Source organism: Streptomyces sp. NRRL F-5727 (assembly GCF_000719555.1).
Classification (GTDB): domain Bacteria; phylum Actinomycetota; class Actinomycetes; order Streptomycetales; family Streptomycetaceae; genus Streptomyces.
Genome location: NZ_JOGX01000042.1, coordinates 1 through 55547, shown reverse-complemented (window position 1 = coordinate 55547; position 55547 = coordinate 1). Strand labels below are relative to the sequence as shown.

Genomic DNA, 55547 nt, shown 5'->3' with positions numbered 1-55547 from the left:
TCGGGAACCCCCGGTGGCTTCGGCCGCCGGGGGTTTCGCCGTGTTCGGGACGGCGGGGCCTTTGGTCTCCCCCCCCGCCGGCCCAACCCCCCTGGGGGCGGGGACGGAGTTATAAAGGCCGGGCCCCCGCCCGAGCCGGTCCCGCCGACCGCGCCACGCGGACGACCGCCGCCGACGGCAGGCGGTCCGCCCAGGCGTGAGCCGGAGCGCACGCGGGCGGATGCGCCGACGCGCCCCTCCGCGCGAATCTCACCCGATAGTGGGACCGCCCCGCCGTCCCGAACACGGCGAAACCCCCGGCGGCCGAAGCCACCGGGGGTTCCCGAGCTCGTCAGAACGGGCGACCCGCTCCCCCGTCAGAACGGGTTGAACTCGTCGTACTCGCGGTCATCGCTCGGCCCCTGCGGGCCTCACAGGCTTCGGGCGGCTGCGCCGGACTCCGTCCGCCGACCGGGGCGAGCGGCGCCCGCTAGAACGGGTTGAACTCGTCGTACTCGCGGTCCGCGTCGTCGCGCGCCGCGTCGCGGTCGCGGCGGCGCTGGGCGGCCGGGCGCGGGGCTTCGAGACGGTGGTCCTCGCCTCGGCGGCCGAGCATCTCCGCGCCGGCCACGAGGGTGGGCTCCCAGTCGAAGACGACCGCGTTCTCCTCGGAGCCGATGGCGACGCCGTCGCCGGCGCGGGCGCCGGCCTTCATCAGCTCGTCCTCGACGCCGAGGCGGTTGAGCCGGTCGGCGAGGTAGCCGACGGCCTCGTCGTTGTTGAAGTCGGTCTGGCGGACCCAGCGCTCCGGCTTCTCGCCGCGCACCCGGTACACGTCCTCCTGCTCGTCGTACGTGACGGTGAAGCCGGCGTCGTCGACGGCCTTCGGGCGGATGACGATGCGGGTCGCCTCCTCCTTCGGCTTCGCGGCGCGGGCCTGCGCGACGATCTCGGCGAGGGCGAAGGAGAGCTCCTTCAGGCCGGTGCGGGCGACCGCGGAGACCTCGAAGACGCGGTAGCCGCGCTCCTCCAGGTCCGGGCGGATCATGTCCGCGAGGTCCTGGCCGTCCGGGATGTCGATCTTGTTGAGGACGACGATGCGCGGACGGTCGTCGAGGCCGCCGTACTGCTTCAGCTCCTCCTCGATGACGTCGAGGTCGGTCACCGGGTCGCGGTCGGACTCCAGCGTCGCCGTGTCGAGGACGTGGACGAGGACCGAGCAGCGCTCGACGTGGCGCAGGAACTCCAGGCCCAGGCCGCGGCCCTGGCTGGCGCCGGGGATGAGGCCGGGGACGTCGGCGATGGTGTAGACGGTCGAGCCGGCCGTCACCACGCCGAGGTTCGGGACCAGGGTCGTGAAGGGGTAGTCCGCGATCTTCGGCTTGGCGGCCGAGAGGACGGAGATCAGCGAGGACTTGCCGGCGCTGGGGTAGCCGACGAGCGCCACGTCGGCGACGGTCTTGAGCTCCAGGACGATGTCCTGCAGGTCGCCGGGCTCGCCGAGCAGCGCGAAGCCGGGGGCCTTGCGGCGGGCGGAGGAGAGCGCCGCGTTGCCGAGGCCGCCGCGGCCGCCCTGTGCGGCGACGTACGTCGTGCCGTGGCCGACGAGGTCCGCGAGGACGTTGCCCTTCTTGTCCAGGACGACGGTGCCGTCGGGCACGTACAGGACGAGGTCCTGGCCGTCCTTGCCGGCGCGGTTGCCGCCCTCGCCGGGCTTGCCGTTGGTGGCCTTGCGGTGCGGCGAGTGGTGGTACTCGAGGAGCGTGGTGACGGACTGGTCGACGACCAGGCTCACGTCACCGCCGCGGCCGCCGTTGCCGCCGTCCGGGCCGCCGAGCGGCTTGAACTTCTCGCGATGGACGGAGGCGCAGCCGTGGCCCCCGTTACCCGCGGCGACGTGCAGCTCGACGCGGTCCACGAAGGTGGTCATGGTTCTGTGCCTCCAGAAGAGCGAAGTACGGGAAAGCTATGTGCGGGAATGTCTATCTAGTAACACGCGAAAGGCGGACCCTCTTCCCTGCCGGGAAGTGAGGTCCGCCTCCGCAAAGCGTCCGATCAGGCGACCGGGACGATGTTCACGACCTTGCGGCCACGGAAGGTGCCGAACTGCACCGAACCGGCCTGCAGGGCGAACAGCGTGTCGTCGCCACCGCGACCGACACCCGAGCCCGGGTGGAAGTGGGTGCCGCGCTGGCGGACCAGGATCTCACCCGCGTTGACGACCTGACCGCCGAAGCGCTTCACGCCGAGCCGCTGGGCGTTGGAATCGCGACCGTTCCGGGTGGACGATGCGCCCTTCTTGTGTGCCATTGCTCAGTCCCTCTTTACTTCGCGGCCGTCGGGATGGACGTGACCTTGATCGCCGTGTACTGCTGACGGTGACCCTGGCGACGGCGGTAGCCGGTCTTGTTCTTGTAGCGCAGGATGTCGATCTTGGCGCCCTTGGTGTGGTCCACGACCTCGGCCTGGACCTTGATGCCGGCCAGGACCCACGGGTCGCTGGTCACGGCGTCGCCGTCGACGACGAGCAGGGTCGAGAGCTCGACCGTGTCGCCCGGCTTGGCGGTGGAAATCTTGTCAACCTCAACGATGTCGCCGACAGCAACCTTGTGCTGGCGACCACCGCTGCGCACGATGGCGTACACGCGGATCTCTCTCTCACTCGGTAATGGGGACCTCTGACGCCAGCCGCCCACGCGCGGGCCTGGGGCCCACGGCGATCCGGATCGGACGAGCGGCCTCTCCCGGCGAGCGGGAGGGGGGTGCTCAGAGGCGCGGCACGTCATAGACACGCCGACGGTCTAGGTTACGGGCGGCTGCCACAGAGGGTCAAATTCGCCCGTGCGGGTGCGGACCGCCCCGGCGGACCCCCCGGGAGGGGTCCGCCGGGGCGGGAACCGGCTCAGTCCTGGGCCGGGGCCGCGGTCTTCTTGGCCGGGGCCTTCTTGGCCGCGGTCTTCTTCGCCGCCGTCTTCTTGGCCGCCGTCTTCTTGGTGGCGGCCTTCTTGGCGGTGGCCTTCTTCGCCGTCTTCCGGGCGGTCTTCTTGGCCGCCGGGGCGGCCTCGGTCTCCTCCGCGGCCGGCTCGGGCGCCTCGGCCGGGGCGGCCGTGGCCACCACGATCTCGGCGGCCTCGGCACCGGCGGGGGCACCAGCCGGGGCGGTGGCCTTGCGGACCACCCGGCGGCGGGCGCGCGGCGCGGCGGCCACGGGGGCCTCCTCGGCGGCGGGCTCGGCGGCCGGCTCGGCGACCGGCTCGGGCGCGGCCTCCACGACCGGCTCCGGCGCCGGTACGGCCTCCGGCTCCGCGACCGCGACGACCGTCTCGGCCTCGGCGGCCGGCTCGGACGTCGAGACGACCGGCGAGGTCGCCCGGCGGGTGGCGCGGCGGCGGGTACGCGGCGCGGGCGCCGCCTCCACCGTCTCCTCTGCGACCGGCTCGGCCACCGGGGCCTCGGCGGCCGGGACCGGCTCGGCCTCGGCGACCGGCTCCACGACGGGCTCGGCGATCGGCGTCGGGACCACCGGCGCGGTCACCTTGCGGGTGACGCGGCGGCGGCCACGGCCGCGGGTCGCGGCGGCCTCGGCCTCGGCGACGGAGCCGTACAGCTCCTCGTCCGGGGCGATCGGGACCGGCACGGCCACCGGGGCGGCGAGCTCGGCCGCGACCTCGGCCTCGGTCTCCGCCGGGGCCTCGGCCTCGACGGTCTCGTGGGCGTGCTCGTGCACGTGCTCGTCGCCGCCGCGGCCGCGCTTCTTCGAGCGCTTGCCGCCACCGCCGCCGCCGTGCGTGGCCGGCTGCTCCATGTGGACGATGACACCGCGGCCGTTGCAGTGGACGCAGGTCTCGGAGAAGGACTCCAGGAGGCCCTGGCCGACCCGCTTGCGGGTCATCTGCACCAGGCCGAGCGAGGTGACCTCGGCCACCTGGTGCTTGGTCCGGTCGCGGCCCAGGCACTCCAGGAGGCGGCGGAGCACCAGGTCGCGGTTGGACTCCAGGACCATGTCGATGAAGTCGATGACGACGATGCCGCCGAGGTCGCGCAGCCGCAGCTGGCGGACGATCTCCTCGGCCGCCTCCAGGTTGTTCCTGGTGACGGTCTCCTCCAGGTTGCCGCCCTGGCCGGTGAACTTGCCGGTGTTGACGTCGACGACGATCATCGCCTCGGTCTTGTCGATCACCAGCGAGCCGCCGGACGGCAGCCAGACCTTCCGGTCGAGCGCCTTCATCAGCTGCTCGTCGATCCGGTAGGTGGCGAAGACGTCGACCTCGCTGGTCCACCGCTGGAGGCGGTCGGCCAGGTCGGGGGCGACGTGCGAGACGTAGCCGTGGATGGTCTCCCAGGCGTCGTCGCCGCTCACGATGACCTTGGAGAAGTCCTCGTTGAAGATGTCGCGGACGACGCGGACGGTCATGTCCGGCTCGCCGTAGAGCAGGCTCGGCGCGGAGGTCGAGATCTGGCTCGCCTTCTTCTGGATGTCGGCCCACTGCGCCTGGAGGCGCTCGACGTCGCGGCGCAGCTCGTCCTCGCTCGCGCCCTCGGCGGCGGTGCGCACGATGACGCCCGCGTCCTCGGGGACGATCTTCTTGAGGATGGTCTTCAGCCGGGCGCGCTCGGTGTCCGGGAGCTTGCGGCTGATGCCGGTCATCGAGCCCTCGGGGACGTACACGAGGTAGCGGCCCGGGAGGGAGACCTGGCTGGTGAGGCGGGCGCCCTTGTGGCCGATCGGGTCCTTGGTGACCTGCACCAGGACCGACTGGCCGGACTTGAGGGCGGACTCGATGCGGCGCGGGCCGTTGCCCATGCCGAGCGCCTCGAAGTTGACCTCGCCGGCGTACAGGACGGCGTTGCGGCCCTTGCCGATGTCGACGAAGGCGGCCTCCATGGACGGCAGCACGTTCTGGACCTTGCCCAGGTAGACGTTGCCGACGTACGAGGTGGCCTGCTCCTTGTTGACGTAGTGCTCGACGAGCACGTTGTCTTCCAGGACGCCGATCTGGGTGCGCTCGCCGTTCTGGCGGACGACCATGACGCGCTCGACGGCCTCGCGGCGGGCGAGGAACTCGGCCTCGGTGATGATCGGGACGCGGCGGCGGCCCTGCTCGCGGCCCTCGCGGCGGCGCTGCTTCTTGGCCTCCAGGCGGGTGGAGCCCTTGATGGACTGGACCTCGTCGGACGGCTCGGCCTTCTCGCGGGCCGGGCGGGGCTCGCGGACCTTGACGACCGTGCGGACGCCGTCCTCGTCGGCGGCCTCGGCCTCGCCGGCGGCGTCACCGCTGCGGCGGCGACGGCGACGGCGGCGGCGGGAGCTGCTGGAGCCGGCGAAGCCGGACTCGTCCTCGGACTCCTCCGCCTCCTCGGCCTCCGTGTCGTCCTCGGCGTGGAGCTCGTCGGACTCGTCGGTCTCCTCGGACTCCTCCGTCTCGGCGGACTCGCCGCGACGGCGGCGCCGGCCACCGCGACGGCGGCGGCGGGACGGGCGGTCGCCGTACTCGTCGGTCTCCTCCGCCTCCTCGGCCTCCTCCGCCTCGGCCTCGTCGGCGACGTGCTCGACCTCGGGCTCGTCGGCGACGGTGGTCGGGACGGGCTCGACGGCGACGGGCTCGCCGCGGCGGCGACGGCGGCGGCGCGAACCGGTCTCGGCGCGCTCGGCGGGCTCGACGGCCTCGACCGTCTCGACGACGGTCTCCTCCTCCGGCTCCTCCTCGTCGACCTCGGCGGCAGCGGCGGCGGCGAAGGCGGCGGTCTCCGGCGTCTGGAACATCGGCTCGGCGAAGACCGGTGCCTGGAAGACGGCGACGGCCGGGCGCTCGACGCGGCGGCGGCGCGGGGCCTCCTCGGCGGTGGGCGGCTCGGAGGTGAACTGCGGCGTGCTGACGACCCGGCGGCGGCCACGGCCACGGGTGGCGGCGGCCTCGGCGGCGGCGACGTCGGCACCGTGGGAGGCGATCTCCTCGACGGTGTCCTCGGGCAGCGACTCGCCGGAGGTCGGCGCGGCGAGCTCGGCCGCGACGTCCGGGGTGACCTCGGGGGTGGCGGTGCGGCGGGTGGCGCGGCGGCGGGTGCGGGCCGGGGCGGCCTCGGGCTCGGCGGCCGGGGTCTCGGCGGCGGGGGCCTCCACGGCGGCCTCGGCGGCGGGCTCCTCGGCCGGGGCCGGGGAGGTGACCGGTGCGCTGGCGCGACGGGTCGCGCGGCGGCGGGTGCGGGCCGGAGCGGCCTCCGGCTCGGCGGCCGGGATCTCGGCGGCGGCCTCGGGCTCGGCGGTCGCGGCGGGCTCCTCGGCAGCGGCCGGGGAGGTCACGGGCGCGGTGGCCTTGCGGGTGGCGCGGCGACGGGTGCGGGCCGGAGCGGCCTCGGCCTCGGCGGCCGGGGCCTCGGCGGCGGGCTCCTCGACCGGAGCCGCAGCCGGAGCCGCGGCGGTGTCCGCGGCGGCCGGGGCGGCCGTCTTGCGGGTCGCGCGGCGGCGGGTGCGGGCCGGGGCGGCCTCCGGCTCGGCGGCCGGGGCCTCGGCGGCGGGGGCCACGGTGGGCTCCACGATCTCCGCGGCGGCCTCGGCGGTCTCGCCGGCGGTCACCGGCGGGCCGGCGGGCCGGGAGGCGGCGCGGCGCCGGCGGCGCGGCGGCAGCTTGTCGCCGGGGGCGTTGCCGTTGTTGGTCTCGTTGGTCTCGTTGGTGTCTTCGAGCATGCGGGCGGTTCTCCCGTCACGCTCCCGGGCGCCGCGTCGGATTCCGGTGGGCGGCACGGACGCGCTTCGTGCGCGGTGCCGCCGTCCGGGGCGCGGGCGCCGCACGGGAGCTGAATGTCTGGCTCGCCGGTTCCGTACGCCCGATGCGTACGGCCTGGCGAAAGTCTCCTGGTCAGTGCGCTGCCCGACCCAGGTGGCTCCCGAGTGCCAGGGCTGCGCTCGACTCCGTCCCCTACGCGGGGCCTGCCTCCGGCGCCGTCGCCGGGGCGGTCGCGGCGGCCGTGGGTGCTGCGGCCGTGACTGCCTCGCGGTCGGGCGCGAGCGGGTCGGTCACCGTGCCGGACTCCTCGTCGAAGAGCCCCTGCGCCAGCCTGGTCACCGCTGCGGGGACCGGCGGCGCCAGGTCGGCCACAGCTCGGAGACCGGACAGGACGTCGTCGGGTCGCACGGCGGGTGTCACGTGCCGAACGACCAGCCGCAGTATCGCACAGGCATCGTCGGCGGGCCTATCACCCTGGGGACGGTCCGCGACGAGCTCGACGACGGCGGAGCGGGTGTCGAAGGTTCGGATGCCGTTCTTGGTCTTGCGCTGCACCTCCACCGTCTCCGCGGCAAGGAAGGCTTCGGCGGCCTTGCGGGCGTCGTCGACGGCGACGCCGTCGAGCCGGAGCTCCCAGACGGAGGCGGTGAGCCGGTCGGCGAGGCCGGAGGTGCGGGCCTCGACGGCGTCGGTGATGTCGAGGCCGGCCGGGAGGGACTCGTCGAGCAGGGCCCGCAGGGTCTCCGGGTCGCGGCGCTCGGTGAGGGCGATCTCCAGAAACTCGGCCTCGGAGCCCGTACCCGTGGGGGCGGCGTTGGCGTACGACACCTTGGGGTGCGGGGTGAAGCCGGCCGAGTACGCCATGGGCACCTCGGCGCGGCGCAGGGCGCGCTCGAAGGCGCGCTGGAAGTCGCGGTGGCTGGTGAACCGGAGGCGGCCGCGCTTGGTGTAGCGCAGACGGATGCGCTGCACCGCCGGTGCGGGCGGCGGGCCTTCGGGCTGTCGCTTGCCCAGTGGTTCTTCTCCTCGGTGCGGGGCGGGCGCGGGTGGCGCTCCGCCCGGAAGCTCTTGGGCGTCCCGTGGGCTCCTGCCCGGATCACCCCCGCCGGGGGCGGGGAGATCTCGGGGGCGGGCGCCGCACCGGGGACGTCTCCTTTACTACCCAGAGTACGCGCCCGGCCCACCTCGGGTTCCCCGGCGGCCCGCCGGGTTCGCGGACGGGCAGGTCAGCGGGGGCCGCCGAAGAGGGCGGCGCGCACCTCGCGGGCGGCGGCGCGGACGGCGCGGCCGGCGGCGGCGACGGGTCCCCACACCCAGGTGCGCAGCCAGTGGCCGACGGGGGTGAGGATCGCCCGGTACACCCAGGCGAGGGGCCGGCCGACCGCGTTCCACAGCACCCAGCGGACCGCCCGGCCGACAGCCCGGGAGATCTCGCCGGCGATCCGCCAGGCCCAGGCGAGGATCGCGCCGACGAAGCGGCAGACGGGGCCGAGCGCGTACCGCCAGAGCCAGCGGAGCGGGGTGACGACGAGCAGGTCGACGACCCACCAGAGGGCCTTGGCGACGGGGACGAGGATCCACTCCCACAGCCATCGGAGGGGGACGACGAGGAGGTGGTGGAGCAGCCAGGCGAGGGCTCGGCCGATCGGGGCGAGGACCCACTCCCACAGCCATCGGAGGGGAATGACGACGAGGTGGTGGAGCAGCCAGGCGAGACCTCGGCAGACCGGGGCGAGGATCCAGCGCCAGAGCTGCCGGAGGCACCAGGCGAGCGCGTCCCAGACCAGCCGCACGGGCAGGACGACGACGAGGGCGACGGCGCGCGCCACTCCCGTGAGGCAGCCCGGGTTTTCCGTGTTCATGCCCAGAACGACGTGGCGGGGCGGTCGGCGGGTTTCCCGTTCGCCCGGACGAGACCAAGGCGTTACGGGGCGGATACCGCCCGTTCGCCGTAGGGTGCGGACGGACCCACCCCGCTTCCGGGCCGAGGACCCGTAACCTAAGGTGCGTCAACCTCGTGCTCGACGCACGTGCCGCAAGCCCCCGCCCGGGGGTCCCCCCTCTTCGCAGACATCGAGGCTCGGCGTGAAAATATCCTTCCTCCTGGTGGACCGCTGCCACATCGGCGGTGTGGTGAGCGCGATCCACAACCTGGCCGGGGCGCTCGTGGAACACCACGAGGTCGAGCTGGTCGCCCTCCGCCGCAACCGCGACCAGGCGTTCTTCCCGCTGGACCCCCGGGTGAAGACCATCGCGCTCTCCGACTACCGGAAGCACTCCCACACGTACGACGGCGACGACCCGCAGCTCGAGGTCTTCCCGCACATCTACCCGAACGAGCCCACGGACAAGAAGCCGTGGATCGGCCGGCTGGCCGAGAAGCGGCTGATGGAGTACCTGGCCACCACCGACGCCGACGTCGTGGTCAGCAACAACCCCAAGATCACCATCATGCTGGCCTACTCGGACCGCGACTTCCTCAAGGTCGCGATGGAGCACTCGCGGCCCGCGCGGTACGGCAGCCACATCCGCGACGCCCTCTTCCGGGACGCGTACCCGAAGATGGACGCGATCACCGCGCCGACGCCGGACGAGTGCCGGACCATCGCCGGGGTCGTCCCCGCCGTGAGCCACCTGCTCTCCCCCATGCCGAACTGCATCCCGGCCCACCAGGGCCAGATGTCCACCGGCGACAACAAGATCGTCGTCACGGCCGGCCTGCTCAAGCCGCACAAGGGCTTCGGCGACCTCATCGAGGCGTTCTCCACCGTGGCGCCCCGCCACCCGGACTGGAGCCTGCGGATCTACGGCTCCGGCCCCGAGCGCGCCAACCTGCGCAAGAAGATCGACGAGACCGACAGCAACAACCAGATCTTCCTGATGGGCCCGGCCACCCCGGTCACCCCGGAGTTCGCCAAGGCGTCCATCTTCGTCCTCCCGTCCCACCTGGAGGCGTTCGGCAACGTCACCGTCGAGGCGATGGCGGCCGGCCTCCCGGCGGTCTGCTACGACGCCCCGCACGGCCCGCGCAACATCATCAGGCAGGGCGAGGACGGCTACGTCGTCCCGCTCGGCGACAAGGAAGCGCTCGCCGAGCACATCGAGAAGCTGATCGCCGACGAGGACCTGCGCCGGAAGATGGCCGCCGCCGCGGTGGCCAACGTGGTCCGCTTCCAGGAGGCCGAGACCGCCGCCCGCTTCGAGCAGCTCGTCGAGACCATGCGCGCCCGCCGGGCCATCCCCCGGACGGCCGCCGCCGTGGTGAGCCCGCAGGGCGACGTCCGGGTCCGGGTCGAGGGGCTGCCCGCCGACAGCGACGCCCGGCTGGTCTGCAAGGACATCCGCAAGAAGGCCGACGAGGTCGTCGTCCCCTTCGTCGGCGACGAGGCGCTGGTCCCCGCGCTCGGCAAGCTCGTCGAGGGCGACTGGGAGCTCCAGATCCGCGCCGCCGGCTACGACCTGCCGCTCCGCTCGGCCGGCTGCGACACCCTCCAGATCCTCTCGCTGAAGCTGCCCCGCACCGAGGGCCCCGCGCTCTCCCTGCTGCTGCCGCACACCCACACCGACGGCACCCTCCGGGTGCAGAGCCGGGTCCGCGCCCAGCACGTCGAGGTCGCGGCCATCAAGGCCGGCGCCAGCTCGATCGTCGTCGAGGCGGCGGCCTGGGGCGTCCAGCCCGGCAAGGGCAGCGTGATCGAGGCCGTCCACCGCAAGGAGGCCGACAAGAACTTCACCTTCCCGGTGAAGGCCGGCGCCGACGGGCGCTTCACCGCCTCCCTGGACAACGCCGCCGCGGCCCGCCTGCACCAGCCCGGCGCCGAGGACGTCTGGGACCTGTGGCTGCTGCCCGACCAGAACTCGCCCCGGATCCGCGTCTGCAAGCTCGCCACCGACGTGCTCGTCCCGATGGACGTCTTCACCTTCCCGTACCCGGTGGTGAAGACGTCCGGCGCCCCCGTCCCGGCCTCCGTCGACACCAAGCCGAAGAGCGGCTGGCGCAACCGCCTCGCGTCGGTGCCGACCGCCGTCGCCGGCGCCCGGCACGAGCTGCGCCCGTACTTCTCCAGCAACGGACAGCTCTCCCTGAAGATCATCGACAAGAAGTGACCGACGGGACGTAGCCCGCGCGGCACACACGAAGGAGCCCCGGTCCGCCACTGCGGACCGGGGCTCCTCCACTTCCACCCCCGGGGGGGGCGACCGCTACAGCGGCGCGCCCTCCTCGGCGATCTTGAACATCAGGTCGGCGACACGGCCGGCCGCGTGGCCGTCGTCCAGGTCGCAGAACTGGTGGTGGAACTCGTCGTACTTCTCCTGGTACGCGGCCTGCACCTCGTCGATCTCCCGGATCGCCGTGAGCAGGTCGTCCGAGGTCTCCACCAGCGGGCCCGGCGCGTCGTTCTCGAAGTCGAAGTAGAAGCCCCGCAGACGGTCGCGGTAGTGCTCCAGGTCGTACGTGAAGAACAGCATCGGGCGGCGCAGGTGCGCGTAGTCGAACATGACCGACGAGTAGTCCGTGATCATGATGTCGGCCGCCAGGTACAGGTCCGCGATGTCCGGGTACTCGGAGACGTCGTAGACGAAGCCGTTCCCGGCGCCCGGGATGCTGTCCACGATGTTCGAGTGACGACGGATCAGGAAGACGTGGTCGTCACCGAGGCGACGGCGGGCGTCCTCCAGGTCCACCCGCAGGTCGAACTTGAACTGGCCGCGGGCGTGCGACAGGTCGTCGCGCCAGGTCGGCGCGTACAGCACGACCTTCTTGTCCGCGGGCAGGCCCAGCTTCGCCTTCACCTCGGCCGCGCGCTCGTCGCGGTCCTCGGCGTACAGGTAGTCGTTGCGCGGGTAGCCCGTCTCCGCGATCAGGCCGTTGTAGCCCATGGCCCGCTTGAGGATCGGGGTGGAGAAGCGGTTCGACGAGACCAGGACGTTCCAGCTCTCGGCTTCCTTGACCAGACGCTCGTGGTAGTTCGGGTCGAACTTCGGCGCGTCGATGTCCAGGCCGATCTTCTTCAGCATCGTGCCGTGCCAGGTCTGCACGATCACCTGGCCCGCGCGACGGCGGATCCAGTGCGGCAGGTGGGCGTTGGTGATGATGTACCGCGAACGGGCCAGCGCCTCGTACCACTCACGGCCCTGGAAACGGACCGCCTGCACCGTGTCGGGCAGCTCGACCTGGCCGTCGCGGACCAGCCACAGGTGCTCGACGTCCGCGCCCCGGCGCAGCAGCTCCTCGTGGATGGCGCGCGGGCTGTCCGAGTACTGCTTGCCGTTGTAGCTGATGTACAGCACCGAGTCGCGCAGCGGCAGCTCGCGGCCCTTCTCGTACACCTCCTGGCGCAGCTGGTACTGACGGTTGTCGCCGCGCTCCAGCGGGGACAGGTCCGGCAGGCAGTTGAGCTGCGGGTGGTCCTGCCAGTGGACCTCCAGGCGGTTCTCCCGCCCGTTGTACGTGCTCTCCAGCGGGAACTGGGTGACGGCCAGCCGGTCGACGACGAGCGGCAGCGCCGGCGCGTCCTCCCCCGCCTCCAGGCGGAAGACCCAGCGGCCGGCCTTCAGCGGCAGACCGCCGCCGGTGCCGGACATCGTCGACGGGCGGAAGGTCGCCTCGAAGGTGCCGTCCGCGGCGAGGCTCAGCGGCACGGTCCGCTCGTCGAAGCGGTTCTTGGCGCTGACGACCAGCTGGTAGTCGGCCAGGTCCACCGGCGCGGTGCCGCGGATCAGGAAGGTGCCGTCGGTGGTCGCGATCCCGGTGATCTTGGCGCGCAGCGGGCGGCCGGCGAACTTCAGGTAGCCGTTGGTGCCGGAGAGCACCGCCACCTCGTTCAGCGGGGCGTCCTCGCCGAAGGCGTCGGTGAGCCGCACCTGGAGGTCGGCCAGACCGTCCCGGACCACGACCCGGTGACGGCGCGGCTTCTCCTCGCCCTGCTGGAGCTGGAGCTGGGTGCTCCAGTTGCGGCGCATGGTCTTGGCCGGGTCGGCGCCCGCCGTGTCGGCGGTCTCCAGGTGCTCCGGCAGCAGCGCCACGTCCTTCAGCGGGACGCGGATCCGCAGCTCGGTGCGGTCACCGGCGGCGGACACGATCTCGGCGGGGACGAGGAACGCCTCGCCGCTGCTCTGGTTGATGATCCGCAGCGAGACCTCGACGCCCGGGGCGACCGCCTCGCGCAGCAGACCGTCGACGACGATCGCGTCCCCGTCCGGCGCGAAGCCGGTGACCGTGAACGGCACCTTCTCGACGCGCAGCTTCAGCGCGGCGCGGCGCAGCTCCGGCACGATCCGGTGGGTCTCGTCGAGCCAGTGCGGCTGCGGGTAGGCGGTGTGGTCGGAGCCGTACGAGTGGACCGAGCGGGACCGCACCAGACCACCGGAGAGCACGCGCATGCCGACGTGCCAGAGACCCTCCTGCCACTGCCCGCCCTTGCGGAAGCGGGACAGGTCGATCTCGGTCTCCCAGCCGGCCCAGTCGAAGCTGTGACCGCGGTTCTTCCAGCCGGCGGCCGTGGTGGCGTCCTCGGTCTGGAGGTTCTTCAGCGGGATCAGCATCCGCCGCTGGGTGCCGTCCTTCTTCAGCTGGAGCAGCTTCACCACGGACCGCTTGCCGCTCTGGTCGACCCGGTCGATCCAGGCGTGGCCGGCCAGCCGCAGCTTGCCGCCGGGCAGCCACTCCAGCTCCCGCAGCGGCGAGCGCAGCTGCAGGTCCTGGTCCATCCGGAGGACCTTCTTCGGCAGCTGCGTGGACTCCAGGAACGGGTACTTCGCGTACCGGCGGAAGGAGCCGTCGAGCTCGACCGGCTCACCGATCCGCTCGGCCTCGATGAAGGCCAGGAGCTCGGCCAGGGCGTGCTTGCGGACCAGCAGCCACTTGACGCGCAGCGCGGTGGGCAGCGTCTTGACCGTCTTCAGGTCGATCTGGTCGAGGAACTTGTTGGCCGCGGTCATGAACTCCGCGCGGTACTCCTCGTCGCCGTCGGGCAGCACGTTGAGGAAGATGCGCAGGTCACCGGTGAGCACGGTCCGGTCGTACTCGCGCTTCAGCTCCTCGGCACCCGGCTCGGTGCGCGCGGCGAGGAAGCGGCTGACGCTCTCCACCGCGGAGGCGCGGTCGCGGGCGGCCTTCGGCTCGGTGCGGCGCTGGGTGATCGACGGGGCGGCCTCGCCCTCGCGCAGACGCCAGTAGTACGTGGTCTCGCTGATGATGTCGACGGACTCGGCGAGGTACTGCGCCGGGACGATCACCGGGGTGTCCTCGTACAGCACGCCCTCGGGGAAGCGCAGCCCGTGCTGCTCCCAGAAGTCGCGGCGGAAGACCTTGTTGCAGGCGATCCGGTCGGTGAGCAGCGCGCGCTTCCGGCTGACGTGCGTCTTCTTGACCGCGCCCCGGGAGAGGAAGCGGTGCATCGGGGACTGCCAGATCCGGGTGGAGTTGATGTGCTCCACGTTGCCCGTGGCGAAGGAGGAGCCCGTCTCGTCGAGGGTCTCGATCATCAGCCGGTAGGCGTCCGGCGGGATCAGGTCGTCGCTGTCGACGAAGGCGATGAACTCGGCCTCCGGCGCCAGGCTGTCCAGACCGGTGTTACGGGCGGCGCCCAGGCCGGCGTTCTCCTTCCGGATGAGCCGGAAGCGGTCGTCCTTCGCCGCGAACTCCGCCGCGATCTCGTGGGACTCGTCGGTCGACCCGTCGTCCACCATGATCACTTCCAGGTCCTGGAAGGTCTGCACGGCGAGCGAGTTCAGGCAGGCGGGCAGGTAGTACGCCACGTTGTATATCGGGACGATGACGCTGAGCCTGGGAGCCATGTAGTTCTGCGTTCCTTTCCGGTTCAGACCCGCTCGACAGGCTCGAGCGTCTGAGTGGGTGACGGGGCGTGCTATCGGTTTTTCCAGCGGACCGATGGGAGGTCTCCCCCGACCGAGAGAGACCCGCCTGCCGGCCCGTCCGCCCCGGCGCCGGAGCGCAGCACCGCCGCAGCTCTTCAGAATAGACGATGGGCTCCTCGGCCGTTCGAACCCAGTTGGCCGCCGCCTCACCCGCCGGGAACACGCCGTTCACCCCGCCCCCGGGGCCCGGAGGGCCGCCCGCGCCCGGAGAGACGTTCGAGTACTCCTGTCATACTGCGCTTGAGCGGTCCGACAGAGGAGAGACACACGGCATGCCGTCTGCAGCTACCCCCCGTTTCAGCGTGATCATCCCTGTCTACGGGGTCGAGGGCTACATACGCGAATGCCTCGAATCGATCACCGCGCAGAGCTACCCGGACTTCGAGATCATCGCCGTCGACGACTGCTCCCAGGACAGCAGCGGCGCCATCATCGACGAGTTCGCCGCCCGCGACCCGCGGGTCCGCGCCGTGCACCGCGAGCAGAACGGCGGCATCGGCGCCGCCCGCAACACCGGCATAGCCCACGCCCGCGGCGACTACCTGCTCTTCCTCGACGGCGACGACTCCATACGCCCCGGCTCGCTCCAGGCCATAGCCGAGCGGCTCGCCGAGACCGCCGACCCGGAGATCCTCCTCTTCGACTACGTCCGCACCCACGTGGACGGCACCGTCGAGGCCAGCAAGTCCGGCAAGCACATCGCCTCCATCGGCGACCAGGTGGTCCGCCCCGCCGACCACCTGGAACTGCTGCGGATCTTCGCCGTCGTCTGGAACCGCGTCTACCGCCGCGACTTCTTCACCACCGGCGGCTTCGACGGCCAGGGCTTCCAGTTCACCGACGGCCTCTACGAGGACGCGCTGATGGTCTACACGACCATGGCCGCCGCCCAGCGGGTCGCCGGCCTGGAGTACGTCGTCGTCGAGTACCGCCAGCGCCGCCAGGGCAGCTCCATGCGGAGCAGCTCCCCGCGCAAGCACTTCGTGATCTTCGAGCAGTACCAGCGGGTCTTCGACTACCTCGAGGGCCGGCCCGGCCTCGACGCCTACCGCACGATCGTCTTCGAGCGGATGGTCAGCCACTTCCTCTACACCCTCGCCCGCGGCTTCCGCATACCGCGCAGCCACCGCCGCGCCTACGTCCAGCAGGCCGGCAAGGCGTACCGCAGGAACGAGCCCAAGGGCTTCACCCCGCCGCCCGGCATCGCCGGCCTCAAGTTCAAGGTGCTGCGGACCGGCTCGTACGCCGCCTTCGAGTCGCTCAAGGCGGCCAACGGCACCCGCGAGACCGCCTTCCGCGCGCTGGGCCGGTCGAAGCGGTGGGGCGGCCGCAAGGCCCTGAAGACGTACTACGCGGTACAGCGCCGACTCCCCCTCGACGACAACCTCGCCGTCTACTCCGCCTACTGGGGCCGCACCCCGGGCTGCAACCCGCTCGCCGTCCACGACGCCGCCAAGAAGCTGGCGCCGAACCTGCGCGGCGTCTGGGTGGTCAACCAGGCGCACGCCGGCAAGCTGCCCGCCGGGATCAGCCGGGTCGCCCCCGCCACCTTCGGCTACTGGAAGGCCATGGCCCGGGCGAAGTACCTGGTCAACAACGTGAACTTCCCGGACTCCGTGGTGAAGCGCCCCGGCCAGGTCCACCTCCAGACCCACCACGGCACCCCGCTGAAGCGGATGGGCCTGGACCAGCAGTACTACCCGGCCGTCGCCAAGAGCATGGACTTCGACAAGCTCATGGAGCGGGTCGACCGCTGGGACTGGAGCGTCTCCTCCAACCAGCACTCCACCGAGCAGTGGGAGCGGGTCTACCCGGCCCCCTTCCGCACCCTCAACACCGGCTACCCGCGCAACGACGTCTACTACCGGGCCACGGCCGAGGACGTCCGCCGGATCCGCGGCGCGCTCGGCATCGCCCCCGGCAAGAAGGCGATCCTGTACGCGCCGACCGTCCGCGACCACCAGAAGGACGCCTTCGTCTCCCGCCTGGACCTGGCCCGCTTCGCCCGCGAGCTCGGCCCCGACTACGTCCTCCTGGTCCGCGCCCACTACTTCTACGGCGCCGACCGCGAGCTGAACGCGCTCGCCGAGCGCGGCGCCCTCGTGGACGTCTCCCGCCACCCCTCGGTGGAGGAGCTGTGCCTGGCGTCGGACGCCCTGATCACGGACTACTCGTCGATCATGTTCGACTACGCCAACCTCGACCGGCCGATCGTCACCTACGCCGACGACTGGGAGATGTACCGCACCTGCCGCGGTGTGACCTTCGACCTGCTCTCCGGCGAACCCGGCGACACCCCCGGTGTGATCGCCACCACCGAGGACGAGCTGATCGAGGCGTTCCGCAGCGGCGCCTGGGCCGACGAGCCCGCCGCCGCCCTCCGCCGCGCCTTCCGCGAGCGCTTCTGCATGTGGGACGACGGCCACGCCGCCGAGCGCGTGGTCCGCGCGGTCTTCCTGAACGAGCAGACCCCCACCCCGCCCGTGACCCCGGTGGCCGACCGCACCCCGGCCCCGACCCCGCAGGCCGCCGAAGCCGCCACCACCCGCCAGGAAACCGTCACCAGCTGACCCACACGCGAAAGGGGCGCCCGGACGGAGATCCGTCCGGGCGCCCCTTTCGCGTACGGGACTACTTGACCACGGTCAGCGGGAGCAGCTTCTTCCCGGTGGGGCCGATCTGGATGTGGGTGTCCATCTGCGGGCAGACGCCGCAGTCGAAGCACGGGGTCCAGCGGCAGTCCTCGACCTCGGTCTCGTCGAGGGCGTCCTGCCAGTCCTCCCAGAGCCAGTCCTTGTCGAGGCCGGAGTCCAGGTGGTCCCAGGGCAGGACCTCCTCGTAGGAGCGCTCGCGGGTGGTGTACCAGGCGACGTCCACGCCGTACTCGGGGAGGGTCTTCTCCGCGCACTCCATCCAGCGGTCGTACGAGAAGTGCTCGCGCCAGCCGTCGAAGCGGCCGCCGTCCTCGTAGACCGCGCGGATGACCGCGCCGATGCGGCGGTCGCCGCGGGAGAGCAGGCCCTCGACGATGCCGGGCTTGCCGTCGTGGTAGCGGAAGCCGATCGAGCGGCCGTACTTCTTGTCGCCGCGGATCTTGTCGCGGAGCTTCAGCAGGCGCGCGTCCGTCTCCTCGGCCGACAGCTGCGGCGCCCACTGGAAGGGGGTGTGCGGCTTGGGCACGAAGCCGCCGATGGAGACGGTGCAGCGGATGTCGTTCTGGCCGGAGACCTTGCGGCCCTCGGCGATCACGTTCATCGCCATGTCGGCGATCTGGAGGACGTCCTCGTCGGTCTCCGTCGGCAGGCCGCACATGAAGTACAGCTTCACCTGGCGCCAGCCGTTGCCGTAGGCCGTCGAGACGGTACGGATGAGGTCCTCTTCCGAGACCATCTTGTTGATGACCTTGCGCATGCGCTCGGAGCCGCCCTCGGGGGCGAAGGTGAGGCCCGAGCGGCGCCCGTTGCGGGTCAGCTCGTTGGCGAGGTCGACGTTGAAGGCGTCCACGCGGGTCGAGGGGAGGGACAGACCCACCTTGTCCTCGGTGTAGCGGTCGGCGAGGCCCTTGGCGATGTCGCCGATCTCCGAGTGGTCCGCGGAGGAGAGCGAGAGGAGGCCGACCTCCTCGAAGCCCGTCGCCTTCAGACCGCGGTCCACCATCTCGCCGATGCCGGTGATGCTTCGCTCCCGCACGGGGCGCGTGATCATGCCGGCCTGGCAGAAGCGGCAGCCGCGGGTGCAGCCGCGGAAGATCTCGACGGACATGCGCTCGTGGACGGTCTCCGCGAGCGGGACGAGGGGCTGCTTGGGGTACGGCCACTCGTCGAGGTCCATGACGGTGTGCTTGGACACGCGCCACGGCACGCCCGAGCGGTTGGGGACGACGCGGCCGATGCGGCCGTCCGGCAGGTACTCGACGTCGTAGAACGCCGGGATGTAGACCGAGCCGGTCTTGGCGAGGCGGAGGAGGACCTCCTCGCGGCCGCCCGGACGCCCCTCGGCCTTCCACCGGCGGATGATCTCGGTCATGTCCAGGACGGCCTGCTCGCCGTCGCCGATGATCGCCGCGTCGATGAAGTCCGCGATCGGCTCGGGGTTGAAGGCAGCGTGGCCGCCGGCGAGCACGATGGGGTGGTCGACGGTGCGGTCCTTCGACTCCAGCGGGATGCCCGCCAGGTCGAGGGCGGTGAGCATGTTGGTGTAGCCCAGCTCGGTGGAGAAGGACAGGCCGAACACGTCGAAGGCACCGACCGGGCGGTGGCTGTCGACCGTGAACTGCGGCACCTTGTGCTCGCGCATCAGCTCCTCGAGGTCCGGCCACACGCTGTAGGTGCGCTCGGCGAGGACGCCCTCGCGCTCGTTCAGTACCTCGTAGAGGATCATGACGCCCTGGTTGGGCAGACCGACCTCGTACGCGTCCGGGTACATCAGAGCCCAGCGGACGTCGGCGCTCTCCCACGGCTTGACCGTGGAGTTCAGCTCTCCACCGACGTACTGGATCGGCTTCTGCACGTGCGGGAGCAGAGCTTCGAGCTGCGGGAAGACAGACTCGGCAGCAGACATCTCGAACCTTCGTGAGCTGGCAGGGGGGCGACTCTCAAGCGTACCCCGGTGCTCAGCGGCTCAGCGCCGCGCGGAGATCCGGGGCCGAGGCCCGCTCCCAGACGCCCGGCAGCTCCCGCTCCTGGGCCGCCGCGGCCTCTTCCTGCCTCGCGTGGAGGACGCCCCAGGTGAAGGAGGGTTCGGCGGCCTCCTCCGCCTCGGTGGCGAGGTCGCGCAGGGCGGTCCGGGCGACGACGGCGTCCTGGTGGTCGCCGAGGAGGCTCTGGACCTTCTTCACCCTCTTGGAGAACCGTTTCGCGGGCTTGCCGAGGGTCGGTACGGCGGCGTCGGCGGCGTACCGGGCCCGCTTGGCGGCCTTGCGGGCCTCGTGGAGGGCGAGGTCGCGGTCGTGGCCGGGGTCGAGGTCGAGGGCGGGGCCGATCCGGTCGGCGAGCCGCCGGTAGTCGCGCCGGATCGCCTTCGGCAGCGCCTTGACGGCCTTCTTCCGGGCGCCCGGCTTCAGCGGCGGGTCGGCGAGGAGGCGGTCGAGGGCGTCGAGGAGGGCCAGGTGGCGGGGCGAGTCGAGGGCGTCGAGGGCGCGTCGGCGGGAGCCGGCGGAGCGGGTCCGGTCCCAGGCGCGCAGCCGGCCGCGGACCGGGCCGTGGAGCTGTTCGCGGTCGAGTCCGTCGAGGGCCTCGGCGAGGCGGGCGGCGAGGACCTCCTGGTCGCGGGCGTGGCCGAGCTCGCCGGCGAGCCATTTCAGCTCGGCGCCGATCGGGTCGGTGACGTCCCGGTCGAGGACCTTGCGGTAGGTCTTGAAGGCGCTGCGGAGCCGTCGGCAGGCGACCCGGAGCTGGTGGACGGCGTCGGGCAGGTCGCGGCGGACGGCGGGGTCGAGGCGGACGAGGGCCTCGGCCTGTTCGCGGACGTACGCGAGGACGGCGGCGCCCGCCGTGCCGTCGGCGTCCGCCTCCGCCGGCCGCTCGGGTGCCAGGCCGGTCTCGTCGAGGGCGCGGGACAGCTTGGAGGGGGCGTCGGAGGGGTGGATGCCGGCTTTCCTGAGGCGTTTCTCGACGGCGTCGAGGACCGCCGGGTCGGCGTCGTCCGCGAGCTCGACCTCGATCTCGGTCCAGGCGGCCGAGCTGTCGCCGGCGAGGAGGCGGTCGGCGTGGACGGTGTCGACGGAGAGCTCGGCGAGGATCGTGCCGTCCTCGTCCCTGAGGTGGCGGACGTCGCGTGAGGAGCGGAGGCGGACGACGGGGACGACTCCGGCGTGACGGACGCGGGAGCGCAGGAGCGCCGCCAGGGAGGGCGGGAGCGTGTCGGTGAGCGGGGCCCTGATCTCGTCGCGGACGCCGACGGCGACGGGGAACTTGAGGTGCCAGCCGGCGTCCCTGCCGCCGGTGCGGCGCCGGAGGGTGAGGGAGTCGGCGGCGAGTCGCAGGTCGGCCGTGTCGTAGTAGACGGCGTCGAGTTCGGTGACGCCCTCGGTGGTCACCGCGGCGACCCCGGCCGCGCGGGTGAGGTCCGGCAGCCGGGTCTCCGCGGTGGCTTCGTACTTCCGCTCGATCTCGCGCTTGGTCTCGGCCATATGTCGAATCTAACCGCCGGGGCGGTCCGGCATGCCTCCGATGCGTCAGGCGGTCATCGGTCGTTGCACCCGGATCGACTGGAGGAGTCCGATGGCGACCCAGACGGCGAACATGGAGGAGCCGCCGTAGGAGACGAAGGGCAGCGGGAGGCCGGCGACGGGCATGATGCCGAGGTTCATGCCGATGTTCTCGAAGGACTGGAAGGCGAACCAGGCGATGATGCCGGCGGCGACGACGGTCCCGTACAGCTCCGTGGTCTCGCGGGCGATCCGGCAGGCCCGCCAGAGGACGATGCCGAGCAGCAGCAGGATGAAGCCGGAGCCGACGAAGCCCAGCTCCTCGCCGGCGACGGTGAAGACGAAGTCGGTCTGCTGTTCGGGGACGAACTGGCCGCTGGTCTGGTGGCCGTTGAAGAGGCCGGCGCCGTAGAGGCCGCCGGAGCCGATGGCGATGCGGGCCTGGTTGGTGTTGTAGCCGACGCCGGAGGGGTCGAGGTCGGGGTTGGCGAAGGCGGCGAAGCGGTTGATCTGGTACTCGTCGAGCATGCCGAGGGTGGTGACGAGGACCGCGCCGGCGATGCCCGAGCCGATGAGGCCGAGGACCCAGCGGTTGGAGGCGCCGGAGGCGAGCAGGACGCCGAGCACGATCACGATCATCACCATGACCGAGCCCAGGTCGGGCATGAGCATGACGATGCCCATGGGGAGGGCGGCGAGCACCAGGGCCTTGGCGACGGTGCCGTGGTCCGGGTGGAGCTGGTCGCCGGCGTCCACCTTCGAGGCCAGCAGCATCGCCATCACCAGGATGATGGTGATCTTCACGAACTCGCTGGGCTGGAGCGAGAAGCCGCCGCCGATCACGATCCACGCGTGGGCGCCGTTGATGGTGGCGCCGAGCGGGGTGAGGACGGCGAGGATCAGCACGATCGACAGGCCGTAGAGGACCGGGACCGCCCCGCGCAGGGTGCGGTGGCCGAGCCAGACCGTGCCGATCATCAGCGCCACGCCGATGCCGGTGTTGAGCAGGTGCCGGAAGAGGAAGTAGTACGGGTCGCCGTTGTTCAGCTCGGTACGGCCCCGGGTCGCCGACCAGACCAGCAGCGAGCCGATCAGGGAGAGCGCCAGCGCCGACAGCAGGATCGGCCAGTCGAGCCGGCGCAGCACCGAGTCGCGGGCGGTCAGCCGGGCGACGGCGCCGCGCTCGGGGGCGTACCGGGAGACCGAGAAGGTGGTCCGTGTCGTCATCGGGTCAGTCCCTCCTGTGGGGAGGCGGGCCCGCGAGCGGCGGCGCGGCGCCGTCCGGTCCGGCCGGGTCGACCAGCTGGGACTTCGGGTCGTACGCCTTGATCGCCGGCGCGTCGATGGTGCCGTCGGCGTTGACCTTCGGCAGCGTCTTCTGCGGCTTGGGCAGCAGGGCGCGCTTGAGGTCCTGGTTGCCCGCGTCGTCGAGGCCGTAGAGGGCGTCGTAGATGTTGCGGACGGCGGGACCGGAGGCGCCGGAGCCGGTGCCGCCCTGGGAGATGGTCATGACGATGGTGAAGTCGTCGGTGTAGGTGGCGAGCCAGGAGGTGGTCTGCTTGCCGTAGACCTGGGCGGTGCCGGTCTTGGCGCGCATCGGGATCTTGTCCTGGGGCCAGCCGCCGAAGCGCCAGGCGGCGGTGCCGCCGGGCTCGACGACCGAGCGCAGGCCCTTGTCGAGGTCGCGGATGGTCTCCGGGCCGACCGGCAGCCTGCCGTGGGCCTTCGGCTTGATCTCGCGGACCTGCTTGCCGTCGGGGCTGATGACCGCCTTGCCGACGGAGGGGTCGTAGAGGGTGCCGCCGTTGCTGATGGCCGCGTAGATGGTGGCCATCTGGATGGGGGTGACGAGGACGTCGCCCTGCCCGATGGCGAAGTTGATGCTGTCGTACGCCTTCAGCTGGTTGCCTTCGAGGCAGTTCTCGTACGCGATCTGCTCGACGTAGCTGCCGCCCTTCTTGCCCTGCTTGCACCAGGCGTCCTTGTTGGCCTCCCAGAACGCCTGCTTCCACTGGCGGTCCGGGATGCGGCCCTTGACCTCGTTGGGCAGGTCGATGCCGGTCTCCGAGCCGAGGCCGAAGTCGCGGGCGGTCACGTAGAACCAGTCCTTGGCGTCCTTGTTCGCCGTGATGCCGCCGTCCTTCTGCCACTCCTTGTGGCCGAGGGCGTAGAAGACGGTGTTGCAGGAGAACTTGAGGGCGTCGCCGAGGGTGATGGGGCCGTGCCCCTGGGACTCGAAGTTGGCGAAGCTGCGGCTGCCGAGGCTGTAGGAGGCGCTGCAGTTGTACCTGTCGTTGAAGTCGTAGCCGGCCCGGACGGCGGCGCTCGCGGAGATCACCTTGAAGATGGAGCCGGCCGGGGCCTGGCCCTGGATGCCGCGGTTGAGCAGCGGGTAGTTGGACTTCTTGCTGGTGAGGGCGGCGTAGTCGGTGGCGGAGATGCCGCCGATCCAGACGTTGGGGTCGTAGTCGGGCTGGGAGGCCATGGCGACGACCCGGCCGGTCTTGGTCTCCATGACGACGACGGCGCCGGAGTCCGCCTCGTACTTGCGGCCGGTGATCTTGTCGGTCTCGCCCCGGACCGTCTTCATCGCCTGCGCGAGCTCGTACTCGGCGACGGCCTGGACGCGGGCGTCGATGCTGGTGACGAGGGTGGAGCCGGCCACGCCCGGGTCGGACCTGGTCTGGCCCATGACGCGCCCGAGGTTGTCGACCTCGTACCGGGTCACGCCGGCCTTGCCGCGCAGCTCCTTGTCGTAGGTGCGCTCGATGCCGGAGCGGCCGACCTGGTCGGAGCGGAGGAACGGGGAGTCGGTGTCCTTGGCCTTGGTGATCTCCTCGTCGGTGACCGGCGAGAGGTAGCCGAGCACCTGGGCGGTACGGGCCTTGCCGGGGGCCGGGTAGCGGCGGACGGCGGTGAGCTCGGCGGTGATGCCGGGGAAGTCCTCGGTGCTCTCCCGGATGGTGAGCGCCTGCTGGACGGTGGCCTCGTCGGTGACCGGGATCGGCTGGTAGGGCGAGCCGTTCCAGCAGGGCTTGGGCGTCTTGGAGTCGCAGAGCCGGATCTTGTTGGCGACGTCCTCGGGCTTCATGTTCAGGACGCCGGCGAGCCGGGTGAGGACGGCCTTGCCGTCGTCCTTCATCTTCATCAGCTCGGTGCGCGAGGCGGAGACCACGAGCCGGGTCTCGTTGTCGGCGAGCGGGACGCCGCGGGCGTCGAGGATGGAGCCGCGGACGGCCGGCGTGACGACCTGCTGGATGTTGTTGCTCTTGGCCTCGTCGGCGTACTCCTTGCCGTTGCGGATCTGGAGGTACCAGAGCCGGCCGCCCAGGGTGAGCAGCAGCGAGAAGACGAGGACCTGGATGACGACGAGCCGGGTCTGGACCCGGGGGGTCCTGCCGGTCTCGGGGATGTTGCTCATGCTTCCGGTGCCCCCTCGGTCACAGTCGCTTGACTCCCTTGATCCGTCCGGCGCGGGTGGCGCGGGTACGGGCGGCCTTGACGCGCAGTCCGCCGCGCTGGGTGCCGATCCTCAGGCCGGTGCCGGAGGAGAGCCAGCCGGAGGCGACGTCGCCGGCGCCGGCGCCCGTGGCGTCGGCGACCGGGTCGTTCTCGGCCCGCCGGGCCAGGGCCATCACGAGCGGCACCGTGAAGGGCGCCAGCAGCAGGTCGTAGACGACGGCGGTGAAGAGCAGCGAGCCGAGGCCGACGTGGCGGGCGGCGGTGTCGCCGACGAGTGCGCCCACGCCCGCGTAGAGCAGGGTGGAGCCGACGGCCGCGCCGACGACGGCGGCCATGGGGCCGATCGCGGAGGTGAAGCGGCCGTTCTCGGGGCGGGTGAGGCCGACGAGGTAGCCGACGACGCAGAGCACCAGCGCGTAGCGGCCGGCGGCGTGGTCGGCGGGCGGCGCCAGGTCGGCGAGGAGGCCGGCGGAGAAGCCGACGAGCGAGCCGGTGACGGGGCCGTGCACGAGGGCGAGGGCGACGACGGTGAGGAGGACGAGGTCGGGGACGGCGCCGGGCAGCTGGAGCCGGGCGAGGACGGAGACCTGGACGACGAGGGCGACGACGATCAGGGTCGCGGAGAGGAGGATGCGGTTGAACTTCACGGTGTCGCGTCCCCCTGGTCGTCCGGGTTCTGATCCTGTGCCGGGTCCTGCGCGGGCGGCTGGGCCTGGTCCTGGTTCTGCGCCTGGTCCTGCTGGGCCTGGTCCTGCCGGGCCTCGTTCCGGAGCGGCTGTTCGGCCTTCTCCCCCTGGGCCTGCTCGCCGTCGGCCGGCGGCTTCGCGGTGACCGTGACGGTGACGGTCGGCGCGGGCTTGGGCTTCTGCGGCAGCACCGTGTCGCGCGGGTCGGAGCGGGGCGCCTGGACGACGACGCCGACGATGTCGAGCTTGCTGAAGCCGACGTACGGGCGGACGTAGACGTTGCGGGTCAGGCCGCCGCCCATCGGGTCGACGCGGATGATCTCGCCGACGGGCACCCCGGGCACGAAGGGCCGGTCGCCGGCCGAGCCGAAGGTGACGAGGCGGTCGCCCGGCTTCACCTTGGCCTTGCCGTTGAGGAGCTGGACGAGGAGCGGACGGTCGCCCTGGCCGGTGGCGAAGCCGAGTTCGTCGGTCTTCTCCATCCGGGTGCCGACGGTGAAGTCGGGGTCGTTGGCGAGCAGCACCGTGGAGGTGGACGGGCCGACGGTGGTGACCCGGCCGACGAGTCCGGCGCCGTTGAGGACGGTCATGTCGCGCTGGATGCCGTCGCGGGCGCCGACGTCGATGGTGACGGTCCAGGAGAAGCCCTGGGCCGACCCTATGGCGATGACCTGGGCGCCCTTGATGCCGTACTGGCCGGCGCCGGCGGTCTTGAGGAGGGAGTCGAGTTCGCGCAGCCGGTTGCGGTTACGGTCGTCGCTGCCGAGCTCGGCCTTGAGCGCGGCGTTCTCCTTCTCCAGGGCGGTGATCCGGGTGTTGCGCTCGCCGGAGTCGCGGACGGCGCCTATGGCGTTGCCGATCGGGTCGACGGCCGCCGCGACGCCGTTCTCGACCGGGCCGAAGACGGCGGCGGCGGCCTGCCGGGCGCCGTCGACCGGCGACTCCTGGCCGCCGCGGATGTCCACCGTGATCAGCGCGAACGCGACGGCGACCAGCAGCACCAGGAGCAGCCGGCTCTCTCGTGTGTCCCTCACGTGCGGCGGCCGTGCCCTTCCTCGTGGTTCGTTGTGCAGATGTTCGTACCGTACGGGCTTCCGCCCGGCCGACGGGTCAGCGGCGCGGCTGGGCGTCCAGAACCTGCTGGAGCGCCTCGAACTCCTCGACGCACTTGCCCGAGCCGAGGGCGACGGAGTCGAGCGGGTCCTCGGCGATGTGGATCGGCATGCCGGTCTCGCGGCGCAGCCGTTCGTCGAGGCCGCGCAGCAGGGCGCCGCCACCCGTGAGAACGATGCCGCGGTCCATCACGTCACCGGAGAGCTCCGGCGGGCACTTGTCGAGGGTGGTCTTCACCGCGTCGACGATGGCGTTGACCGGCTCCTCGATCGCCTTCCGGACCTCGGCGGCCGAGATGACGACGGTCTTGGGGAGGCCCGAGACGAGGTCGCGGCCGCGGATCTCGGTGTGCTCGTCCTGCTCCAGGTCGTAGGCCGAACCGATGGTGATCTTGATCTGTTCGGCGGTGCGCTCGCCGAGGAGGAGCGAGTACTCCTTCTTGATGTGCTGGATGATCGCGTTGTCCAGCTCGTCGCCGGCGACCCGGATGGACTGTGCCGTGACGATTCCTCCGAGGGAGATCACCGCGACCTCGGTGGTGCCGCCGCCGATGTCGACGACCATGTTGCCGGTGGCCTCGTGGACGGGGAGGCCGGAGCCGATGGCGGCGGCCATGGGCTCCTCGATGATGTGCACCTGGCGGGCGCCGGCCTGGGTGGACGCCTCGATGACGGCGCGGCGCTCCACGCCGGTGATGCCGGAGGGGACGCAGACCACGACCCGGGGACGGGCCAGGTAGCGCCGCTTGTGGATCTTGAGAATGAAGTAGCGGAGCATCCGCTCGGTGATCTCGAAGTCGGCGATGACGCCGTCCTTCAGCGGGCGGACGGCGACGATGTTGCCGGGGGTCCTGCCGATCATCTTCTTCGCCTCGGCACCCACCGCGAGGATCCCGCCGGTGTTGGTGTTGATCGCGACGACGGACGGCTCGTTGAGGACGATGCCTCGACCCCTGACGTACACCAGCGTGTTGGCGGTCCCGAGGTCGACAGCCATGTCACGGCCGATGAACGACATGAAGTTCCCCTTGTTTCCCATGGCTGAGGGTGGTGCGGCGAAGAGTTTTCATCGTAGTGCCGCTCACGCGGATGCCGCGCGCTGGTCCACCTCTGTAACTAGGTGACGGTAGGACGCGGCGATCCGTTCCCGGGATTGGCGTTCATATGCCTGGGGGCGGCCGAATTCCTTCGGTCGCCCCACAACCGGCTGCCGTTCGGCTGACGACGGGTCAGCCGGGGGTCACGCGAGGCCGGGGAAGAAGATCTTCAGCTCGCGCGTGGCGGACTCCTCCGAGTCCGAGGCGTGGATGAGGTTCTCGCGGACGATGGTGCCGTAGTCGCCGCGGATGGAACCCGGGGCGGCGGCGATCGGGTCGGTCGGGCCGGCCAGCTGGCGGACGCCCTCGATGACCCGCTCGCCCTCGACGACGAGCGCGACGACCGGACCGGAGGACATGAAGCCCATCAGCGGCTCGTAGAAGGGCTTGCCCTTGTGCTCGCCGTAGTGCTGCTCCAGCGTCTCCTGGTCCAGCTCGCGCAGCTCCAGGGCCGCGAGGGTCCAGCCGGCCTTGCGCTCGATGCGGCCGATGATCTCGCCGACGAGGCCGCGGCGGACCGCGTCGGGCTTGAGCAGGACGAGCGTGCGCTGGCTCACGGGGGGAACTCCTTCGGGAAAAGACGTGCGGGCCTCTGAATCTACAGGGCCCGCACCGCCCACCGTCACGCAGCGTCAGGCCCTGCGGATCCCTGGGCCGCGCCGTTCGAGGCGGCCCAGCGGGCCTTGATCTCGTCCACCTTGCGCCCGTAGTGCACCGAGCACCACCACAGCACGGCGAACACGGCCCCGAGGAAGTACATGACGGGGACGAAGAAGCCGCTGAGGATCAGCCCGATCTGGAGCGCCCAGCCGAGCTGGACACCACCGGGACGGGTGATCATCCCGCAGAGCAGCACGGAGAGGACCATCGCGACGCCGCACACCCACCACACGGTGGAGGTGGTGAGGGAGTCGTCCTTCATGGCGACGAGACCGGCGAAGCCGATGACGAAGAACTCGCCGATGAGGGTGGAGGAGCAGAGCGTGCGCATGTCCGGGTCAGCCCCTCTTGAGCAGCAGCCGGGCGTCGCCGACCGTGAAGATCGAACCGGTCACCAGCACGCCGGCGCCGCCGTACTCGGCCTCCTCCTCGGCGAGCGTGATCGCCGCCTCCAGGGCGTCGGGCAGCCGGGGCTCCACGACGACCCGGTCCTCGCCGAAGACCTCGACGGCGACCGCGGCGAGCGCGTCGACGTCGGTGGCGCGGGGGGTGGAGTTCTGGGTGACGACGATCTCGGCGAAGATCGGCTCGAACGCCTCCAGGAGCCCCCGGGCGTCCTTGTCGCCGCTGGTGGAGACGACGCCGATGAGCCGGGAGAAGCCGAAGGACTCCGAGACGGCCTCGGCGGTGGCGCGGGCCCCGTGCGGGTTGTGCGCGGCGTCGAGGACGACCGTCGGGGAGGAGCGGACGACTTCGAGGCGGCCGGGCGACGAGGTCTGGGCGAAGGCCCGCCGGACGGTCTCGATGTCGAGGGTGCGGGCGTGCTCCGCGCCGATGCCGAAGAACGCCTCGACGGCGGCGAGCGCCACGGCCGCGTTGTGCGCCTGGTGGGCGCCGTACAGCGGCAGGAAGACCTCTTCGTACTCGCCGCCGAGGCCGCGCAGGGTCAGCAGCTGGCCGCCGACGGCCACCTCGCGGGAGACGACGCCGAACTCCATGCCCTCGCGGGCCACGGTCGCGTCGACGTCCACGGCCTTCTTCAGGAGCACCTGGGCGGCGTCCACCGGCTGCTGGGCCAGGATGACGGTGGCGCCCTGCTTGATGATCCCGGACTTCTCGCCGGCGATCTCGCCGGTGGTCTCGCCGAGCCGGTCGGTGTGGTCCAGGTCGATCGGGGTGACGACGGCGACGGAGCCGTCGATCACGTTGGTCGCGTCCCAGGTGCCGCCCATGCCGACCTCGACGATCGCCACGTCCACCGGGGCGTCCGCGAAGGCCGCGTAGGCCATTCCGGTGAGGACCTCGAAGAACGAGAGGCGGTACTCCTCCCGGGCGTCGACCAGCTCCACGTACGGCTTCACGTCCTGGTACGTCTCGATGAACCGCTCGGCGGAGATCGGGGCGCCGTCCAGGCTGATCCGCTCGGTGATGGTCTGCACGTGCGGCGAGGTGTAGCGGCCGGTGCGCAGCTCGAAGGCGCTGAGCAGGGACTCGATCATGCGGGCGGTCGACGTCTTGCCGTTGGTGCCCGTGATGTGGATCGAGGGGTACGCGCGCTGCGGCTCGCCCAGCACGTCCATGAGCGCCGCGATCCGCTTGACGGACGGCTCCAGCTTGGTCTCGCCCCAGCGGGTCGAGAGCTCGGTCTCGACCTCGCGGAGCGCCTTGTCCAGCTCCGGGTCCTCGGGGCGGCTCGGCACGGGGTCGCCCTGCGGCGGTCCGGCGAGGGCGCGCAGGGTGCGGCTGCCGGCCTCGATCACCGCCAGGTCGGGGTCGCGGTTCGTCTCTTCGTCGACGATGTCGTCGAAGCCGTCGGCGTGGTCGCTCTGGTCGCTCGGGTCACTCACGGAGCCAAGTCTACGGAGACCCACCGACAGGACCATGGACCCACCCCTTTCGGGACCTTCGGCCCGCCGTCCGCCGGGACCGCCCGGCAAACTTGGCGATCATGGACATAGGCATCGATCTCGGCACGGCCAACACCCTCCTCTACGCGCGCGGGCAGGGCATCGTGCTCAACGAGCCGTCCGTGGTGGCGGTCCAGGAGGGCTCCCGGCACGCGCTCGCCGTCGGCGCCGAGGCGAAGGAGACGATCGGCCGCACGCCGGGGTCGATCACCGCGATCCGGCCGCTGCGGGACGGGGTGATCAGCGACTACGAGGCGGCCGAGGAGATGATCCGGCACTTCGTCCGCAAGGCCGTGCCGGGCCGCCGGCGGCCCCGTACCCGGATGGTGGTGTGCGTGCCGAGCGGCGTCACTCCGGTGGAGCGGCGGGCGATCGTGCACGCCTCGATCTCGGCGGGCGCGCGGGCCGTCCACCTCATCGAGGAGCCGATGGCGGCGGCGATCGGGGCGGGTCTGCCGGTCTCGGACCCGCGCGGCTCGATGGTGGTGGACATCGGCGGCGGCACGACAGAGGTGGCGGTGATCTCGCTGGGCGGCATCGTCACGGCGCAGTCGCTGCGGGTCGGCGGGGACCGGTTCGACGCGGCGATCACCGACCACGTCCGCAAGGCCCACTCGCTGCTGGTCGGCGAGCGGACGGCGGAGGACGTGAAGGTGGCGATCGGCTCGGCGTGGCCGGTGCCGGGCGGCGAGGAGTTCGAGCGGCGCACCTTCACCGTGCGCGGCCGGGAGAAGGTCAGCGGGCTGCCCCGGACGGTGGAGCTGACCGTCCCGGAGGTCCGGGAGGCGCTGGACGAGCCGGTGGAGGCGGTCATCGCCGCGGTGCGGGTGACGCTGGAGGAGTGCCCGCCGGAGCTGTCCGGCGACGTGATGGAGCACGGCATCGTGCTGACCGGGGGCGGGGCGCTGCTGCCGGGCCTCGACCTCAGGATGGCGTCGGCGACGGGCATCCCGGTCTTCGTGGCGGACGACCCGCTGGACTGCGTGGCGCTCGGCTCCGGCCGCTGCGTGGAGGACTTCGACGGGCTCCAGCGGGTGCTGGGGAAGGCGGAGTCGGCGCGGTGAGCCGGGGTCGTACGGGACGGCCTCAGCGCGACAGACCGGACGGGAGGGTCGCCCGGACCACGTAGCCGCCGTCCTCCTCCCCCGCCGTGAAGGTGCCGCCCATGCTGGCGACCCGCTCGTCCATCGAGAGGAGGCCGGTGCCGGTGGAGACGGGCGCGCGGTCCGGCGGGGCCTTCGGCAGCGGGTTGCGGACCTCGATCCACAGGTCGGGCCCGGCGACGCCGATCCGCACCCGGACCGGCAGGCCCGGGGCGTGCTTGGCCGCGTTCGTCAGGCACTCCTTGACCACCCGGTGGACGGCGGTCTGCCGCAGCGGCGAGAGCGCCTTGACCTCCTCGGCCACGTCCAGCTCGACCGGGCTGCCCATCCGCTCGCTCTCCGCGGCCAGGTCCGCGAGGCCCTCCAGGCCGGGCGTGGCGCCGTCCCGGTCGGCGCGCCGCACGAGGGTCTCGTTCAGCATGAGGTGGGCGCGCCGGGCGGTGTCGGCGAGCTCCTCGAAGTCCTTCCGGTGGGCCTCGCCGCGGGCCCGTACGGCGAGCACCTCGGCCCGGACCGCGAGCACGGTCAGCTCGCGTCCGACCAGGTCGTGGACGTCCCGCCCGACCTGGATGCGCTCCTCCTGGACGGCCTGCCGGGCGGCGGCCTCGCGGCGCTGGCTCTCCAGGGCGCGGACGAGGTCCTGGCGGTGGGCGGCGATGCCGACGCCGGCGGCGAGGACGCCGATGGGGACGATCAGGCTGAGGAAGTCGCTCAGGGTGTCGCCGTGCTGCTCGGCGGGCCAGCCGGGCAGCTGGAAGTAGGCGTAGGCCACGCCGATGTAGAGCAGGGTGGCGGCGACGGCGGCCCGGCGGCCCCGGAAGCGGCCGACGGAGTAGAGCGCGAACTGGACGAGGGTGACCTCGTGCAGCCAGCCCATCAGGGCGAGCGCGACCAGGTACGGCACCCAGGGCGCCCGGCGGCGCAGCACCAGGGTCGCGGCGCCGGCGGCGAGGACCAGGGTGGCGGTGACGCCGGTGAGGGAGTTGTCGGCGCGGGCGAGGCCGGGCACGTCGAGGACCATGAGCGCGAAGGCGCTGAGCGCGGCGACGACGTCGAGGGCCCGGGGCGAGCCGGCCCACCGGTCCACGCGGCGGCGCAGCGCGGAGAGGGTGGAGGGGCGGACCATGTCTTCATCATCCAGGGTCCTTGGTCCCGACGCCGTGGACCTGAAGTCCCGTCTGCTGTGAGATGAGGCACTTCGTCCGCTTTCCCGGCCGTCGCCGGTACGCGGAAGGGCCCGGGACCGTGTCGGTCCCGGGCCCTTCCGCCGTCCGCGTCACGCCTGCGGCAGCTTCTCCAGCTGGTTCTGGATGCGGGCGATGTCCTCGTCCGCCTTGGCCAGCCGGCCCTTGATCTTGTCCACGACGTTGTCGGGGGCCTTGGCGAGGAACGCCTCGTTCCCGAGCTTGGCCTCGGCCTGGGCCTTCTCCTTCTCGGCCGCCGCGAGGTCCTTCGCGAGGCGCTTGCGCTCGGCCTCGACGTCGATGGTGCCCGACAGGTCGAGCGCGACCTCGGCGCCGGCGACCGGGAGGGTGGCGGTGGCGGCGAAGCCCTCGCCCTCCGGCTGGAGGCGCAGGATCTGGCGGATGGCGGCCTCGTGCGCGACGAGCGGGGTGCCGGCCAGGGTGAGGCGGGCCGGGACCTTCTGGGCGTCCTGGAGGCCCTGCTCCTTGCGGAACCGGCGGACCTCGGTGACGACCCGCTGGACCAGCTCGATCTCCTTCTCGGCGGCCTCGTCACGGAAGCCCGAGTCCTTCGGCCAGTCCGCGATGACGAGGGACTCGCCGCCGGTGAGGGTGGTCCACAGGGTGTCGGTGACGAAGGGGACGATCGGGTGCAGCAGGCGCAGCATGACGTCCAGGACCTCGCCGAGGACGCGGCCGGAGACCTTGGCGCCCTCGCCGCCCGCGAAGAACGTCGTCTTCGACAGCTCGACGTACCAGGCGAAGACCTCGTCCCACGCGAAGTGGTAGAGCGACTCGCTCAGCTTCGCGAACTGGAAGTCGTCGTAGTACGCGTCGACCTGCGCGACCGTCTCGTTGAGCCGGGACAGGATCCAGCGGTCGGTCGCCGACATCTCGGAGGCGTCCGGCAGCGGACCCTCGATGGTGGCGCCGTTCATCATCGCGAAGCGGGTCGCGTTCCAGATCTTGTTGGCGAAGTTCCGGGACGCCTGGACCCAGTCCTCGCCGATCGGGACGTCCGCGCCCGGGTTGGCGCCCTTGGCCAGGGTGAAGCGGACGGCGTCGGAGCCGTACGCGTTCATCCAGTCCAGCGGGTCGACCGCGTTCGGGTTGGACTTCGACATCTTCTTGCCGAACTCGTCGCGGACGAGACCGGTGAGGGCGACCGTCTTGAACGGGACCTCGCCGTCCATCGCGTACAGGCCGAACATCATCATCCGGGCGACCCAGAAGAAGATGATGTCGTGGCCGGTGAGCAGGACGTCGGTCGAGTAGAACTTCGCCAGGTCCGGGGTCTGCTCCGGCCAGCCGAGCGTGGAGAACGGCCACAGGCCGGAGGAGAACCAGGTGTCCAGGACGTCCGGGTCCTGCTTCCAGCCCTCGGCCTCGGTGCCGGGCGGCTCCTCGTCGGGGCCGACGCAGACGACCTGGCCCTCGGGGCCGTACCAGATCGGGATGCGGTGGCCCCACCACAGCTGGCGCGAGATGCACCAGTCGTGCATGTTGTCGACCCAGTCGAAGTAGCGCCGGGAGAGCTCCTTCGGGTGGATCTCGACGGAGCCGTCGCGGACGGCGTCGCCGGCGGCCTGCGCCAGCGGGCCGACCTTGACCCACCACTGCATCGACAGACGCGGCTCGACGGTCGTCTTGCAGCGCGAGCAGTGGCCGACGGAGTGCATGTAGGGGCGCTTCTCGGCGACGATCCGGCCCTGCTCCTTCAGCGCGCCGACGATCGCCGAGCGGGCCTCGAAGCGGTCCAGGCCGAGGAAGGGGCCGTGGACGGTGATGACGCCGTGCTCGTCCATGACCGTCAGGGACGGCAGGTCGTGGCGGCGGCCGATCTCGAAGTCGTTCGGGTCGTGCGCCGGAGTCACCTTGACGGCGCCGGTGCCGAACTCGGGGTCGACGTGCGTGTCGGCGACGACCGGGATCGTGCGGTCGGTCAGCGGCAGCTTGATCTGCTTGCCGACCAGGTGCTTGTACCGCTCGTCGTCGGGGTGGACGGCGACGGCCGTGTCACCGAGCATCGTCTCGGCGCGGGTCGTCGCGACGACGAGGGAGTCCTCGCCCTCGCCGTACCGGATGGAGACGAGCTCGCCGGCGTCGTCCTGGTACTCGACCTCGATGTCCGAGATGGCGGTCAGACAGCGCGGGCACCAGTTGATGATGCGCTCGGCGCGGTAGATCAGACCGTCCTCGTAGAGGTCCTTGAAGATCTTCTGGACGGCCTTGGAGAGGCCCTCGTCCATGGTGAAGCGCTCGCGCGACCAGTCGAGGCCGGCGCCGAGGCGGCGCAGCTGGCCGAGGATCCGGCCGCCGTACTCGTCCTTCCACTGCCAGACGCGCTCGACGAACTGCTCGCGGCCCAGGTCGTGGCGGGACTTGCCCTCCTCGGCGAGCTGCTGCTCGACCTTGTTCTGGGTCGCGATGCCGGCGTGGTCCATGCCGGGCAGCCACAGGGTCTCGAAGCCCTGCATGCGCTTGCGGCGGGTCAGGGCGTCCATCAGGGTCACCTGGAACGCGTGGCCCAGGTGGAGGGCGCCGGTGACGTTCGGCGGCGGGATGACGATGGTGTACGGAGGCTTCTCGCTCTTCGCGTCGGCCTCGAAGTAGCCGCGCTCTACCCAGCGCTCGTACAGCGGCCCCTCTACCTCGGCCGGCGCGTACTGGGTCGGCAGTTCGGTGGTGGGCGCTGTCTGCTGCTGAGTGTTCTCGGTCACGGGCCCAGTTTAGGGGTGCGACGGTGGTGTCCCGAAACGCGATTGTTCGGTAACGGTGTGACCCCTGCCGCCCCATCGCCGGGCCGCTTCCGACAGGATGTTCGCTACGCATAAACGTCCTGTGAGGGGAAGCAGTCGATGAGCTACAACCAGCCGGGTCCGTACGGGGGCCAGCAGCCGCAGCAGCCCGGGCCGTACGGCCAGCAGCCCGGCCCGTACGGGCAGCCGCAGGCCCCGCAGCCCGGTTACGGTTACCCCCAGCAGGCCCCGCAGGGTGTCCCGCCGCAGCAGCCGTACGGCTACCCGCAGCAGCCCGCCCCCTACGGCCAGCAGCCCCCGTACGGCGCCCCCCAGGGCCCCGGCGGCTACGTGCCCCACCCGCCGGCCCCGCAGAAGTCCAAGACCCCGCTGATCATCGGCGCGGTCGCGGTCGTCGCGGCGATCGCGGTCGGCGCGTACTTCCTGATCGGCGGCGGTGGCGGTAACGCGTCGGTGGCCGACGACACCAAGGGCCACAAGCTGACGCCCGCCGCTTCCGTGGACGACTACAAGAAGTCCAAGGACGGCGACAAGTCGTCGTCGATGAGCGACGAGGACAAGAAGGAAGCCGAGACCTACCTCGGCATGAAGAACCCGCAGGAGGCGGGGGCCTCCTACAGGAGCGGCTCCGAGTCGGAGCCGCTCAAGGGCAAGATGCTGAGCCTGAGCGGTCTCTGGGGCGAGATCCCCGATCCCGAGAAGGCGATCGACGGCTTCTTCCAGAAGACGAAGGAGGACTCCAAGGAGGGCAAGGACGAGGAGTTCACCATCGAGCTGGTGGGCGAGCCCACCGCGGTGACGCCCAGCGGCTTCGAGGGCGCCCTGATGAAGTGCCAGAACGCGAAGTTCAAGCCTGCGGCCAGCGGCGACTCGTCCGCCCTCATGGCCAAGGAGTTCGAGGTCCCGATGTGCGTCTGGGCCGACTACAGCACCCTCGGCGCGGTGAACGTCATCGACATGACCCAGCTCATGGGCGCGGGCCAGGCTGTCCCGCAGGCCGACGTCGCCGCCCTCGCCGCGAAGCTCTACAACACCTCGCGCACCAAGGTCTGATCCCCGACTCCGGACCGGTCATGCGGGACAAGACGAGAGGGGGCTGCCGGTGACTCCGGCAGCCCCCTCTCGCACGTCGCCGGCCAGGCGATGAAGCACCGCGCCGTGGCGACCGCCCCCATGGGTGCGGCGCGGGCTACCCGTGGGCGCGCGTACAGGCTTCCCTCGCGACCTCCGGCCGCACCCGGATGGCGACCAGTGAGGTCACGCACGATGGGTGCGGGGCCCACCCGATGACCTTCAGGGCCTTGTACGAACAAGCGGCATAGACCTTGGGCCCCACGACGTAGCCGTGGCTCTCGACGTAGTCGATGCATCCCGAGTACAGGGACGCCGATGCCGCCGCCGGCGCCGCGGCGGCAACCGGCGCGAGGACCGCAGCCCCCACCACGCCTACGGTCGCCAGCATCCGGCCCACCTTCATCGCTCTCATGGACAGCCTTTCGTCACCACGCGAATACTTCCCGCGCACGAGACGATCACGGCTTGACCGGCGAGTCGAGAGGATCATGCCGATTCTGGCCGGGATCACTCAGCCGATGGCTGATGACCCACCGAGGCACAACCGCCTGCGCCTGCCCGACATTCGGGGCCGCACGCTGAAGGGGCGCCCCGCCGGAAGTCCGGTGGGGCGCCCCTTCGTTGTGGTTCCGGTTACGCCGACTTCTCGTGGCGGCCGTCGTTCTTGACGATTCTGGGGACCAGGGTCGGGTTCACGTTGTTGCGGACGACGTCCGCCGTGATGACGACGCGGGCCACGTCCTTGCGGGAGGGGACCTCGTACATCACCGACTGGAGGACCTCCTCCATGATGGCGCGCAGGCCGCGCGCGCCGGTGCCGCGGAGGATGGCCTGGTCGGCGATGGCCTCCAGGGCCGGGCGGTCGAAGTCCAGCTCCACGCCGTCGAGTTCGAAGAGGCGCTGGTACTGCTTCACCAGCGCGTTGCGCGGCTCGACGAGGATCTTCAGGAGCGCCTCGCGGTCCAGGTTGTGGACCGAGGTGATCACGGGGAGGCGGCCGATGAACTCGGGGATCATCCCGAACTTCACCAGGTCCTCCGGCATGACCTCCTGGAACTGGTCGCTCGCCTCGATCTCGCGCTTGGAGCGGATGGTCGCCCCGAAGCCGATGCCCTTGGCGCCCGCCCGCGACTCGATGATCTTCTCCAGGCCGGCGAAGGCGCCGCCCACGATGAAGAGCACGTTCGTCGTGTCGATCTGGATGAACTCCTGGTGCGGGTGCTTCCGGCCGCCCTGCGGCGGGACGGAGGCGGTCGTGCCCTCCAGGATCTTCAGGAGGGCCTGCTGCACGCCCTCGCCGCTCACGTCGCGCGTGATCGACGGGTTTTCGCTCTTACGGGCGACCTTGTCGATCTCGTCGATGTAGATGATCCCGGTCTCGGCCTTCTTGACGTCGTAGTCCGCGGCCTGGATCAGCTTGAGCAGGATGTTCTCGACGTCCTCGCCGACGTAGCCGGCCTCCGTCAGCGCCGTCGCGTCGGCGATGGCGAACGGGACGTTGAGCATGCGGGCCAGGGTCTGGGCGAGGAGCGTCTTGCCCGAACCCGTGGGGCCCAGCAGCAGGATGTTGGACTTGGCCAGTTCGATCGCGTCGTCACGGCCCTGCGCGCCGCCGTTCTCGCCGGCCTGGACGCGCTTGTAGTGGTTGTACACGGCGACGGAGAGGGCCTTCTTCGCCGGCTCCTGGCCGACGACGTACCCCTCCAGGAACTCGTAGATCTCGCGGGGCTTGGGGAGTTCCTCCCACCGCACCTCGCTCGTCTCCGCGAGTTCCTCTTCGATGATCTCGTTGCAGAGGTCGATGCACTCGTCGCAGATGTACACACCGGGTCCCGCGATGAGCTTCTTCACCTGCTTCTGGCTCTTTCCGCAGAACGAGCACTTGAGCAGATCGCCGCCATCACCGATGCGTGCCACGAGGTGCTTCCCCTTCGCCTGGGAGCGCTTGGTTCAGCGACTCCTGGTGCCTCATATTCGACGGTACCTTGCCGGACCCCCCGTTCGGGCCCCCCTTGGCACGGTTCACATGGTCGCGATTCGGCCACGCGAGCCCCGCGAACCGTGCCGAGGGAAGGTCGGGCGCGTCAGTGTGCCGCGGCGGCCGTGCTCTTGCGGGTCGAGACGATCTGGTCGATCAGGCCGTACGCGAGGGCGTCCTCGGCCGTCAGGATCTTGTCGCGCTCGATGTCGTCGCGGATCTTCTCGATCGGCGTGGTGGAGTGCTTGGCCAGCATGGTCTCCAGCTGGTCGCGCATCCGCAGGATCTCCTTGGCCGCGATCTCCAGGTCGGAGAGCTGCTCACGGCCGGTGCCGCCGGAGGGCTGGTGGATCAGCACACGGGCGTTGGGCAGGGCCATCCGCTTGCCGGGGGTGCCGGCGGCGAGCAGCACGGCCGCGGCGGAGGCCGCCTGGCCCATGCAGACCGTCTGGATGTCGGGCTTCACGAACTGCATCGTGTCGTAGATGGCCGTGAGGGCCGTGAACGAGCCGCCGGGGCTGTTGATGTAGATCGAGATGTCGCGGTCCGGGTCCATCGACTCCAGGCACAGCAGCTGCGCCATGACGTCGTTGGCCGAGGCGTCGTCGATCTGCACGCCGAGGAAGATCACGCGCTCCTCGAAGAGCTTCGCGTACGGGTCGTACTCGCGCACGCCCTGCGAGGTGCGCTCGACGAAGCGCGGGACGACGTAGCGGTTGTCCATCGGCGCGCCGGTGTAGAGGCCGCTCGGGGAGAGGTTGTTCTGCATCTGGGTGTTCACCGTCCTGGTGGCGTTCGGAGGGGGCTGGGGGCTCTGCGGCTGGCCGGCGCTCAGGCGCCCGTGCCGCCGCCGCCCGGAACACCCGCGGCGTGCGTGATGATGTCGTCGATGAGGCCGTACTCCTTGGCCTCCTCCGCGGTGAACCAGCGGTCGCGGTCGCCGTCGCGGATGATCGTCTCGACGGTCTGGCCGGAGTGGTGCGCGGTGATCTCGGCCATGCGCTTCTTCGTGCGCAGGAGGTACTCGGCCTGGATCTTGATGTCGGAGGCGGTGCCGCCGATGCCGGCGGAGCCCTGGTGCATCAGGATGTCGGTGTTCGGCAGCGCGAAGCGCTTGCCGGGGGTGCCGCCGGTGAGCAGGAACTGGCCCATCGAGGCCGCCATGCCCATACCGATGGTGACGACGTCGTTCGGGATGTACTGCATGGTGTCGTAGACGGCCATGCCGGCCGTCACGGAGCCACCGGGGCTGTTGATGTAGAGGTAGATGTCCTTCTCCGGGTCGGCGGCCAGGAGGAGCATCTGCGCGGTGATCTTGTTGGCGATCTCGTCGTCGACCTGCTGGCCGAGGAAGATGATGCGCTCGCCGAGCAGCCGGTTGTAGACATGGTCGCCGAGGCCACCACCGATGGACGGCTCACCCGCGGCGTAAGGCTTCAGATTCGTCACGTATCCACCTGCTCGTCTCCGACGGCCCCGGGCCGTCTCAGCGTCTCGTTCTGAGGGCAGTGCCCCCGTATCCATGGACCCTAACGCGCAGGTAGGACAACGCCATCCCGGTTCCCGAACTGTTCGCTGGGAGCGCAAGGTAGTTGGCGGCGCATAAACGGTCCGCGTACGTCCACGGGCCCGGCCGCACAGCAGTGCGTCCGGGCCCGTGGCACGGTACGGCGCGCGCGAGGCGGAGCCTCGGCGTCGGCCCGGTGGGGCCTTACTTCTCCTCGGCGACCTCGGCCTCGCCGGTGACGGCCTCGACCGTCTCGGCGGCGGCCTCGACCTCGTCCTCGTCGTCGGAGAGGTCGACGACCTCACCGTTGGTGTCGACGACCTTGGCGGCCTCGACGACGACCGCGAGGGCCTTGCCGCGGGCGACCTCGCCGACCAGCATCGGCACCTGGCCGCCCTGGACGACGGCCTGGGCGAACTGGTCGGGGGACATGCCGGAGGAGGCGGCACGGCGGAACAGGTGCTCGGTGAGCTCGTCCTGCTCGACGTTCAGCTGCTCCTTGGAGACGAGCTCGTCGAGGAGGAACTGGGTCTTGATGCCCTTGACCGCCTGCTCCTTGGTCTCGGCCTCGAACTCCTCGACCGTCTTGCCCTGGAGCTCCAGGTACTTCTCCAGGCTCAGGCCCATCTGGCCGAGCTGGTGGTGCTCCAGGTTGTGCTTGCGGGTGTTGACCTCGTCCTCGAGGAGCTTCTCGGGAACGGGGATCTCCGCCAGCTCCAGGAACTTCTCCAGGACGCGCTCCTGGGCCTGGGTGGCCTGGTCGAACTGCTTCATGTTCTCGAGGCGCTTGCGGCTGTCGGCCTTGAGCTCGTCGAGGGTGTCGAACTCCGACGCCATCTGCGCGAACTCGTCGTCCAGCTCGGGGAGCTCACGGGCGGCGACCTCGGTGACCTTGACGGTGACCTCGGCGTCCTTGCCCGCGGCGGAGCCGCCCTTCAGCTGCGAGGTGAAGGTGGCCTCGCCGCCGGCCTCCAGGCCGGTGACGGCGGCGTCGATGCCGTCGAGCAGCTCGCCGGAGCCGATGGTGTACGAGACACCGTCGGCGACGCCGTCGGGCAGCACCTCGCCGTCGACCTTGGCGGTCAGGTCCAGGGTGACGACGTCGCCCTCGGCGGCGGCGCGGTCGACCTTGCTGGTGGACGCGAAGCGCTCGCGGAGCTGCTCCACGGACTTCTCGACGTCCTCGTCGGTGACCTCGATGGCGTCGACCTCGACCTCGATGCCGGAGTAGTCCGGGATCTCGATGGCCGGGCGGACGTCGACCTCGGCGGTGAAGGCCAGCAGCTCGCCGTCCTTCAGCTCCGTGATGTCGACCTCGGGCTGGCCCAGCACGTTGACCTCGGCCTCGTTCACGGCCTCGGTGTAGAACTTCGGGAGCGCGTCGTTGACGGCCTCCTCCAGCACGGCGCCGCGGCCGAACCGCTGGTCGATCACACGAGCAGGGATCTTGCCCTTGCGGAAGCCCTTGACCGTGACCTGCTGGTTGATCTTCTTGTACGCCGCGTCGAGGCTGTCCTTGAGCTCCTCGAAGGGCACCTCGACAGTGAGCCGAACCCGGGTCGGGTTCAGGGTCTCCACGGCGCTCTTCACGGTTCGGTCTCCTTGTGGCTGATTCCTGGATTCCGGACGGGCCGCGCGGGGCGGTTCCGGCCGATGGGCCCGGTCAGAAAGACACACGGGCTCGCAGCTTGCATAGTAACCGCACGTGGGATGAGGCCCACAACGTGATCAAGAACCCGCGAGGTCGGAGCCCCGAGGGGGATCGCGAGGACCATGCTGGTCGGGGTGGCGGGATTTGAACCCACGGCCTTCCGCTCCCAAAGCGGACGCGCTACCAAGCTGCGCCACACCCCGTCGGTGCGACACGTAGGGTACATGTACGGGGACGCTGCGACGCCCCCTGTTCCCGGGGGCGTGCACGGACGGCTCCGGACCGGCTACGATGCTGTCCGTGCCGCGGCCTTCCGGCCTGTGGCGCGCTCCGTGCGGGCGTAGCTCAATGGTAGAGCCCTAGTCTTCCAAACTAGCTACGCGGGTTCGATTCCCGTCGCCCGCTCTGTGTACGGCTCCGGCCCGGTCCCTCGACGAGGGGCCGGGCCGGAGCCGTTCTCCGTCAGAACTTGATGGCGCCGATCGTCTGGGTTATCGAGTCCAGGAAACGCTGGATGTCGTCGGCCATGCCCGTGGAGGCGAGGAAGAAGCCGAAGAGGACGGCGACCACGGCCGGCCCGCCCTTGAGGCTTCCGCCGCGGATCAGCACCACGAGGACGATCGCCAACAGCAACACCACAGACAGCGAAATGGCCACAACTGATCACACCCTCGGTCGGTCCCTGCCCAGCCCGGGGTATGCATCTGGACACCCCCGCGCCTCCATCGTGCCACCAACCCCTTTGCCCTCGGCGGCGGGTGACGAATCGTGGGACGCGCCACAGCGCCGAAAGGTTCAGGCGGGGCGGGAGATGAGGACCAGGGCGCGGTCGTCGTTGACGTCCTTGGCGACCGCCTCGATCAGGTGCCAGGCGACGCCCTCGAAGCCGCCGGGGACGCAGCGGTCGGCCTCGCCGGTGAGCCGGTCGATGCCTTCGGCGAGGTCGCGGTCGGCGGCCTCGACGAGACCGTCGGTGAAGAGCATCAGGACGTCGCCGGGGTGCAGGGTTCCCTTGACCGGGTGGAACTCGGCGCCGTCGTAGACGCCGAGGAGGGGTCCGTCGCCGTCCTTCTCCTCCCAGCGGCCGGTGCCGGAGTGGAGCTGGAGCGCGGGCAGGTGGCCGGCGGAGTAGAGCTCGTAGTCGCCGGAGTCCAGGTCGAGGACGAGGTGGACGGAGGTGGCGAAGCCCTCGTCCCAGTTCTGCCGGAGCAGGTAGGCGTTGGCGGCGGGCAGGAAGCCGTGCGGCGGGAGCGAGCCGAGGAGGCCGCCGAAGGCGCCGGAGAGCAGCAGGGAGCGGGAGGCCGCGTCCATGCCCTTGCCGGAGACGTCGGTGAGGACGACCTCCAGGGTGCGGCCGCCGTGGGTGCGGGCGGCGACGACGAAGTCGCCGGAGAAGGACTGGCCGCCGGCCGGGCGGAGCGCCATCTCGCGGTGCCAGCCGCGCGGCAGCCGGGGCAGCGCGCTCTGCACCCGGAGCCGTTCGCGCAGGTCGAAGAGCATGGTGCCGCCGCGCCGCCAGGGCACCCCGACCCGGGCCCGGAACTGGGCGATGAGCAGGCCGAAGAGGCCGCAGGCGGCGACCACCAGGACGGTGCCGGGGGTGACGCGGGCGGGTCCCTCGCCGTACGGGCCGAGGATGGTGGACTCGACGATCAGCCCGCCGGCGGCCGCCGCGTAGAGGCCGAGGAGGCTGGCGGGCCGCAGCAGCAGTCCGCCGGCCACGATGGGCAGGACGAGGGCGGCGGGCGAGCACCAGACCGGGTCGAGGACGGTGCCGCAGACGATGGCGGGGATGGTGAGCAGCAGCCCGACGAGGGCGAGCCGGTCGGAGGTGCCGCCGCGGAAGTAGTCGACGCCGGTCCGGCGCAGCACGACGCGGGCCCGGTGGGCGCGCCTGCGCAACCGGGCCGTGTACGTGTTCACTCCGTGGTGGGCCATTGGCCTGGACCCTATCCACCCCGGCCGGTCCCGTGCAGGGGTACCCCGGTGACAAGGTGCGTGAAATCGGGTCGCCTCGGGCGAGGACCGCTGATATCGATGGCATATGACGACTGAACTGCGGGTGCTGGACCCGTCGGAGTGGGATCGCTGGTTCGCGACGCTGGAACTCGCCTTCGGGGGTGTGCCGGAGGAGCCGGAGGAGCGGGCGCTGTGGCGGGACCTGACCGAGTGCGGGCGTTCGCTGGCGGTCTGGGACGGCGAGCGGCCGGTGGCGACGGCGGGCGCGTTCTCGTTCCGGCTGACCGTGCCGGGCGGGTCCTCGGTGCCGGCGGCCGGCGTCACCATGGTGAGCGTGGCCGGAACCCATCGGCGGCGCGGGCTGCTGACGTCGATGATGCGGCGGCAGCTCGACGACGTGCGGGAGGCGGGCGAGCCGCTGGCGGTGCTGATGGCCTCGGAGGCGGTCATCTACGGGCGGTTCGGTTACGGGGCGGCCAGTTGGACGCAGCGGGCGGTGATCGACACGTCCCGGGTGCGGCTCGACGTGCCGGCCGGGGCGGACGCGGTGGGCCTGCGGACGGTGCCGCTCGCGGACTCGTCGGCGGCGACGGAGGCGGTGTACGCGCGGATGGTGCCGCGCCGGCCCGGGATGCTGGCCCGGCGGCCCGGCTGGGAGCGGCTGCCGCTGCTCGACCCGCCGGGGTCGCGGGAGGGCGCCTCGCCGCGGCTGTGCGTGCTGGCGGAGCGGGACGGGGAGGTCGTGGGGTACGCGTACTACGCGATCAAGCCGGACTGGAGCTGGGCGGGCGCGGACGGTTCGGTGACGGTGCACGAGCTGTACGGGCTCGATCCGGCGGCGGAGGCGGCGCTGTGGCGGTTCCTGTGCTCGGTGGACCTGACGTCGCGGGTGCGGGTGAACAGCGCGCCGGTGGACGCGGCCTGGCAGCACCTGGTCTCGGACGTGCGGCGGTGCGAACCGACCGTGCGGGAGGGGCTGTTCGCGCGGCTCGTGGACGTGGGCGCGGCGCTGGAGGCGCGGACGTACCAGGCGCCGGTGGACGTGGTGTTCGAGGTGACGGACGCGTTCTGCCCGTGGAACGCGGGGCGGTGGCGGCTGTCGGGCGACGCGAAGGGGGCGAGCTGTTCCCGGACGTCGGATGCGGCGGATCTCGCTTTGTCGGTACGGGAGTTGGGGTCGGCGTACCTGGGCGGTACGAGCCTGGCCGCGCTGGCTTCCGCGGGGCGGGTCACGGAGCTGCGGGGCGGGGCGCTCGCGGAGGCGTCGCCGGCCTTCGGGTCTCACCTCGCGCCCTGGTTGCCGCACGGGTTCTAGGGGCGGGCGTGCCCCGGTTGGCAGGTGGGGCACCAGAAGAGGTTTCTCGCTGCCAGGTCCGCCGTGCGGATGGGTGTGCCGCAGAGGTGGCAGGGCTGGTTCGCGCGGCGGTAGACGTAGACCTCGCCGCCGTGGTCGTCGACGCGCGGGGGGCGGTTCATCGCCTCGGGGGTGTGCTCGGGGCGGACCGTGTCGATGCGGTTGAGGCGGACGCCCTCGCGCATGAGGGCCCTGAGGTCCTCCCAGATCGCGGTCCACTCCCCCGCCGTCAGGTCCTTCCCGGCGCGGTACGGGTCGATGCCGTGGCGGAAGAGGACCTCGGCGCGGTAGACGTTGCCGACGCCGGCGATGATCTTCTGGTCCATGAGCAGGGCGGCGATGGTCGTGCGGGACCGCACTATGCGGCGCCACGCCTTGTCGGGGTCGTCGCCGTCCCGCAGCGGGTCCGGGCCGAGGCGGGCGTGGATCGCCCGCTTCTCGGCGTCGGTGACGAGCGCGCAGGTGGTGGGGCCGCGGAGGTCGACGTACGACTCCGGGTTCGCGAGGCGGAGCCGGACGGTGTCGGTGGGCGGGGGCGCGGGGGCGTCGCCGAAGGTCACCTTGCCGAAGAGGCCGAGGTGGATGTGGACCCACTCGTCGCGCGGGAAGCCGAGGAAGAGGTGCTTGCCGTGGGCCTCGGTGGTCTCCAGGACGGAGCCGTCGAGCAGGGCGGCGGAGTCGGAGAACTTGCCCTGCGGGCTGCTCGCGCGGACGGGCCGGCCGCCGAAGCGCTCCCGGTGGTCCTGGGCGAGGCGGTGGATCGTATGCCCCTCGGGCACGGCGGTTCTCCTGGGTCGCGGGACGGCACCGCCCGTGCCGCCGGGGGGGGCGGCGGCACGGGCGGGCGGGGCTCAGCCCTGCTGCGGGTGGTGGGCCGGGATCGGGGGCATGACGCCCTCGGTCTCGTACGCGCTCAGCATCTCGATGCGGCGGGTGTGGCGCTCGTCGCCGGAGTACGGGGTGTTGAGGAAGATCTCGACGAACTTGGTCGCCTCCTCCTCGGTGTGCATGCGGGCGCCGACGGCGACGACGTTGGCGTTGTTGTGCTCGCGGCCGAGGGCGGCGGTCTGCTCGCTCCAGGCGAGGGCGGCACGGACGCCCTTGACCTTGTTGGCGGCGATCTGCTCGCCGTTGCCGGAGCCGCCGATGACGATGCCGAGGCTGTCCGCGTCGGCGGCCGTCTTCTCGGCGGCGCGCAGGCAGAACGGCGGGTAGTCGTCGAGGGCGTCGTAGATGTGGGGGCCGCAGTCGACGGGCTCGTGGCCGTGGGCGGTGAGCCACTCCACGAGGTGGGTCTTGAGTTCGTAGCCGGCGTGGTCGGAACCGATGTAGACGCGCATGGCCTCGAGTGTGGCACGGGCGGGACGGGGCAGGCGTCAGCGGGGTCGGGACCTCGGTCCCGGCGGGTCACGGACCTTCGTCCCGCATGGTCCGGACCTTATGGCCCGAATATGTCCTGAATCACGTTCCGGAGTCAGAGCTTCCGTACTGGCGAGTCGCCGGGTTTCATGGCTCCGGCTCGCGATCCGAGCCTGCCCCCACACCCGAAGGAAGCGTTCATGAACACGCAGCCGACCCTCGCCAAGGAAGGCGGCAGCACCGGTACCCCCGGTCAGACCCCGTCCGACGGCCTCAAGGCCGGGCTCAAGAACCGCCATCTGTCGATGATCGCGATCGGCGGCGTCATCGGCGCCGGCCTCTTCGTCGGCTCCGGCTCCGGCATCGCCGCCGCCGGGCCCGCAATCCTCCTCTCGTACGCCCTCGTCGGCGCGATGGTCGTGTTCGTGATGCGGATGCTCGGCGAGATGGCCGCCGCGCGGCCCACCTCCGGCTCCTTCTCGGCCTACGCCGACCAGGCGCTCGGCCGCTGGGCGGGCTTCACCATCGGCTGGCTGTACTGGTTCTTCTGGGTGGTCGTGCTGGCCGTCGAGGCGACCGCGGGCGCCAAGATCCTGGAGGGCTGGATCCCGGCCGTCCCGCAGTGGGGCTGGGCGCTCATCGTGATGGTGGTGCTGACCGCGACCAACCTGGGCTCGGTGGCCTCGTACGGCGAGTTCGAGTTCTGGTTCGCCGGCATCAAGGTCGTCGCCATCGGCGCCTTCGTCGTGATCGGCATGCTGGCCGTCTTCGGCGTGCTGCCCGGCTCGGACAACCCGGGCGCCGGCTTCGCGCACCTCACCGACACCGGCGGGTTCTTCCCGATGGGCGCGGGCGCGGTCCTCACCGGTGTGCTGATGGTCGTCTTCTCCTTCATGGGCAGCGAGATCGTCACCCTGGCGGCCGGCGAGTCGGAGGACCCGCAGAGGGCCGTCACCAAGGCCACCAACAGCGTGATCTGGCGGATCGGCGTCTTCTACCTGGGCTCGATCTTCGTGGTCCTGACGCTGCTGCCGTGGAACGACGCCTCGATCGTGGAGAAGGGCTCGTACGTCGCCGCCCTCGACTCCATCGGCATCCCGCACGCCGGCCAGATCATGAACGTGATCGTCCTGACGGCCGTGCTGTCCTGCCTGAACTCGGGCCTCTACACCGCCTCCCGGATGGCCTTCTCGCTCGGGCAGCGCGGTGACGCGCCGAAGGCGTTCGCGAAGGTCAACCAGCGGGGCGTGCCGGTGGCCGCGATCCTCGGCTCGGTCGTCTTCGGCTTCGTCGCGGTCTTCTTCAACTACAAGTGGCCGGACACGGTCTTCGCCTTCCTGCTGAACTCCTCCGGCGCGGTGGCGCTCTTCGTCTGGCTGGTCATCTGTGTGACCCAGCTGCGGATGCGCGGGATCATCCTGCGCGAGTCGCCGGAGAAGCTGATCGTGCGGATGTGGCTCTTCCCGTACCTGACGTGGGCGACCATCGCCATGATCGTCGGCGTCCTCGGCTACATGGTCTACGACGGCGGCAGCAACCGCGACCAGGTCGTGCTGTCGCTGCTGGTGGCCGCGCTGGTCCTGGCGATCGCCGTGGTCCGCGAGCGGCTGGGGAAGAACGCCCCCCGCGTCTGACCGGACACAGGTGAAAGGGCCCGCCGCTCCGGGGAGGAGCGGCGGGCCCTTCGCGTACGGCTCCGGGGGCGTCAGCCCTTGCGGCCGACGAGCTTCCAGGCGGCCGGGAGGGCGCCCATGGCGAGCGCGGCCTTGAGGGCGTCGCCGATGAGGAACGGGGTCAGGCCGGCGGCGACCGCCTGGCCGAGGGTCATGCCGGTGGCGAGGGCCAGGTAGGGGACGCCGACCGCGTAGACGAGGGCGGAGCCGAGGGCCATGGTGCCGGCGGTGCGCAGGACCGAGCGGTCGGCGCCGCGGCGGGCGAGGGCGCCGACGACGGTGGCGGCGAGGAGCATGCCGAGGATGTAGCCGAAGGACGGCATCGCGTAGCCCGAGGAGCCCTGGGCGAACCACGGGACGCCGGCCATGCCGACGGCGGCGTAGAGGGCGAGCGAGAGGAAGCCGCGGCGGGCGCCGAGGGCGGTGCCGACGAGCAGGGCGGCGAAGGTCTGGCCGGAGACCGGGACCGGGGAGCCGGGGACGGGGACGGAGAGCTGCGCGGCGAGGCCGGTGAGGGCGGCGCCGCCGACGACGAGCGCCACGTCGCGGACGCGGCTGGAAGGCAGGAGGTCGGCGAGGACGGTGCCCGTACGGAGGGTGCGGGCGGGGGCGGCGGCGGTGCTGCTCATCGGTACTCCGCGAGGGTGAGGGGTCGGAACAGGTTGACGCTATGCCAGGAGTGAACGCTCGATCACCGTCAGCCGCCGACAAAGCCTCGGGCGGGCGCTTCATGGAGTTCCGACAAAGAACCCTGAGGGTGTCCGGCGCCACGTGACGCTTGTCACTAGGGGATGGCCCTGGCTCATCCCTTTTGCGTCGAGAGGCGATCAGCGGAGAGACTGTGGGGTCTCCATAAAGTGCCCCTCCTCCCAGAGCGCGAGTCCCCCACCATGCGCGACGCCGCCCCGCCCGCCCCCCTCACCGAACCCGAGCCCCTCTCCCACGGCCTGAAGCAGCGTCACCTGACGATGCTGGGGCTCGGCGGGGTCATCGGCGCCGGGCTCTTCGTCGGCTCGGGCGCGGGCATCGCGGTCGCCGGTCCCGGCATCGTGCTCTCGTACCTGATCGCGGGCGCGCTCGCGATGCTGGTGATGCGGATGCTCGGCGAGATGTCGTCGGCGATGCCGGCCTCCGGCGCGTTCTCGGTGCACGCGGAGCGGGCGCTGGGCCGCTGGGCCGGCTTCTCGGTGGGCTGGCTGTACTGGTTCCTGCTCGTGGTCGTCCTCGCGGTGGAGGCGACGGGCGCGGCGCGGATCGCGCACGGCTGGGTGCCGGGCGTCCCGCAGTGGGGCTGGGTGCTGCTCTTCATGGTGGTCTTCACGGCGGCGAACCTGGCGGCGGTGAAGAACTTCGGCGAGTTCGAGTTCTGGTTCGCCGCGCTGAAGGTGGGCGCGATCGTGCTCTTCCTGGTGCTCGGCGCGCTGGCGATCGCCGGCTGGCTGCCCGACACGGACCCGGTGGGGCTCGCCAACCTGACCGGGCAGGGCGGTTTCCTGCCCAACGGCTGGTCCGGGGTGATCTCCGGGGTGCTCGCGGTGGTGTTCGCCTTCGGCGGCCTGGAGGTCGTGACCATCGCGGCGGCCGAGTCGGAGGACCCGGCGCGGAACGTGGCGCGGGCGGTGCGCAGCGCCGTGTGGCGGATCCTGCTCTTCTACGTGGGCTCGATGCTGGTGATCGTGACCCTGCTGCCGTGGACGTCGATGGTGCCGGGCGAGTCGCCGTACGTCGCGGTCCTGGACGCGATCGGGGTGCCGGGCGCGGGGCAGATCATGAACGTCGTGGTGTTCGTGGCGCTGCTGTCGGCGCTCAACGCCAATCTGTACGGCTCCTCCCGGATGGTCTTCTCGCTGGCGGAGCGCGGCGAGGCGCCGCGGGGGCTGCTGAAGGTGTCCACGGGAGGGGTGCCGCGGCGCGCGGTACTCGCCTCGGTGGCCTTCGGGTTCGTCTCCGTGCTGCTCAATCTGAAGTGGCCGGACTCCGTCTTCCTCTACATGCTCAACGCGGTCGGCGCGGTGCTGCTGTTCGTGTGGGCGCTGATCGCGGTGTCGCAGCTGCGGCTGCGGCCGCGGATCGAGCGGGAGGCCCCGGAGAGGCTGACGCTGCGGATGTGGGCGTTCCCGTGGCTGACGTGGACGGCGCTGGCCGCGATGGCCGCGGTGCTGGTCCTGATGCTGACCGACGACGGGGCGCGGCCGCAGGTGCTGTGGTCGGCGGGGGCGACGGCGGCGGTGCTGCTGGTGGCCTGGGTCAGGGAGGTGCGCGGGTCCCGGGAGGCGCCGCCGTCCACGACGAAACGGAACTGAATCTTCACCTTGTGTGAAGGTGGTGACCGTATAGCGGACACCCGTTCCCTCTGAGCGGTGCGGGCGCCCAGACTGTGGGCTTCCCTCCCCGTCTCAGCCTATGAACAGGGTTGCCCATGTCCCGGACCACCGCGCCCGCGCAGGCCGACCGCGAGGACGGCACCGCCGCTCCCGCCGAGGGCCTCTCCCACGGCCTCAAGCAGCGCCATCTGTCGATGATCGCCCTCGGCGGCGTCATCGGCGCCGGCCTCTTCGTCGGCTCCGGCGCCGGCATCGCCGCCGCCGGGCCGTCGATCGTCGTCGCGTACGCGATCTCCGGCGTGCTCGTCATGCTGGTGATGCGGATGCTCGGCGAGATGTCGGCGGCGAACCCGGCCTCCGGCTCCTTCTCCGTCCACGCCGAGCGCGCCTTCGGCCCGTGGGCGGGCTTCACCGCGGGCTGGGCCTTCTGGTTCCTGCTCTGCGTGGCCGTCGGCCTGGAGGGCATCGGCGCCGCGAACATCATGACGGGCTGGTTCCCGGACACCCCCGCGTGGGCCTGGGTGGCGCTCTTCATGCTGGTCTTCTGCGGCACCAACCTCGCGGCGGTGAAGAACTTCGGCGAGTTCGAGTTCTGGTTCGCCGCGCTGAAGGTCGGCGCGATCGTCCTCTTCCTCGGCATCGGCGTGCTCGCCATCCTCGGGGTCCTGCCCGGCACCGACGCCCCCGGCACCGCCAACCTCACCGGCGACGGCGGCTTCTTCCCGCACGGCTCCGAGGGCCTGATCGTCGGCCTGCTCGCCTCCGTCTTCGCGTACGGCGGCCTGGAGACGGTCACCATCGCGGCGGCCGAGTCCGAGCACCCGGTGCAGGGCGTCGCCAAGGCGGTCCGTACGGCGATGTGGCGCATCGCGCTCTTCTACATCGGCTCGATGGCGGTCATCGTCACCCTCGTCCCGTGGGACGACAAGGCGGTCGTGGAGAAGGGCCCGTACGTCGCCACCCTCGACCACCTGGGCATCCCGGCCGCCGGCCAGATCATGAACGTGGTCGTCCTGATCGCCCTGCTCTCCGCGATGAACGCCAACATCTACGGCGCCTCCCGCATGGCCGGCTCGCTGGTCGGCCGCGGCCAGGGCCCGAAGGCGGTCGGCCGGCTGTACGGCGGCGTGCCGCGCCCGGCCGTGCTGCTCTCCTCGGTCGTCGGCTTCGGCGCCGTCCTGCTGAGCTACTGGTCGCCGGACAAGGCGTTCATCTGGCTCCTCAACACCATCGGCGCGATCATCCTCGTCGTCTGGTTCTTCATCGCCGCCTCCCAGCTGGTGCTGCGCCGCCGCACCGAGCGCGAGGAGCCGGAGAAGCTGGTCGTGCGAATGTGGGCCTTCCCGGTGCTGACCTGGGTGGCGCTGGCCGGCATGGCGGCGGTCTTCTTCCTGATGGCCCGTGAGGAGGGCACCCGGGTGCAGCTGTACGCGACGGGCGCGCTGACGCTGGTCCTCGCCGCCGTCGGCTTCGCCCTCCAGAAGGCGCGGGCCAAGGCGGCCTGACCCCACCCCCGCTCCGTACGAACGCCCCGCCGGCCCCGGCGGGGCGTTCGCGCGTTCCGGGCCGGGGCGGGTCGGGTCGGCTCCCGCGGTACGGCGCGGCGCGGTGGCCTAGGTCGAAGGGCTGATCAACATCGCCCGCAGGTGCTGTTAGCCTGCACTTGCATAAGGGTTGCAATAAGCAGTCAGTCGAAGGGCTCGGCACACATGGCGATCTACACACTTCCGGAGCTGCCGTACGACTACGCGGCGCTGGAGCCGGTGATCAACCCGCAGATCATCGAGCTGCACCACGACAAGCACCACGCCGCCTACGTCAAGGGGGCGAACGACACCCTGGAGCAGCTGGAGGAGGCCCGCGACAAGGAGCAGTGGGGAGCGATCAACGGCCTGGAGAAGAACCTCGCCTTCCACCTCTCCGGCCACATCCTCCACTCCATCTACTGGAACAACATGGCGAGCCCGAAGGCCGGCGAGGGCGGCGGCGAGCCGCTGGCGGCCGACGGCGTGGGCGAGCTCGCGGACGCGATCACCGAGTCCTTCGGCTCCTTCGCCAAGTTCAAGGCCCAGCTGACCAAGGCGTCGGCGACCACCCAGGGCTCCGGCTGGGGCGTGCTCGCCTACGAGCCGATCAGCGGCCGCCTCATCGTCGAGCAGGTCTACGACCACCAGGGCAACGTCGGCCAGGGCTCGGTCCCGATCCTGGTCTTCGACGCCTGGGAGCACGCCTTCTACCTCCAGTACAAGAACCAGAAGGTCGACTTCATCGACGCCATGTGGCAGGTCGTGAACTGGCAGGACGTGCAGAAGCGGTACGCCGACGCGAAGGGGCGCACGCCGCTCATCGGCATCTGAGACACCGGAGAACTCCTGCTCGTGATCGTCTTCTCAACCTTCACCGGGCAGGCGGAAAAGAGGACGGCCCCCGTGGTGACGTGAACCACGGGGGCCGTCCGCTCCGAGGGCTCACTCGAAGCTCGGCACCGCCGTCCGGGTGCGCTTGATCTCGTAGAAGCCCGGGGTCGAGGCGACGAGCAGCGTGCCGTCCCACAGCCGGGCCGCGGCCTCGCCGCGCGGGGTCGGGGTGACGACCGGGCCGAAGAAGGCGACCTCGTCGCCGTCCGGGCCGGGGACCGCGATCACCGGGGTGCCGACGTCCTGGCCGACCTTCTCGATGCCCTCCGCGTGGGAGGCGCGCAGCTCGGTGTCGTACGTGTCCCTGTCGGCGTACTCCACCAGGTCCTCGGGGAGGCCGACGTCACGCAGCGCGCCGACGACGGCCTCGCGGGTCGGGCCCTCGCCGTTGTTGTGGAAGCGGGTGCCGAGGGCCGTGTAGAGCTTGCCGACCACCTCGTCGCCGTGCAGCTGCCGGGCGGCTATGACGACGCGGACCGGTCCCCACGCCTGGGTCTCCAGCATCTCCCGGTACGCGGGGGAGACCTCGTCCAGCCGGTCCTCGTTCAGGACGGCGAGGCTCATCACCTTCCAGCGGACGTCGACCGGGCGGACCTTCTCCACCTCCAGCATCCACCGGGAGGCCATCCAGGCCCACGGGCACAGGGGGTCGAAGAAGAACTCGGCGGTGGTCCTGCTCTCGGACATGTCACTCCTTGCAGCGCGGAAACGGGGATATGCGCCGATCTGCGGCAACACCCCGGGGCCGTGTCGGCATTCCCGTGCGCCGGGTGAAAGGTGCGCATGGGAGGATCGGTGCTGTTTCGAACACGCCACGAAGGAGTGACCGTGCCCGGTGAGAACCTGTCCCGCGACGAGGCCCATGAGCGGGCCGCGCTGCTGTCCGTCGACGGCTACGACGTCGCGCTCGACCTGCGCTCGGCGGTCGGCGAGTCCACGGAGGCGGTCCGCACCTTCCGTTCGGTGACGACGATCCGCTTCCGCCGCACCGGCGACGCCGACACGACCTTCGTGGACCTGCTCGCGCCGTCGGTCACCTCCGTCACCCTCAACGGGCGGGAGCTGGACCCGGCGGTCGTCTTCGACGGCGCCCGGATCGCCCTGGACGGCCTGGCGGACGACAACGTGCTGGTCGTCGACGCCCAGTGCGCCTACAGCCGCACCGGCGAGGGCATGCACCGCTTCGTCGACCCCGAGGACGGCGAGGTGTACCTGTACACCCAGTACGAGCCGGCCGACGCCCGCCGCGTGTACGCCAATTTCGAGCAGCCCGACCTCAAGGCGCCGTACCGCTTCGAGGTGACCGCGCCCGAGGGCTGGACGGTGTGGAGCAACGGCGCCGGCGAACAGGGTGCCGACGGGGTGTGGCGGTTCGCGGAGACGCAGCCGATCTCCACGTACATCACCTGTGTGGTGGCCGGTCCGTACCACTACGTCACCGACACCTACCGGCGCGGCGACGTCGAGATCCCGCTCGGCGCGATGTGCCGCAAGGGGCTCGCGAGGCACTTCGACGCGGACGACGTCTTCCTCGTCACCAAGCAGGGCTTCGACCTCTTCCACGAGCTCTTCGACTACCCGTACCCCTTCGGCAAGTACGACCAGGCGTTCGTGCCCGAGTACAACCTCGGCGCCATGGAGAACCCCGGCATGGTCACCTTCACCGAGGAGTACATCTACCGGGGCAAGGTCACGCGGGCGGCCTACGAGCGGCGCGCCAACACGATCCTGCACGAGATGGCCCACATGTGGTTCGGCGACCTCGTCACCATGGTCTGGTGGGACGACCTGTGGCTGAAGGAGTCCTTCGCCGACTTCATGGGCTCCTTCGCGCTCGCCGAGGCCACCCGCTTCACCGACAGCTGGGTCACCTTCGCCAACAACCGCAAGGCGTGGGCCTACCGCGCCGACCAGCTGCCGTCCACCCACCCGATCACAGCCGACATCCGTGACCTGGAGGACGCCAAGCTGAACTTCGACGGCATCACGTACGCCAAGGGCGCCTCCGTCCTGAAGCAGCTCGTCGCCTACGCCGGCCGGGACGCCTTCCTGGAGGGCGCGCGCCGCTACTTCAAGCGCCACGCCTACGGCAACACCCGCCTCGGCGACCTGCTGTCGGTCCTGGAGGAGACCTCCGGCCGGGACATGCGGGCCTGGTCGAAGTCCTGGCTCCAGACCTCCGGCGTCAACGTGCTCGCCCCCGAGGTCACCTACGACGCCGAGGGCCGGATCACCGAGCTCGCCGTCCTCCAGGAGGGCGACGAGCTGCGCCCGCACCGGATCGCCGTGGGCCTCTACCGGCTCACCGACGGCGAACTCGTGCGGTACGCGCGCGTGGAGGCCGACGTCGCCGGCGTCCGGACCGTCGTCGACGGGCTGGCCGGCAGCGAGCGGCCGGACCTGATCCTCGTCAACGACGACGACCTCACCTACTGCAAGGTCCGCTTCGACGAGGGCTCGCTCGACACCCTCCGCGAGCACCTCGGCGACATCACCGACCCGCTGGCCCGCGCGCTGTGCTGGTCGGCGCTGTGGAACCTGACCCGGGACGGGCTGATGCCGGCCCGCGACTTCGTCGCCGCCGTGCTCGCCTTCGCGGGCCGCGAGACCGACATCGGCGTCCTCCAGATGGTGCACGCCTGGGCGCGGACCGCCGTCACCCACTACGCGGCCCCCGCGTGGCGCGCGGAGGGCGGCCGGCTGCTCGCCGAGGGCGGGCTGCGCGAGCTGCGGCTCGCCGAGCCGGGCAGCGAGCACCAGCTGACCTGGGCGCGCTTCTTCGCCGCGACCGCCTCCTCCGACGCCGACCTCCAGCTCCTGGAGGGGCTGCTCGCCGGCACCGCCCGGATCGACGGGCTCGACGTCGACCAGGAGCTGCGCTGGGCGCTGCTCTCGACGCTGGCCGAGGAGGGCCGGGCCGACGAGGCGCGGATCGGCGAGGAGCTGGCCCGGGACGACACCGCCAGCGGCAAGCGCCACCAGGTGCGGCTCCTTGCCGCGCGCCCGTCGGCGGCGGTGAAGGCGCAGGCGTGGGCGCAGGTCGTCGAGTCCGACACCCTGTCGAACGCGCTGGTCGGCGCGGTCATCGCCGGTTTCGCGCAGCCCTCGCAGCGCGAGCTGACCGCCCCGTACGCGGAGAAGTACTTCGCGGTGATCGAGCGGATCTGGGCCGAGCGGTCGATCCAGATCGGCATGGACGTGGTGCGCGGGCTCTTCCCGGCGCTCCAGGACCGTCCGGAGACCCTGGCGGCGACCGACGCCTGGCTGGCGGAGCACGCGGACGCGGCCCCGGCGCTGCGGCGGCTCGTCCTGGAGTCCCGCGACGACCTGGCCCGGGCCCTGCGGGCGCAGGAGTGCGACGCGCTGGAGGGGTGAGTCCCGCGCCGGCTGCCGACGGGGGGTCCGCGGGCCCCCTCTCGGCAGTCGAACGCGCGTACTTTAGTGCGGGGTTGTCCTGGTTAGGCCACCGCCTTGTAACAGGCCGTTAGGACCGGGCCGGGGAGCGGAAGACCCCCGGCATGAACCACAACACCCCCATCACCCCCGGC

40 protein-coding genes and 2 tRNA genes are annotated in these 55547 nt (G+C 71.4%); 11 read left to right on the top strand and 31 right to left on the bottom strand.

The annotated features are described in order from the left end of the window. Positions 1–469: 469 nt before the first annotated feature. From obgE to IF73_RS0125310, 6 genes are all read right to left on the bottom strand, one after another. Positions 470–1909 carry a GTPase ObgE gene (obgE, locus tag IF73_RS0125335; protein WP_031011971.1) on the bottom strand — a complete coding sequence of 480 codons (1440 nt, stop codon included), beginning with the start codon at positions 1907–1909 and terminating at the stop codon, positions 470–472. A gap of 125 nt (positions 1910–2034) precedes the next feature. Then, the gene (gene rpmA, locus IF73_RS0125330) at positions 2035–2289 is read right to left on the bottom strand and encodes a 50S ribosomal protein L27 (RefSeq protein WP_030494090.1); all 255 of its coding nucleotides are present in this window, start codon (positions 2287–2289) and stop codon (positions 2035–2037) included. A gap of 14 nt (positions 2290–2303) precedes the next feature. Further along, positions 2304–2624 carry a 50S ribosomal protein L21 gene (gene rplU / locus IF73_RS0125325; protein ID WP_030494089.1) on the bottom strand — a complete coding sequence of 107 codons (321 nt, stop codon included), beginning with the start codon at positions 2622–2624 and terminating at the stop codon, positions 2304–2306. Positions 2625–2881: 257 nt separating this feature from the next. Continuing rightward, positions 2882–6664, bottom strand: coding sequence for an Rne/Rng family ribonuclease (locus IF73_RS0125320; protein WP_037880426.1), 3783 nt, complete (start codon positions 6662–6664; stop codon positions 2882–2884). Between the two features lie 232 nt (positions 6665–6896). Continuing rightward, entirely contained in the window at positions 6897–7676 is a 780-nt protein-coding gene (locus IF73_RS0125315) for a TIGR03936 family radical SAM-associated protein (RefSeq protein WP_031011966.1), read from the bottom strand. Between the two features lie 254 nt (positions 7677–7930). After that, positions 7931–8566, bottom strand: coding sequence for a hypothetical protein (locus IF73_RS0125310; protein ID WP_158822142.1), 636 nt, complete (start codon positions 8564–8566; stop codon positions 7931–7933). A gap of 244 nt (positions 8567–8810) precedes the next feature. Between IF73_RS0125310 and IF73_RS0125305 the strand changes: the two genes are divergently transcribed. After that, positions 8811–10811, top strand: coding sequence for a glycosyltransferase (locus tag IF73_RS0125305; protein WP_051717287.1), 2001 nt, complete (start codon positions 8811–8813; stop codon positions 10809–10811). 96 nt (positions 10812–10907) lie between these two features. Here the strand turns inward: IF73_RS0125305 and IF73_RS0125300 are convergent, their stop codons facing one another. Continuing rightward, complete coding sequence (locus IF73_RS0125300; protein WP_031011960.1) at positions 10908–14504, bottom strand: bifunctional glycosyltransferase/CDP-glycerol:glycerophosphate glycerophosphotransferase; 3597 nt, start codon at positions 14502–14504, stop codon at positions 10908–10910. 353 nt (positions 14505–14857) lie between these two features. Between IF73_RS0125300 and IF73_RS0125295 the strand changes: the two genes are divergently transcribed. Further along, entirely contained in the window at positions 14858–17155 is a 2298-nt protein-coding gene (locus IF73_RS0125295) for a bifunctional glycosyltransferase/CDP-glycerol:glycerophosphate glycerophosphotransferase (protein WP_031011957.1), read from the top strand. A gap of 61 nt (positions 17156–17216) precedes the next feature. On the opposite strand, the gene IF73_RS0125290 is transcribed toward IF73_RS0125295, so the two are convergent. From IF73_RS0125290 to folC, 10 genes are all read right to left on the bottom strand, one after another. Next, on the bottom strand, positions 17217–19145 hold the full coding sequence (locus IF73_RS0125290; RefSeq protein WP_031011955.1) for a TIGR03960 family B12-binding radical SAM protein: 1929 nt from the start codon (positions 19143–19145) through the stop codon (positions 17217–17219). Between the two features lie 52 nt (positions 19146–19197). Then, positions 19198–20715 carry a CYTH and CHAD domain-containing protein gene (locus IF73_RS0125285; protein WP_031011953.1) on the bottom strand — a complete coding sequence of 506 codons (1518 nt, stop codon included), beginning with the start codon at positions 20713–20715 and terminating at the stop codon, positions 19198–19200. A 45-nt stretch (positions 20716–20760) separates the two neighbouring features. Further along, a complete protein-coding gene (gene rodA / locus IF73_RS0125280; protein ID WP_031011951.1) occupies positions 20761–21960 on the bottom strand; it encodes a rod shape-determining protein RodA in 1200 nt (399 codons plus the stop codon). Between the two features lie 4 nt (positions 21961–21964). Next, a complete protein-coding gene (gene mrdA, locus IF73_RS0125275; RefSeq protein WP_031011949.1) occupies positions 21965–24154 on the bottom strand; it encodes a penicillin-binding protein 2 in 2190 nt (729 codons plus the stop codon). Between the two features lie 19 nt (positions 24155–24173). Continuing rightward, positions 24174–24842 (bottom strand): rod shape-determining protein MreD, encoded by a 669-nt coding sequence (gene mreD, locus IF73_RS0125270; RefSeq protein WP_031011947.1) that lies wholly within the window; start codon positions 24840–24842, stop codon positions 24174–24176. Further along, a complete protein-coding gene (gene mreC, locus IF73_RS0125265) occupies positions 24839–25915 on the bottom strand; it encodes a rod shape-determining protein MreC (protein ID WP_031011945.1) in 1077 nt (358 codons plus the stop codon). The genes mreD and mreC overlap by 4 nt, the downstream gene beginning before the upstream one ends. A gap of 76 nt (positions 25916–25991) precedes the next feature. Continuing rightward, a complete protein-coding gene (locus tag IF73_RS0125260; protein ID WP_019886273.1) occupies positions 25992–27011 on the bottom strand; it encodes a rod shape-determining protein in 1020 nt (339 codons plus the stop codon). A 222-nt stretch (positions 27012–27233) separates the two neighbouring features. Further along, positions 27234–27647 carry a nucleoside-diphosphate kinase gene (gene ndk / locus IF73_RS0125255; protein ID WP_031011940.1) on the bottom strand — a complete coding sequence of 138 codons (414 nt, stop codon included), beginning with the start codon at positions 27645–27647 and terminating at the stop codon, positions 27234–27236. A gap of 65 nt (positions 27648–27712) precedes the next feature. Further along, on the bottom strand, positions 27713–28081 hold the full coding sequence (locus IF73_RS0125250; RefSeq protein ID WP_031011939.1) for a DUF4233 domain-containing protein: 369 nt from the start codon (positions 28079–28081) through the stop codon (positions 27713–27715). A gap of 7 nt (positions 28082–28088) precedes the next feature. After that, on the bottom strand, positions 28089–29633 hold the full coding sequence (gene folC / locus IF73_RS0125245) for a bifunctional tetrahydrofolate synthase/dihydrofolate synthase (RefSeq protein ID WP_234338335.1): 1545 nt from the start codon (positions 29631–29633) through the stop codon (positions 28089–28091). A gap of 65 nt (positions 29634–29698) precedes the next feature. Between folC and IF73_RS0125240 the strand changes: the two genes are divergently transcribed. Beyond that, positions 29699–30721: a rod shape-determining protein gene (locus IF73_RS0125240; RefSeq protein WP_199806713.1), complete on the top strand. Its 1023-nt coding sequence runs from the start codon at positions 29699–29701 to the stop codon at positions 30719–30721. Positions 30722–30743: 22 nt separating this feature from the next. Here IF73_RS0125240 and IF73_RS0125235 read toward each other — a convergent pair whose 3' ends face one another. Together IF73_RS0125235 and IF73_RS0125230 are read right to left on the bottom strand one after the other, a co-directional pair. Next, a complete protein-coding gene (locus tag IF73_RS0125235) occupies positions 30744–31886 on the bottom strand; it encodes a sensor histidine kinase (protein ID WP_031011935.1) in 1143 nt (380 codons plus the stop codon). Positions 31887–32036: 150 nt separating this feature from the next. Beyond that, complete coding sequence (locus tag IF73_RS0125230; RefSeq protein WP_031011933.1) at positions 32037–34664, bottom strand: valine--tRNA ligase; 2628 nt, start codon at positions 34662–34664, stop codon at positions 32037–32039. A 138-nt stretch (positions 34665–34802) separates the two neighbouring features. Between IF73_RS0125230 and IF73_RS0125225 the strand changes: the two genes are divergently transcribed. Beyond that, positions 34803–35756 carry a membrane protein gene (locus IF73_RS0125225; protein WP_031011931.1) on the top strand — a complete coding sequence of 318 codons (954 nt, stop codon included), beginning with the start codon at positions 34803–34805 and terminating at the stop codon, positions 35754–35756. A gap of 136 nt (positions 35757–35892) precedes the next feature. Here the strand turns inward: IF73_RS0125225 and IF73_RS0125220 are convergent, their stop codons facing one another. From IF73_RS0125220 to IF73_RS0125195, 6 genes are all read right to left on the bottom strand, one after another. Continuing rightward, complete coding sequence (locus tag IF73_RS0125220) at positions 35893–36189, bottom strand: hypothetical protein (RefSeq protein ID WP_158822140.1); 297 nt, start codon at positions 36187–36189, stop codon at positions 35893–35895. 221 nt (positions 36190–36410) lie between these two features. After that, positions 36411–37694 (bottom strand): ATP-dependent Clp protease ATP-binding subunit ClpX, encoded by a 1284-nt coding sequence (clpX, locus tag IF73_RS0125215; protein ID WP_030494070.1) that lies wholly within the window; start codon positions 37692–37694, stop codon positions 36411–36413. Positions 37695–37861: 167 nt separating this feature from the next. Beyond that, positions 37862–38524 (bottom strand): ATP-dependent Clp protease proteolytic subunit, encoded by a 663-nt coding sequence (locus tag IF73_RS0125210; protein ID WP_031011927.1) that lies wholly within the window; start codon positions 38522–38524, stop codon positions 37862–37864. 62 nt (positions 38525–38586) lie between these two features. Further along, positions 38587–39204: an ATP-dependent Clp protease proteolytic subunit gene (locus IF73_RS0125205; RefSeq protein WP_031011925.1), complete on the bottom strand. Its 618-nt coding sequence runs from the start codon at positions 39202–39204 to the stop codon at positions 38587–38589. 262 nt (positions 39205–39466) lie between these two features. Next, entirely contained in the window at positions 39467–40852 is a 1386-nt protein-coding gene (tig, locus tag IF73_RS0125200; protein WP_031011924.1) for a trigger factor, read from the bottom strand. 187 nt (positions 40853–41039) lie between these two features. Next, positions 41040–41116: transfer RNA gene (locus tag IF73_RS0125195), tRNA-Pro, on the bottom strand. A gap of 131 nt (positions 41117–41247) precedes the next feature. Here IF73_RS0125195 and IF73_RS0125190 point away from each other — a divergent pair. Then, positions 41248–41318 (top strand) — tRNA-Gly (locus IF73_RS0125190). Between the two features lie 57 nt (positions 41319–41375). Here the strand turns inward: IF73_RS0125190 and IF73_RS0125185 are convergent. Both IF73_RS0125185 and IF73_RS0125180 read right to left on the bottom strand, forming a co-directional pair. Next, a complete protein-coding gene (locus IF73_RS0125185; RefSeq protein WP_031011923.1) occupies positions 41376–41570 on the bottom strand; it encodes a hypothetical protein in 195 nt (64 codons plus the stop codon). A gap of 138 nt (positions 41571–41708) precedes the next feature. After that, positions 41709–42851 (bottom strand): PP2C family protein-serine/threonine phosphatase, encoded by a 1143-nt coding sequence (locus IF73_RS0125180; protein WP_031011922.1) that lies wholly within the window; start codon positions 42849–42851, stop codon positions 41709–41711. 106 nt (positions 42852–42957) lie between these two features. On the opposite strand from IF73_RS0125180, the gene IF73_RS0125175 reads away from it, so the two are divergent. Continuing rightward, positions 42958–44187, top strand: a complete 1230-nt coding sequence (locus IF73_RS0125175; protein ID WP_031011921.1) for a GNAT family N-acetyltransferase — start codon at positions 42958–42960, stop codon at positions 44185–44187. Here IF73_RS0125175 and IF73_RS0125170 read toward each other — a convergent pair. Continuing rightward, positions 44184–45005: an Fpg/Nei family DNA glycosylase gene (locus IF73_RS0125170; RefSeq protein ID WP_031011919.1), complete on the bottom strand. Its 822-nt coding sequence runs from the start codon at positions 45003–45005 to the stop codon at positions 44184–44186. The genes IF73_RS0125175 and IF73_RS0125170 overlap by 4 nt on opposite strands. A gap of 72 nt (positions 45006–45077) precedes the next feature. Further along, on the bottom strand, positions 45078–45566 hold the full coding sequence (locus IF73_RS0125165) for a ribose-5-phosphate isomerase (protein WP_031011918.1): 489 nt from the start codon (positions 45564–45566) through the stop codon (positions 45078–45080). A gap of 219 nt (positions 45567–45785) precedes the next feature. Between IF73_RS0125165 and IF73_RS0125160 the strand changes: the two genes are divergently transcribed. Beyond that, the gene (locus tag IF73_RS0125160; RefSeq protein ID WP_031011917.1) at positions 45786–47219 is read left to right on the top strand and encodes an amino acid permease; all 1434 of its coding nucleotides are present in this window, start codon (positions 45786–45788) and stop codon (positions 47217–47219) included. A gap of 71 nt (positions 47220–47290) precedes the next feature. Here the strand turns inward: IF73_RS0125160 and IF73_RS0125155 are convergent, their stop codons facing one another. After that, positions 47291–47887: a biotin transporter BioY gene (locus IF73_RS0125155; RefSeq protein ID WP_031011916.1), complete on the bottom strand. Its 597-nt coding sequence runs from the start codon at positions 47885–47887 to the stop codon at positions 47291–47293. Positions 47888–48148: 261 nt separating this feature from the next. On the opposite strand from IF73_RS0125155, the gene IF73_RS0125150 reads away from it, so the two are divergent. The 3 genes from IF73_RS0125150 to IF73_RS0125140 all read left to right on the top strand — a co-directional run bounded on the left by IF73_RS0125150 (position 48149) and on the right by IF73_RS0125140 (position 51939). Beyond that, positions 48149–49561 carry an amino acid permease gene (locus IF73_RS0125150; RefSeq protein ID WP_037880423.1) on the top strand — a complete coding sequence of 471 codons (1413 nt, stop codon included), beginning with the start codon at positions 48149–48151 and terminating at the stop codon, positions 49559–49561. Positions 49562–49677: 116 nt separating this feature from the next. Further along, the gene (locus IF73_RS0125145; protein ID WP_031011912.1) at positions 49678–51087 is read left to right on the top strand and encodes an amino acid permease; all 1410 of its coding nucleotides are present in this window, start codon (positions 49678–49680) and stop codon (positions 51085–51087) included. 204 nt (positions 51088–51291) lie between these two features. After that, complete coding sequence (locus IF73_RS0125140; protein ID WP_031011910.1) at positions 51292–51939, top strand: superoxide dismutase; 648 nt, start codon at positions 51292–51294, stop codon at positions 51937–51939. A gap of 111 nt (positions 51940–52050) precedes the next feature. On the opposite strand, the gene IF73_RS0125135 is transcribed toward IF73_RS0125140, so the two are convergent. Beyond that, positions 52051–52686: a DsbA family protein gene (locus IF73_RS0125135; protein WP_031011909.1), complete on the bottom strand. Its 636-nt coding sequence runs from the start codon at positions 52684–52686 to the stop codon at positions 52051–52053. A gap of 141 nt (positions 52687–52827) precedes the next feature. Between IF73_RS0125135 and pepN the strand changes: the two genes are divergently transcribed. Further along, positions 52828–55374 carry an aminopeptidase N gene (pepN, locus tag IF73_RS0125130; protein WP_031011908.1) on the top strand — a complete coding sequence of 849 codons (2547 nt, stop codon included), beginning with the start codon at positions 52828–52830 and terminating at the stop codon, positions 55372–55374. The last annotated feature ends 173 nt before the right edge of the window (positions 55375–55547 follow it).

Bases quoted from the DNA above. Each gene is read 5' to 3' on its own strand.
- obgE (WP_031011971.1), bottom strand. From the start codon at position 1,909: ATGACCACCTTCGTGGACCGCGTCGAGCTGCACGTCGCCGCGGGTAAC.
- rpmA (WP_030494090.1), bottom strand. From the start codon at position 2,289: ATGGCACACAAGAAGGGCGCATCGTCCACCCGGAACGGTCGCGATTCC.
- IF73_RS0125320 (WP_037880426.1), bottom strand. From the start codon at position 6,664: ATGCTCGAAGACACCAACGAGACCAACGAGACCAACAACGGCAACGCC.
- IF73_RS0125310 (WP_158822142.1), bottom strand. From the start codon at position 8,566: ATGAACACGGAAAACCCGGGCTGCCTCACGGGAGTGGCGCGCGCCGTC.
- IF73_RS0125300 (WP_031011960.1), bottom strand. From the start codon at position 14,504: ATGGCTCCCAGGCTCAGCGTCATCGTCCCGATATACAACGTGGCGTAC.
- IF73_RS0125295 (WP_031011957.1), top strand. From the start codon at position 14,858: ATGCCGTCTGCAGCTACCCCCCGTTTCAGCGTGATCATCCCTGTCTAC.
- IF73_RS0125290 (WP_031011955.1), bottom strand. From the start codon at position 19,145: ATGTCTGCTGCCGAGTCTGTCTTCCCGCAGCTCGAAGCTCTGCTCCCG.
- IF73_RS0125285 (WP_031011953.1), bottom strand. From the start codon at position 20,715: ATGGCCGAGACCAAGCGCGAGATCGAGCGGAAGTACGAAGCCACCGCG.
- rodA (WP_031011951.1), bottom strand. From the start codon at position 21,960: ATGACGACACGGACCACCTTCTCGGTCTCCCGGTACGCCCCCGAGCGC.
- mrdA (WP_031011949.1), bottom strand. From the start codon at position 24,154: ATGAGCAACATCCCCGAGACCGGCAGGACCCCCCGGGTCCAGACCCGG.
- IF73_RS0125260 (WP_019886273.1), bottom strand. From the start codon at position 27,011: ATGTCGTTCATCGGCCGTGACATGGCTGTCGACCTCGGGACCGCCAAC.
- IF73_RS0125250 (WP_031011939.1), bottom strand. From the start codon at position 28,081: ATGCGCACGCTCTGCTCCTCCACCCTCATCGGCGAGTTCTTCGTCATC.
- folC (WP_234338335.1), bottom strand. From the start codon at position 29,633: ATGGTCCTGTCGGTGGGTCTCCGTAGACTTGGCTCCGTGAGTGACCCG.
- IF73_RS0125240 (WP_199806713.1), top strand. From the start codon at position 29,699: ATGGACATAGGCATCGATCTCGGCACGGCCAACACCCTCCTCTACGCG.
- IF73_RS0125235 (WP_031011935.1), bottom strand. From the start codon at position 31,886: ATGGTCCGCCCCTCCACCCTCTCCGCGCTGCGCCGCCGCGTGGACCGG.
- IF73_RS0125225 (WP_031011931.1), top strand. From the start codon at position 34,803: ATGAGCTACAACCAGCCGGGTCCGTACGGGGGCCAGCAGCCGCAGCAG.
- IF73_RS0125220 (WP_158822140.1), bottom strand. From the start codon at position 36,189: ATGAGAGCGATGAAGGTGGGCCGGATGCTGGCGACCGTAGGCGTGGTG.
- IF73_RS0125210 (WP_031011927.1), bottom strand. From the start codon at position 38,524: ATGCAGAACAACCTCTCCCCGAGCGGCCTCTACACCGGCGCGCCGATG.
- IF73_RS0125180 (WP_031011922.1), bottom strand. From the start codon at position 42,851: ATGGCCCACCACGGAGTGAACACGTACACGGCCCGGTTGCGCAGGCGC.
- IF73_RS0125175 (WP_031011921.1), top strand. From the start codon at position 42,958: ATGACGACTGAACTGCGGGTGCTGGACCCGTCGGAGTGGGATCGCTGG.
- IF73_RS0125165 (WP_031011918.1), bottom strand. From the start codon at position 45,566: ATGCGCGTCTACATCGGTTCCGACCACGCCGGCTACGAACTCAAGACC.
- IF73_RS0125160 (WP_031011917.1), top strand. From the start codon at position 45,786: ATGAACACGCAGCCGACCCTCGCCAAGGAAGGCGGCAGCACCGGTACC.
- IF73_RS0125155 (WP_031011916.1), bottom strand. From the start codon at position 47,887: ATGAGCAGCACCGCCGCCGCCCCCGCCCGCACCCTCCGTACGGGCACC.
- IF73_RS0125150 (WP_037880423.1), top strand. From the start codon at position 48,149: ATGCGCGACGCCGCCCCGCCCGCCCCCCTCACCGAACCCGAGCCCCTC.
- IF73_RS0125145 (WP_031011912.1), top strand. From the start codon at position 49,678: ATGTCCCGGACCACCGCGCCCGCGCAGGCCGACCGCGAGGACGGCACC.
- IF73_RS0125140 (WP_031011910.1), top strand. From the start codon at position 51,292: ATGGCGATCTACACACTTCCGGAGCTGCCGTACGACTACGCGGCGCTG.
- IF73_RS0125135 (WP_031011909.1), bottom strand. From the start codon at position 52,686: ATGTCCGAGAGCAGGACCACCGCCGAGTTCTTCTTCGACCCCCTGTGC.